This window comes from Streptococcus entericus DSM 14446, from assembly GCF_000380025.1.
In the GTDB taxonomy this organism is placed as follows: domain Bacteria; phylum Bacillota; class Bacilli; order Lactobacillales; family Streptococcaceae; genus Streptococcus; species Streptococcus entericus.
The window spans coordinates 1-47,343 of the sequence record NZ_KB904161.1 but is presented as its reverse complement, the minus strand read 5'-3'; the positions used below and the strand labels follow the sequence as shown (position 1 = coordinate 47,343).

Sequence of the window (47,343 nt, the reverse complement as noted above, 5' to 3'; positions counted from 1 at the left end):
ACTTAACGAAGCCACGATTAAAAAATATATACAGGAGCAAAGAAATTATCCAGTGGATGATTTCTTCATGAGCTTAGAAATAAGAAGGCGAATTAACATGACATCGCACTTGATAAATTGAGTGTGAAAGAATACGAAGATCCCTTTAGGGATAATGGCAAGTAATACTAACACCTCTTTAAGAGGCGAGTGACGAGTCAAAAGCAGTGAGGCTTGAACAAAGTGAAAGAAAGCAGCATAGGCGCTGGCTGGTGATATGGGCTTATAGCCCCTGTTCAAACCACCCGTTTGACGGGTGGTTATGATTGTCATTAAAATAGGGAAGCGATTCTTGAGCTTTACTGCCAGTTCAGAGGTAGTTTTTGAGATCCGATTAGGCAATGCCTCACTGTTGAGTGCGTTAAGGCTGTTAAACCTTAGCAGGACGAACACCGAGTGAACGATAGCTCGACCATACATGTTATTGGTTGAACAGCCCGTACAATATTATAAGGGAACGTTTTCTTGCTCAACTTGTCGCCTCAAACAGCTAATTTTAGCTTGTTTAAGCGATGTGTAGAGTGATGAACAGCGTTGCGTGATGCCAGATGATCGTTTGTGCTCCATTCTTTTTTTAGTCTCCTATCTTGACTTTATTATCGGTCATATAGTAGGATAAATAGCGGATATCGTATGGAGGAAAAATCATGAATGAGAAAAGACTAGCCCAGAAAGCTAATATTGTCTTTCGAAAGGCACAGTTGACGATCGATAATTATGTTGTGCCGAACCTACGCGAGTATGGCATCACCCATACCCAGTTTGGGGTTCTGGACTATCTCTATAGCAAGGGTGAGCAAAAGGTTGGGCAGATTTTATCAGGCTTGCTAGCAACTTCTGGTAACATGACCGTGGTCATTAAAAATATGGAAAAAAATGGCTGGGTGTGGACAAAAACTTGTCCTGAGGATAAACGTGCTAAGCTCGTTGGTTTGACTGAAGCGGGTCGTGCGTTAATCGAGCGAGTCCTGCCAGAGCATTTAACCAAGGTCGAAGAGGCCATGTCTGTTCTGACTGATGATGAACAGGAGCAGTTGATTACCCTGCTTAAAAAATTCAAAAATTTGTAAGCAAAAGACTTTACAAATTTTTTTAGCTGTTGTATAATCACTACATAGTAATATTTGCTATAAATCTATTTTAAGGAGATAGCATGTCTATCATTACTTCAATCAAATCGTTGTTTTCAAAGAAGGAGGAAACAGTTATGTCAAAAAATATTTTGTTTATCGTAGGGTCATTGCGTCAAGGTTCATTTAACCACCAGTTGGCTCAAGCTGCTGAGAAGGTTTTAGCTGAGAAAGGTGCAACAGTGACTTACTTGGACTACAGCCAAGTGCCACTCTTTAACCAAGAATTGGAAGTCCCAACGCTTCCTGCGGTACAAGCTGTGCGTGATGCGGTGCTTGCTGCTGATGCGGTATGGTTCTTCTCACCAATCTACAACTTCTCTATCCCAGGTGTCTTGAAAAACTTGACTGACTGGCTCAGCCGTGCTCTTGATTTGTCAGAAACTCGTGGTCCATCAGCGATTGATTCAAAAGTAACAACTGTGTCATCAGTGGCTAACGCAGGTCACGACCACCTCTTCCCAGAGTTCCAACAACTCTTGACCTTCATCCGTACCCAACCTGTTGGTGAGTTCACTGGCGCTTTGGTTAACCCAGAAGCTTGGGCAACAGGTGAGTTGACCGTTTCTGAAGAAACGATTGCGAAACTTTCTGCTCAAGCAGATACTGTTTTAGCTGCCATTAACTAGGTATACGAAAATCTTGTTCTTTATTGAGCAGGATTTTTACTTTGTGAAAAAAACAGCTTATTAAAAACTAAAACTGACCTATAACAGTTGCGAAAGCGGTTGAAATTCTTGCACTTTGTGAATTTTTCCGATAAAATAATAAGGTAATCTAAAAAATTTGGAGGCCGAAATGGTAACACTCTCAAAAGAGACACATTTGGAAATGTATCTAAAAATGCAGCGCATTCGTGAATTCGATATGCGGATTAACAAACTGGTTCGTCGTGGCTTTGTTCAAGGGATGACCCACTTCTCAGTTGGTGAAGAAGCTGCCAACGTTGGTGCAGTACAACATTTGACTTATGATGATTGCTTCTTCTCAAACCACCGTGGTCACGGTCAGTCTATCGCGCAAGATATGGACTTGAATGCCATGATGGCTGAGCTTGCTGGTAAAGTGACAGGTGTATCTAAAGGCCGTGGTGGCTCTATGCACTTGGCAGACTTCAAACGTGGCAACTACGGCACTAACGGTATTGTTGGTGGTGGTTATGCCATGGCTGTCGGTGCAGCTCTTACCCAACAGTATAAAGGCACCAACAACATCGCTGTTGCTTTCTCAGGTGACGGTGCGACCAACGAAGGGTCATTCCACGAGTCTGTGAACATGGCAGCAACATGGAAACTCCCTGTGATTTTCTTCATCATCAACAACGGCTATGGTATCTCTATGGATATCAAAAAAGCGACAAACACGCCTCACCTTTACACACGTGCGGAAGCTTACGGGATCCCAGGCTTCTACGTAGAAGACGGAAACGATGTGTTGGCAGTTTACGAAACAATGGGCAAAGCCGTTGAGCATGTGCGTGGTGGAAACGGACCAGCTATCGTTGAAGTGATTTCTTACCGTTGGTTCGGGCACTCAACAGCGGATGCCGGTGTTTACCGTACCAAAGAAGAAGTTGAAGAGTGGAAGAAAAAAGACCCAATGATCAAGTACCGCGACTACTTGACCAAAGAAGGTATTGCAACGCACGAGGAGCTTGATGCCATCGATGCTCAAGTGGTCAAAGAAGTCGACGATGCTTACGAATTTGCCGTAAACAGTCCAGACCCAGAACTCTCAGTAGCCTTTGAGGATGTTTGGGTAGACTAAGATACAAAGGGCGTTAAAAAATCCGTATGAAAATAGGAAACTGACGCCGTGTCTTTAAGACACAAGGAAGTTTATCTTTTTCACTAGGATTTTAGCCCGTGTTCAGTTGGTAGGCGGCCGAGCAGGAGTGACTTTGTCACTCCGTTGCGAGACCCCCGCAAGGACAGCTAGGGGATTGCCGAGCGTTTAGCAAAGGCAGAGCCAGCTGTCTACTGCGTGGTTGTAGGATATTCAGACTGAAATCTGAATGTTTCGGCAGCCGCTATGGCGGTCTGCCTACTGACCTTACTAACTACCTTATCGCTGTGTTATCGACAGCGATAACCCCGTGTCGTAGGCTAAAAAGAGCCGATGCTTGCTGGACAAATCAGCGAGCGAAGCGAGCAATTAAACGATAGATTCGCTGTGGCAAAGGTGGCATTAGATTTTAAGCTGATGCCACAAGGAAAGTTTTGAGACCTTAGGCTCAAAACTTAGGAATGGAATGCCGTAGGCAGTCGCTTCCGCCCCTGCCACCTAAGAATCTATCAAAAAGAAAACAATCATTGGAAAAAATCTTTTCATAAACAACACAGGAGAAACACACAAAATGGCTGAAACAAAATTGATGGCTCTGCGTGAGGCGATTAACCTTGCCATGAGCGAAGAAATGCGTAAAGACGAAAATGTCTTCCTGATGGGTGAAGACGTTGGTGTCTACGGTGGTGACTTCGGTACCTCTGTCGGCATGTTAGCTGAATTTGGCGAAAAACGCGTTCGCGACACGCCTATCTCAGAAGCGGCAATCGCTGGTGCAGCGGTTGGTGCAGCAATCACTGGTCTACGTCCAATCATTGACTTGACCTTCATGGACTTCATCACCATTGCCCTTGATGCGATTGTGAACAACGGTGCAAAAAACAACTACATGTTCGGTGGTGGCCTCATTACCCCTGTCACTTACCGTGTCGCATCAGGATCAGGTATCGGTTCTGCAGCGCAGCACTCCCAGTCACTTGAAGCGTGGTTGACACATATTCCAGGAATCAAAGTGGTTGCCCCTGGTACGGCTAACGAAGCTAAAGGTCTTTTGAAATCATCTATCCGCGATAACAACATCGTTATCTTCATGGAGCCAAAAGCCCTTTACGGTAAAAAAGAAGAAGTTAACCAAGATCCAGATTTCTACATTCCACTTGGTAAAGGTGATATCAAACGTGAAGGTACTGACGTGACTATCGTGTCTTACGGTCGTATGCTTGAGCGCGTTATCCAAGCTGCTGACGAAGTGGCAGCAGAAGGCATCAGCGTAGAAGTGGTTGACCCACGTACCCTGATTCCATTGGACAAAGAAATGATCTTTAACTCTGTTAAGAAAACAGGTCGCTTGATTCTCGTTAACGATGCCTATAAAACAGGTGGATTCATCGGTGAAATTGCTTCTATGGTTGTTGAAAGCGACGCCTTTGACTACCTTGATGCGCCAATCATCCGTTTGGCGTCAGAAGATGTGCCAGTTCCTTATGCTCGTGTTCTTGAGCAAGCCATGCTTCCAACTGTTGAGAAGATTAAGGCTGCTATCTACAAGTCTGTTAACAAGGGCTAATCGCTCAGACTCTTTTAGTTTTGCTTGTTCTTCGTTAAGTGATCTTTTACGACTATCAGTGGTGTCTATGACTGCTTGACGAGACTGAGCTTATCTGAAGGTGTCTGGCTGCTAGTCAGTAGTAACTGACTAGCTCTGCCATTAACCAAAAAAAAGAACACAAAGAAAGGAACCCCCATGGCAATCGAAATTATTATGCCTAAACTCGGTGTGGACATGCAAGAAGGCGAAATCATCGAGTGGAAAAAGAAAGAGGGCGACGTTGTCAAAGAGGGCGACGTTCTCCTCGAAATCATGTCAGACAAGACAAATATGGAGCTGGAAGCAGAAGATTCTGGTGTCCTGATTAAAATCGTTCGTGGTGACGGTGAGGTTGTGCCAGTCACTGAAATCATCGGTTACCTCGGTGAAGCAGGCGAAACGGTTGAGACGTCTGGTGAGGTTGTTGCAGAAGCGTCACCGTCTATCAGTGGTGCACCAGTTGTGGCAACAGAAGAGCCAGAAGCTGCTGTACCTGCTAAAGCTGAACAACCAGCACCTGCATTTAAACGCCCAGCGGGTGAAAAAGTCCGTGCGACACCAGCGGCTCGTAAGGCGGCTCGTGATTTGGGTATTGACCTTGACCTTGTTCCAGGAACAGGTGCCAACGGTCGTGTCCACAAGGACGACGTTGAGGCCTTCAAAGGTGCAGCTCCTAAAGCGACACCATTGGCACGCCGTATCGCTGCAGGCGAAGGTGTTGATTTGGCTAGCTTGACAGGAACAGGTGTTGGTGGCAAGATCACCAAAGAGGACGTTCTGGCAGCTATTGCTCCAGCACAAGCGCAAGCACCAGCCGCAGCAGCGCCTGCTAAGGAAGAAAAACCAGCCAAGGAATTGCCGGAAGGCGTTGAAGTCATCAAGATGTCTGCCATGCGTAAGGCGATTTCAAAAGGTATGGTCAACTCTTACCTGACAGCACCAACCTTTACGCTTAACTACGACATTGACATGACCAACCTCATGGCACTTCGTAAGCAAGTCCTTGAGCCAATCATGAACAAGACAGGTCTCAAAGTGACCTTTACCGACTTGATTGGTCTGGCAGTCGTACGTACCCTCATGAAACCAGAACATGAGTACCTCAATGCTTCTCTCATCAACAATGCTGAAGAGATTGAACTCCACCGCTTTGTCAACCTCGGTATCGCCGTTGGTCTGGACGCTGGTCTAGTCGTACCAGTTGTTCACGGTGCAGACAAGATGAGTTTGTCTGACTTTGTGGTAGCGTCTAAGGACGTCATCAAGAAAGCCCAATCTGGCAAGCTCAAGTCTAACGAAATGTCAGGTTCAACCTTCTCCATCACCAACTTGGGGATGTTTGGAACGAAATCCTTCAACCCAATCATCAACCAGCCAAACTCAGCGATTTTGGGTGTGGCAGCAACAGTACAAACCCCAGTTGTCGTGGATGGTGAAGTGAAAATCCGCCCAATCATGGGACTGTGCTTGACCATCGACCACCGTATCGTAGATGGTATGAACGGTGCCAAGTTCATGGTGGACCTCAAGAACTTACTTGAGAACCCATTAGAGTTGTTGATTTAATTGTATTCTTTTTCTTGCTTTCCTTTAGTAGTGCGGGGCGGAAGCGATCACCTGCGGTGTTCCATTCCTTTTTGACGAGCCTCGGTCTCGTCAACCCCTCGTCACCAAATACTTATATTTGGTGACTTTCACTACGGCGGAAAGCAACTGGTTTGGGGCGACTTTGTCGCCTCTTGTAAAAAAATTAATTAAGGAGAAAATCATGGCAGTAGAAGTCATTATGCCAAAACTCGGTGTGGACATGCAAGAAGGCGAAATCATCGAGTGGAAAAAACAAGTCGGTGATGTCGTCAACGAAGGCGATGTCCTTCTTGAAATCATGTCTGACAAGACCAATATGGAACTAGAGGCTGAAGATTCAGGTGTTCTTTTGAAAATCGTTCGCGGCAACGGTGAAGTGGTCCCTGTTACAGAAGTGATTGCCTATATCGGCGCTGAAGGTGAAGTGGTTGCAGAAGGTGCCGCTCCAGCTGCAGCTGATGTGGCTAAAGCAGAAGCTGACCTCAAGGCAGCAGGTCTGGAAGTGCCAGCAGCTCCAGCTCAAGCGGCACAAGCGCCAAAAGCAGAATTGGCAGCTGATGAGTACGACATCATCGTAGTCGGTGGTGGTCCTGCTGGTTACTACGCAGCTATCCGTGGTGCCCAACTCGGTGGTAAAATCGCCATCGTTGAGAAGTCTGAATTTGGTGGTACCTGCTTGAACGTCGGCTGTATCCCAACTAAGACTTACCTCAAAAATGCTGAAATTCTTGACGGTTTGAAAATCGCAGCTGGTCGTGGCATCAATTTGGCGTCAACCAACTACACCATTGACATGGATAAAACCGTTGACTTCAAGAACACAGTTGTTAAAACCCTCACTGGTGGTGTTCAAGGTCTCTTGAAAGCCAACAAGGTCACCATCTTCAATGGTCTTGGTCAAGTCAACCCTGATAAGACCGTAACCATCGGTTCAGAAACCATCAAAGGTCGCTCTATCATCTTGGCGACAGGTTCAAAAGTGTCTCGCATCAACATTCCAGGGATTGATTCTAAGTTGGTGTTGACCTCTGATGACATCCTTGACCTGCGTGAAATGCCGAAATCACTCGCTGTTATGGGCGGTGGCGTTGTCGGTGTTGAGCTTGGTCTGGTATGGGCATCGTACGGTGTCGAAGTGACCGTTATCGAGATGGCAGACCGTATCATCCCAGGTATGGACCGTGAAATCTCTCTTGAGCTGCAAAAAGTCCTTTCTAAGAAAGGCATGAAGTTCTTGACATCTGTCGGTGTTTCTGAAATTGTTGAAGCCAACAACCAGTTGACCATCAAACTCAACAACGGTGAAGAAGTCGTCGCTGAAAAAGCCCTTCTCTCTATCGGACGTGTGCCACAGATGGCTGGACTTGAAAACCTCAATCTTGAAATGGACCGCGGTCGTATTAAGGTTAATGCCTACCAAGAAACCTCTATCCCAGGTATCTACGCTCCTGGTGACGTTAACGGTACCAAGATGCTCGCTCACGCGGCTTACCGCATGGGTGAAGTGGCTGCTGAAAACGCCATGCAAGGCAACCACCACAAAGCAAAACTGGACTTCACACCAGCAGCTGTTTACACACACCCAGAAATCGCCATGGTTGGTTTGACCGAAGAGCAAGCCATCGAGAAATATGGTAAAGACAACATCATCATCGGTCGCAACAGCTTTACTGGTAATGGTCGTGCCATCGCCTCTAGCGAAGCTCACGGCTTTGTGAAGGTTATCGCTGAGAAGAAATACCATGAAATCCTTGGTGTTCACATCATCGGTCCGATCGCTGCGGATATGATCAACGAAGCAGCGACCATCATGGAAGCCGAATTGACCATCGACGATGTGGCAGCATCTATCCACGGTCACCCAACCTTCTCTGAAGTGATGTACGAAGCCTTCCTTGATGTACTTGGTGTAGCGATCCACAACCCACCAAAACGTAAGTAAGCTTAACTCTGTTATCTTGCCAAAGCAAGGGACAAGCTGAGAAAGCTCTACTTATGGGCAGCTTGCTCAATCTCAAACTAGAACGAAACCCTCGTTGTTGTCAAACGAGGGTTTTGTGCGTTGTAAAAAGTAAGAATCCAACGATGTGCTCAGAAGCATTGTAATGGTATATGAAGAGGAATCATCAAACTACGCTTTAGTGAGGTCATCCATCTGCACCAGCTCCCTTTCAACTTCTTCCTAGCCCATTTTCTCAGGCATTTCCAGAAAGTCGCAAGCCCTTGGTAGGAGTCCGGTCTGATCGGCTCTTCATCTGTCCGTTTAGCCAGTTTTTTCAATCGTTGGTCTTTTCTTTCTCTGAATTTTAGGCGATAGCCAGCTTGGCAGGGTGCCTTTCGGACAAGAGTTCAGAGAAATAGACAATATCAGGTTTAAGGTCACTGTGGGTATCATATGTTTTGAGCTGGATGCTCGCATTTGTCTGTGCTCGGTTTCTGGTAGGTGCTTGTAAGTAGATATTTTGTAGAGGATGGCGAATGATAAAAAACAGTGAAAGTGCTTGTCAAGGCTATATTTTTGTGATATAATATCCTTTGTGTGAAATAACAGCAGGACAAAATAAAGCTCGTCAACAGCTTGTCTGAAATACCAGTAACCTTTGCTGTTTGGGCGAAGGCAAGCTGCACGAATTAGGTTTGTCTATATCGTTATTTCCATAGAAATTTATTTTATGGAGGACATTGCTATGTCACGTTATACAGGACCATCTTGGAAACAAGCTCGTCGTTTGGGTCTTTCACTTACAGGTACAGGTAAAGAGCTTGCTCGCCGTAACTACGTCCCAGGACAACACGGACCAAACAACCGTTCTAAATTGTCAGAATACGGTTTGCAGTTGGCTGAAAAGCAAAAATTGCGTTTCACTTTTGGTATGGGTGAAAAACAATTCCGTAACCTTTTCGTACAAGCGACTAAAATTAAACAAGGTACGCTTGGTTTCAACTTTATGCTTTTGCTTGAGCGTCGTTTAGACAACGTCGTTTATCGTCTTGGTTTGGCAACAACTCGCCGTCAAGCGCGTCAGTTTGTTAACCACGGTCATATTCTTGTTGACGGTAAACGCGTAGATATCCCATCTTACCGTGTTGAAGTAGGTCAAGTGATTTCAGTTCGTGAAAAATCATTGAAAGTACCAGCAATCCTTGAAGCTGTTGAAGCAACTCTTGGACGCCCAGCTTTCGTGTCATTCGACGCTGAAAAATTAGAAGGTTCACTCACTCGCTTGCCAGAGCGTGATGAAATCCACCCAGAAATTAACGAAGCCCTTATCGTTGAATTCTACAACAAAATGCTTTAATCTGATAGTGAAGCACATAAAAAGCCCGTGGTTGCGGGCTTTTCGTTTGCTTTCAAGGGGCTAAAAATCTGTTTTACGGACTTTTTACGGACTAGATGGATTTTAGAGCCTTTTCAAAGAATGAGACAGCGGACTTGGCTTTCTCTTTTGAGAGGTGGCTATAAATATCCATGGTCATAGATAGAGTGGAATGCCCTAGTCTATGTTGGAGTTCCTTGTAAGGTATGCCAGAGTTAAGGAGTAGGCTAGCGTGGGTATGGCGGAAACCATGAAAGCCGATATTAGGCATGCCAGCCCTTTTGAAGTGAGTTCTTAATCTGGTTTGTAAGGTGCGATTATTAGGGTAGGCGTGGATAAAATCTGAAAAGACCACGGTTTCAGTCCGCCCTAGTTGCCAAGCCTCTTGAACCTGTCGGAGCTTGTACTGATGTAGCATGGCACAAGTGGCTTGGTCTATATCGATGATCCGATTGCTGGCTTTAGATTTGGGGCTATTGACCTCTTGCTTATAGTCTAGGGTCTTGGTCACGTTGACTGTCCTAGCTTCTAGGTCAATATCAGACCAGTCAAGAGCCAGAGCCTCGTTTATACGGCAACCCGTGGCCAGTAGAAACTTGTATAGGGTGACCTCGTATAAGTAACGGTAACGATTTAGATCAAGGTTGCCTAGATAATCTAAAAAGGCCTTTAGCTGGTCATTTTCCCAGTGCTTGACGGTTTGGCGGTCAGCCTTGGCCGTATTGCGTGGTAGGATAACCTCACGGGCTGGGTTATAAGGCAGGGCTTGCAAGATGACCCCATACTGTAAAATCCGCTTGTTGAGGCCGTGGATTTTGTCATAGTGGAGATAAGCCCCCGGCTGGCCCTCGTTGGCCGCCTTGGCTATCTTGTTGATAATGCCCTGGATCAGTGGAGGGGTCAGCTTGTCGAGCCTGTAAGTCCCGAATGCTGGCAGAATATGGTTATTGAGTAGCTTTCTAACGCCGTCTTGCGTGTTTGATTTGACGGTATGCTGGTAGCTTTCCCACCAGAGTTCGGCCAGTTCCTGATAGGTCTTGACCGCTACGGCCTTATGAACCGTTGACCCTGCTTTCTCAAAGTCTAGGATTTTACGCCTTGCCTTTTGGTCTAACTCCCTTTTGGTGCGTGCAGATACCGTGGTATTGACTTTCTTGCCCGTTACCTGGTCAACGCCTAGAAAAACGCTGGTGCGGTAGACAGTCGAGCCGTCTTTTTTGGTGTACGTTGTGATTTTCATGTTCTAACCTCTTTTCTAACTATCAGCAGGCAAGCCGTTATCAAAGGTTTTAGAGGTTGTTTGTTTTTTGAAAATCGGGTATAATGATTTTATTGGGTTTACCCAAAATATTTTTTTGGTTATTGGCGTGAGAACCAAAAATGTACAGTGACGACGTGAAGGTCGGCATCAAACCAACTCTTTAAGGGTTGGTTTTTTGTTTATACCCTTACCAGACCAACGAGACCGCCCTTATTTTTGCTTGTTTTGGGTCGGTCGGCAAAAATCACAGGGCAAGTTCTAAAATCGTGCTACGGGGCTTATACGGGCTTTTTAGGCTCCCAAGATATCGAAAAAGTGCACCAACTAAGCTGATGCACCTCAAAATCATAAAAGAAAAAAGCCCTTAACTGATAGCAGGTTACCACACAGGCAACTTACAAAAGCACGCTGACATACCAGAATTACAAGTAGCTTTACTATAATTCTACTACGTTTTTTCTTTTAGTCAACTTTTTGTACTTTTTTAACACTTTTATATACTTTTATGACCTAAAAGGTGCAAATATTGGCATTTACTAGCTGGAAAATACTGGCAATATTGGACGTTAGACTGGTGGAGGCCAGCCGATGGGCTGGTCTTTTGGTATCAAAGAATCTTACTTGAACCATTTTTTTATAATTTGACCAATCAAGAAGAAGAAATCAGGCTTTTTCTTTTCTCCTGTTTGAACATACTGAGAGGAGACTTGGGTAGCTGATGGCTTACCTTTTTTTGAGAACCCGTAGGCACCAAGCAAACCTAAATCAGGATAACCTAAACTATTTGAAAATTGTTTTAAGTTATCTTTTTTTGTGTCATCAATCATCTTCAACAACAGATAACCACAGACTTCCGCATCAGATAAGGCGTTATGGTGTAATAAAGTCAAGTCAAAATTTTGAGCCAAAGTATTTAGTTTATGATTTTCAAACTCTGGGTAAAGCCCTTTAGCAAAGCGATAGGTACAGCAATATTCAATAGGGTCAAACCGTAAGCCGTATTTTTCATAAACGGCTTTCATAACTGAAAAATCAAAGCTAGCATTATGAGCAACAACAGGCAAACCGTCAATAAAGTCATAAATTTCTTGGCGAACAGTCGGAAAGTTGGGGCTGTCTTTGACATCTTCTGGGGTGATCCCGTGAACTTTTATATTTTTCTTTGAAAAATCTTCTTCTGGATTAATAAGGGTGTAAAATCTCTCTACTATCTGTCCATCAATAAACTTTACTAAACCAATAGAGCAAAGACTAGATCGATTATAATTTGACGTTTCAACATCTAAAGCAACAAATGAGAACATAAACTAGGCCTTTCTGGTTATTCTTTATTGTCAACAAGGTTTTCAACGAGATAGCGGATGATGGTTTTATCTTTTTCTTTGAGCTGGAAAAAGTTATCTAAAAACTCTTTTTCTTTATCATACCTCAAGACGGTCTTTTCTATAATCCCAGTCAGTTCTTTCCCACTATATGCCAGAGCAAGCTCTTTTGTATCGCTATCTTCTAACTGTTCAATTAGCTTGGCCCTTGCTCTTTCAAATTCTTCAGGAGAATTAAAAGCGATAGGAGCGTCTTTTTTATCCTCACTATACCCCAACAGATACCCCACACTCACCCCAAAATAATCCGCCAGTTGTTGGGCTTTTTCTGTTTTTATATCACGTTGGCCTTGCTCCCAACGGAGTATGGTCAGCTTTGAAACACCTATTTCATCGGCTAGCTCTTGCTGTGTTAGCCCTTTTTCTTTGCGTAAGTCTTTAATTTTATTTTCCATGAGTTTACTACCTTTCCACTTGATTATATCACGATTTTAGAAAAGTATCAAAAAAAGTTACAAAAAAATAAAAAAGTTGTTGACAAGTAACAAAAATGGGTATATAATCAATCTTGTGTTATCCAAAAAGGATACATAAACCAAGCACTCAAACCTTACTACCTTTCACGCTTGGCTATTTATCAAAAGACAAAGGAGGACATCAATGCTAATCACTCACGAGATGGCAGAGCGTATTCGTATCAAGCGAGCCGTGAACCGTCAGACCATGAAAGACCTAGCCCAAGAGCTGGGAACGACCTATAAGACCCTATCGCTGATTGAGCAGGGCGATTATGACGTACGGCGTGACATCTATGACAGGGTGGAACGTTGGCTAGTGGAAGACTAGCACGGCAGGCGAGTCACAAAAAACGCAAACGACCAAAATATAAAAACAAGGAGACCCAAGCCTATGACAGAACCCCTTGACCTTGAACGGTTTTTAGACCATATTACTGAAAAATATCCCGACCTAGCCCTGGTGATCCGTGATTTTGTCACTGGTAAAATCCCCATCGCTACCATCACAACCCTACTAACCTTACCCATAGCCCAGCGGGGGGCTTGGATAAGAGACTATTACCAAAAACAACAAGGAGAAACACCATGAGCCGAACACCATTTACCCAAGACCTCCTAAGGGAAGTTTACGACCATAACGGTCTTGTCAGCTTTGACCTGATTGCCAGCCGTCTCAAAGGCTGGACGGATGATGACATCAAAAAACGCCTTTACCAGTGGCGGATGCGTGGGGTTATCACTTACCGTCTGGAAGAGGGCGAAATTGTGGATTTTGAGTTTTTGAAAAATAACCGCCAAGAGGTGGTAGAGCTAAGTGCAGGCAGACGGCTGAAACTGGAAAAGTTTTTTGAGCAAGTCGAAGCAACAACTGCTATCATCAAGAAGGCTACCACAAGCGATACCAACCGCCTAAAAGCGATCCAACTACAGCAAGTTGCCTTAAATGAGATACCAGATGACATCTACAAGGAGCTGGTAGAACTCAATGACTAGAGAAAAAGGAGAGAACTCATGACTAAAGAAAAAGACATCCCTACTATCACTAACCGCAAAGGGATAGAAATCCCTAAGTATTACAAGGATTTTAAAGAACTAGTCAAGAAAGATAGAGATTTAGCTGAACACCTATCGATGAACTATGAGGAGATGGGTTCAGAAGATTTAGGGGCCATGCTAGAACTGCTTGCACAAGGTTTTAGCTGGATCATTGATTTATTGGATAGTCGGGATTTAAGCTATAAAGCACGGCCTAAAAATATGAAAAAGTAGAGGCTTAAACAATATACAAAAAAGGCTTAACCAACCGACCAAAGTAGGAAGCCTTTAACACAAACAACTAGAACACGATGACAAGCAGGCAAGCCGTTATCAAGGGTTTTAGTAAGTCATCATACTGTTAGTATAGCATGAATCAGAAGAAAAAACAAGAGAAGCGAGGAAAAACAAGTTGACAAAAGAAGACATCGCAAGCAACTATGACGATTTACTGACAAATGTTGAAGAGTGCAATCAAGCTTTGGGAGCGGTCTGGTCATGGTTGAACAAGACCGTTGACACCAGCGACCAAGTGGCAGTTTTTAGCTTTTTCTGCAATCACGGCGAGAAGTTGGCTATCTTAAACCTAGTTATGAACAGACTGCAACAGTTGCAAGATGAGCACAGGAAATTAGTCGAGCGAGCTTATAAGGAGAGTTAAACATGACAGAAAAGACTAAAAATGAACTAGGGCCTGAAATCCTAGAAATCAACCACATCATCGGACATCAGGCAGATTTTATCGATGCTGTTTCATCTCTATTATCTCACAAGGAGACGAGAGAGGCAGGGCAGTTGATTTTTGGCAAGAGTGTCGATAACCTTTTTAATCTCTTGCAAGACATTGACCGACGTTTAACAGCAGTAGCTGAGCAGTTGCTGGAGGATTAAAGATGACCGATACCATTATCTTAACCTTACCGCAGTTTTGGGCGATTATGGCGGTTTTGTTGCCCCTAGTGATGGTCTTATGGCATAAGATGCTGACGTTGACCCCAGAGGATAAGGCGGAGCTTGCCCAGCTCTTACAGGAATTGGAAGATAGACAAGGAGTAAGACCATGAGCAATCAGCAAACGCTAGCCCAACAGGTGGCTAACGAGTTACGAAAGCTAGAAAAAATCAGAAACTTTGTCATCTCTTACGACCGAGGTTTACTTTACCCTGAGCGGTTCGCTATGTTGGTCAAAGATGTTATGACTGATAAGGAGGGCACGACATGCAACTAGAGCTAAGCCCTCAAGGGGAAAAGAAATTATTCAAAGGTATTCTTGAGTTGATCAGCCGTTTTCTGGACTTGCAGACCAAACCCAAACCACGGTTAACGGGCTTGATTAGCCGACAAGATGCCATGGCAGAGCTGGGTATCAAGCGAGCCCAGACTTTCAGAGAGTGGGAAAAGCTAGGGCTAAAAGCCTACCATCCACCGCTTGAGGACACGAGGACTATTTTTTATAAGGTTAGCGAGTTATTAGAATTTTTGGGGGTAGAAGATGAAAGAAGCTGAGGTTGTCGATGTTAGTTAATTTGAACATTCGCCTCAATAATAGCGCTCAAGAACTTTTTTGGACACCTTTTGGACAGTGGTTGGACATTGTCCGATAGAAAAACGTGAGCAAGTTATTGCCCAAATATACCAGATGAAAGGAGAGAGAATGCGTTATTTGATTTTAACCCTGCACCGTGACTATTTGGGTTTGTTTGGTTTTTTACAGGATAACCCAACGAGAGTATATCAGCAAGGCGACTACTACTGCTTTATCTATCGCGAGCCCTTGAGTTGCTATCTAATGCCATTTAAGCTGACTAAACTCTGGCTAGAGGTTGCAGAACAGGTCCCAGAGCGAGGGGAGCTGGTGAGAGATTTTGCCCCAGCCTATGCAGGCAATCAGCTACTGACGGAGCTACTAGACCTAGAACAGCACCAGCTAGCCGAGAAGCACCAAGGTGTGGGACTAGCCCTATCTGGCTGGTTGTTAGATGCCGTTTGCTTTGGTATCCATACCAGGCAGGAAGTTGCCTATTTGGTTCGGGTGATGTTTGTGACGGGGTATGATTATGAGCAGGTTATCGGAGTATTTACCAGTCTAACCAAACGACTAGACCTAGCTCGCTACTTTTTAACCGAGCTAAATCGTTGCTATAAGGGGGTGAGTGTTTGACCAGTGTTGCTAAACAGATTTTAGCCAAGGAGCTAGAGAAACCCCTTGAGCAGGTCCGAGACCGCCCAGAACTCCAAGAGGTGAGCACCAAGCTGGCAACCCTCAAGGGGTGGCAGTCAGTTGTCAGCAACTATGCCGATACGAAACGGCAAGAACTCCTGGAGAGCTTGCTGACTAAGGGGGAGGACAAGCGAAAAGCAGAAGAACAGGCTGAAAAGCCCCTGGCCCCTACCTTGGTTGCTAGGATAATGGCAGAGCTGCTGACCGTTTGCAGGATTGAAAGCGACGAGGGAGAAAAGCCAGTCTATTTCTATGACCCAGACCAGGGCGTTTACCGCAATGATAAGGAGTTTTTGAAGGACTTTATCAACGCCATCGAGTACCGCCACAATGAACGGCGAGCCAACGACTGCATCTATTTTCTGACCAGGAAGGCCCCTTACAGGCGTTTGGAAGAAGACCCTGCTCTAATTATCGTCGGAAACGGCATTTATAACCGTAAAACTAAGGCCTTGATGCCTTATACCCCTAATCGTGTTTTCACCAGCAAAATTGCCACTAACTACAATCCTAGGGCAAGAAGTCCGAATATCAACGGCTGGCGGTTTGATAGCTGGCTACTGGACTTGTTTGACGGGAACCAGGAGCTTTACCAGCTGGCCTTGCAGTTGTTGAATGCCGTAGTTAGAGGGGAAAGCCTAGGCAAGATGTTTTGGTTTGTGGGGGCTGGTGGAACAGGTAAGGGAACGCTCCAAGAGTTGTTTATCAACCTGGTTGGCCGTCAGAACATTGCTAGCATTAAAATCACCGACCTAGATATTAACAACCGCTTTACCCTGGCTCAGGCCATCGGTAAACAGGCTATTATTGGCGACGACGTGCAGGCTGGGGCAGTTATCAAGGACACCTCAAAACTCTTTAGCCTGGTGGGAGGCGACACCATCAGCGTAGAGAAGAAGGGCAAGGATGCTTACAGTACCTTTATTAAGACCGTGGTCATCCAGTCCACTAACGAGATGCCAAAGGTAAAGGGAGACTACCAGGCTATCCGCCGCCGTATGGTGATATTACCTTTTTCTAAGCGGTTTGAGGGTAAGCCCAACCGAGCCATCAAGACCGATTACATCAAGCGAGCCGAGGTGCTAGAGTATGTGTTGAATCAGGTCATTGACTTAGACTATAAGGAATTTATCAGTCCGAAAGTGTCCCAGGACATGCTGGACGACTACCAGAAAGAACTGGATCCGGTGCTAGTCTTTGCCCAGGAGCTATTTGATAACCCGCAGTCCAGCTTTTTTCCAAATGATTTTATTTGGTGGTGCTTTGTGCAGTTTGCCAACTACCACAACCATCAGCATCAGTTTACTAGCCAAGGCCTTAACACGGTTTTCCCCCGTTATTTGCCCCAGGACTGGGAGAAGGCTCCTTATCCTGTCAGTCTTCCAGCTGGGGCAGATTTACCCAAGGGATTTTATCCCCATGACGACATGCCCAACTATTTACCAAAAACCTACAACCCAGCTAGAACCAAGAACCAACGTGGCTACCGTCGAAAACGTTAGACACTACACCTAGAGCGATTGACTACACTTTTTACTACACCTAAAAAATCAAGTGTAGTAGGTGAAAAACCAACTATGGCAAGGGGGCAACCTTATTTACTACACTTACTACACTTATAAAGGGGTAGTGTAGTATAAAGAAAGTGTCTTTACTCTTTTATAAATTTTCAGCGAGTGTAGGACAAGTGTAGTAAGTGTAGTGGATTATCAAGAAACCCTTATTTATCAAGGTTTTAGCCTACTACGCTTACTCATTCTAGGCGTAGTGTGGGCGTAGTAATTAAAGAAAAAGTGTAGGAAGAGTGACCTACACCTAGAAAGAGAGGAGAAAAACAATGACAGAAAAAAACACTAATCCCTATGAATTTTGGGAAAAATTGGAAGAAGGAGCTGAGCGAGAACGGGCAGAGCGAACAAAAGCATTTGACGATGATATGAATGAATTTAGTCAAAAGGCTCACCAAAAACGCCAAAAACTAGCAGATTTGATGAATAAAGCTATGGAGAGCGACAAACAAGACCGAGAAGAGAAGCGCGATACAGCTCTAGCTAGAGCCAGAGCCGAGGCCGTTCAAAAAGTGGAACAAGAGTTTGAAGTTACCCATAACGTAAAGAGCGAAAAAACCAAGACACTCGATAATGCTTACTCAGCCTTACTAGATGATTTGATGAAATAGAAAATGAGGAGAAAAGCAATGAAAACACTAAAAAACATTAAAACATATTTAGATAAACTTTCCCAACAAAATCATAAAGACATCGAAGAAACAGAGAAGACTATCTCAGAATTAGATAAAATCATCGTTATCAACAACGAGAAACTAGATAAAGCAGCAAAGGCAACGGATTATGATAGTTACAACAAAGCTAAGCAGGAATTATGGACGGCTGAAAATAAGAAAGAACTGGCTCAAAAACGGCTCAACGACCTAAAAACTTCGCCACTTGTTAACCGTGAAGAATACGATAGTTTAATTAATGACACACTAACGGCTTATAAAAATAAAGAACAAGAGTTAACTGAACAAGCCTGGGAAATTGTTTCACCCCTAAAAAATATTAAAGAGAAGGCACAAGAAAATCAAGAAAACCTAAGAGAGTTATTAGATACGCTTGAGAATGATATTGGGAAAAAATCAGAAGAATACAAACGCAATGCAAACGGGGAGAAAATATCAGATCGTATGCTTGGGCTAGTATATTCTCATGTAAAACCCTCGGCAGTAGTTTCGCTTTACGGCGACATCACCAAGCTTCCTATTTTCAGAACGGTTGAAAAATAGCCCTATTTTCTCTTAAATACGACTTATTGAGGGAACGTTACATTCATTTTTGAAGAAGTGAATTAAACCCTTGATAATGCTGGATTTTCAGTAGTGTCACGAAAGTAACAGAATTTAAGATAAGTTACTTTCAAGATATGGTAGTGTGCCTAGATTTAACCACTAAAATAAGGCCAATGTGCCTTATTGAGAAAAGGCTTATTCATTTTTAGAAAAATGCTCTTTTCCCTTGATATGACTGGATGGATGGCATGTTACTTGAACGGGACACAATGTAAGATAAGACACATTCAGAGAAAGGGAAAACCTAGTAAACAAGTAGATTAGAGTGACATCTTTCTACTTGTTTTTTTGAAATGTAATAAAAACAAAATGTTAGCTAGATAAATAATGATGGCAGTTAGAGCTATTTAGGAAAGATGGGGGGCTTCCCCCCTCCCCCTCTCCTGCTCAGAGCTTCACGCCGTCACTGTACATTTTTTCTACTGAGCGAGAAAGAAAAAAAGTATAAAACTAAATAAAAGAAAAGAGGTTACAAAATGGCGGAGTTGAGACGATGCAGCAAGTGCAAGAATACCAAAGAACTAACCCCAGCTAATTACTCAAAGAAAAGAACGGGGCGGAAAGGTTTCGAAGCTGCTTGCAAGGAATGTAAGAAAAAGCGAGATAATGAGCATTACACCAAGAATCGTGATCAGATTTTAGCGCAGAAAAGGCGATACTACCAGCAACGAAAGAAAAAACTAAAAAATCAGGATTTAAGGCAACAGGATAGTGAAGAAGACATTAAAGAGAGATTGAAACACCTGCGGGCTATTCCCTGGTTGATTGAGGAGCTTGAGCAGGAAAGAGAGCGAACCAAGGCTACACTAGTACTTTTACCCAGCCTTTGGGAGAAGAAGAAAACAATGTATCAAGGCGACATCGATAAACTCAGGACAGAGCAGCAGGCTACCCTTGACCTTATCGACCGATTGAACTATCAGATTGACCGTGACATGATGCTGGCCAGGTATCGGGATGGCTTGAAGTGGGAAGAGGTTGCCCAAAACTTGCAGTATTCGGTCAGTAACCTCAAAAGACGGCACAAGCAGGTACTGGAGCAATTGGAGGAACTAGATGACCAAGAAACTGCTAACAACCGCCAAACACGCTGAAAGGGTGCTGAAGAACTACCGCAACTTCCTGAAGGTTGCCCACCTATCCGATAAGCCTTTTTCAGTACACGGTCAAATGTTAGCCGAGGAGATAGACCGAGTTATAGAGGAGTTGCCAGGTCTTGAAAAAGCTATCCTAGTCAACCAGTACCAGACAAGACCCAAAGAAAGGCAGAACCGCCAGCAGTTTTGCCTTGATTATGATATTAGCGCCGAGGATTACAATCAGCTAAGAAATCAGGCCCTAGTCAACTTTGCCCGTGAGTATCTTGGCGGTGTTTTGCTCACTATGGGCTGAAAGTCATTCAGAGCGACGAGATAAGGCAAAATCAAATGACTGCCTTGCTGATTTATGCTATACTAGTTTTATCTGTGACAGGGTTTATATTCACCAGTAAAAAAGGAGGCCTGGAAAGATGTTTGATGACGTGATGAAAAAAATCGCCGATTTTTTAGAGAATACTCCTAAAGACATCTATGAGTTTTCTATCTGGTTAGAAGACACATTGGTTGATGATTATGATGCAATGGCTGCAGAACAGCCTAGGGCGACTTATTTGCTCGGCCAGGAAGTCCCTGACATCTGTGCTAGTGCGGAGCCTGGGATGAAAGCAGAAGAAGTCGCTGAATTCAAGAGACAATTAAAAGTGGAATATGACAAGGCCTTGTTGTTTGTCGTATAGGATGTTATTGATGTTCTTGAAAGGAAAGCACAAAAATAGAGGACACACACCCCCCACGGCAAAGCCATTAATGTGGAAGGTAGTAGTCCTCTTTGTTTAATTATAACATATCTTGTGCGATAAGCAAAAAAATAGCTTTGGTACCCTCCAACAAGCCAAAGGCCAAATGGTCGAACGACACCAAAACTATTGTTAACTTGATTATATATGTTTTTCTATAAAAAATCAAATCAGTTAGGAGAAGGCTCAGCCTAAAAGAAAAGCACGTTTGACCGTGCTAGTTCCTTGCCTGCTGAACTCGTGGAAAGATGACCTTTTTAGGTCGTTTTTTGCTGACTTTTTACGGACTATTAGCCCTCTGATAGTGTTTAATAAAGCAATGGTGCTTTAGCTGAAACCCTTGAAAATACTGGTTTTTTGGTAGGGTAACGGAGGATAAGGTAAGCCCATTTTGGCTATACCAAAATGTTGTAATACTTTTTTGGAAGTATGGGGCAGAAATGCCTTTATATCAAGCACTTTGGGGCTCTATCCCAAGGTGCTTTTTTGATTTTACTACCCTTTTTACTACCCCTGGGAGAAATTGGGTTAAGTAAGAGGGTCGTCGCAAAATGCGACACCCTTGTTTTTATAGATTGCTGATAGCTGCCTCAAAGATTGAGACGGCTTTTTTAGCCCCCTCTTGGGTGGCGTGGACATAGGTGTTTAGGGTCATGGCTATATTAGAATGCCCCAGCCTATACTGGAGGTCTTTAGGCTCAATCCCAGCGTAGAGCATGATAGTGGCGTGCGTATGGCGAAAACCATGGAAACTAATATCAGGAACGCCAGCAGCCTTAAAATGGCCTTGCAGCCTCTTTCTCAACATGCAGGCATGGGCGTACTTGGTGGTAAGAGGTGTAAAGATAACTGTTTCAGACCGTCCCAGTTGCCAGCTTTGGACTTGCTGGCGGTTCTTGTACTGCTGGAGCAGTAGCACCGTAGCTCTGTCTATCTCAATATCACGCACCCCAGCTTTAGACTTTGGTGTGTTGGTTTCCTGATACCTGTTTAGGGTCTTGGATATGCTGATAGTCCCCTGCTCTAGGTCAATATCAGACCATTCTAGGGCTAGGGCTTCGCCGATACGGCAACCGCTGGCCAGTAAGACCTTGTAAAGCACGTAGTCAAAAAACGTTCCATAATCGGACAAGTCTAGGCTATCGAGGTAAGCCAAGAACTGTTTAAGCTCCTGATTGCTGAAAAATTTGACTTTCTGCTCTTTATTTTGTTGCTTACGTGGCACAATGACATCACGGGCAGGGTTATGCGGGATCAGTTGCATAGTGACCCCGTACTGGAGAATGCGGCGGTTGATATTGTTGAGAAAGCTATAATTAGCGTATGCTCCCTTTACTCCTCTATTGGCCCTATCAGCCCATTTGTTGACCTGTTGCTGGATAACTGGAGTAGTCAGCTTATCTAGCTTGTAATCGCCAAATACAGGCAAAATATGAAGCCTTACAATGCCTTCCATGGATTGCTGGGAGTTTGGTTTGATGGTATGGTGGTAGCTTTCCCACCAGAGAGCCACAAGCTCCCTATACGTTGTAATGGTTGGTTTAGCCTTTGAGCAATTCCCATTAGCCACAAAAGCGTTGACCGCCTCCCTAGCTTTGATTTTAACGCCTTTTTTGGTGCTGGCCGTGACCGTGGTGCGTGCTTTCTTACCTGTTAGCTTATCAATGCCCAGGTAAACACTAGCCCGGTAAACTGTTACCCCATTTTTCTTTTTATGTTCTGTAATGTTCATTGTCTAACCTCTTTCCTAACTATCAGCAGGCAAGCCGTTATCAAGGGTTTTAGGTTGGGTTAGCTCATGAAATCTGTTATAATGGTATCGAGGACGTGGCTAGTCCTCAAAAAATAAAAATTAGAAAATATGGTATAATAGTTTTTATTTTGAGGCCTGACCGTCAGCCAACGGTGAGGTCTTTTCTTTTTGCCTAGAATGCTCTCAGAATTGACGAGACCGCCCCTATTTTCGTTTATTTTAGGTAAGATGATAATTTATATTGCTGAACGTTAAAATCGCTTAGAGGGCGTTTTAGGGTTTATTCTTGCAAAGAGTTTTCAACTCGCTCTAAATCACTCAAGAAATCAAGCAAAGCAAATGAGATATGGTTCATTTCAGAGGCATATGAACCTGGTTTAACTCGTCCATACTGGGATAGTCGGCTAAAAATATTTTCTACAAATTCAATAGCCACTAGTGTATCAGTTTTTATTTTCTTAACTTCTTCAATGTCTTTCAAGAAATTTAGGTTTTTTTGTAAATATGGTGAACTCCTTGAGTCAAATACTTTTTGCTCCTCATTTGTTCCATTCATAATGAGGTCAATGTCATCTTGATAACCTAAAAGGTAACCAACTGGAACATCAAAAAAAGTGGCAATATATTTCCAAATGCTCTCGTCTCTAGGAGAGCGCTTGCCATTTTCGTAGTAAGATAATTGACTGTCGCTTATTGTGACTCCATAAAGGTCATTAAGTTTTTGACTTAATTTTTTTAGCGATATTCCATTTTGTTTTCGAAGTTGTTTTAGTCTGTTTTCCATGCTCTAACTACCTTTCAAAAATGATTATAGCACAAAATGATAATGATAAACAAAAAAAATTATCAAAATGACAACAAAAACCCTTGACACAATCAAGTCGATAATGTAAACTACAATCACTATCAAATTGATAGCAAAAAAAATAAAAAAGGAGGAACTTTATGCTAATTACAAAAGACATAGCGGAAAAAGTTAGGGCAAAACGTGGCAAGCTGGATTTGACAAAAAGCAAGACTGCGGAAACTCTTAAACTTTCTAGAACGACGCTCAGTAAGATTGAGCGAGGAGACTATGACGCCCCTAAGCGTATCTATCAGGCAGTTATGAGCTGGCTAGTAGAAGATTTATAAGATTTCTTGCTACCTTTCACTTAAAGAAATCTAGACAACAAAAAAGCCTTAGCAGTCGGCAAACTCACAAGGCTTTTTCACACAAACAACTAAAACACAATAACAAGCAGGCAAGCCGTTATCAAGGGTTTTAGTAAGTTTTCTAGCTAGATTATACCATAATTGGCTAGGATTGACCAGATGGAGAGCGGGAACTCTTAAAACTATCTCAAGAAAAAGAGTATTAGGCCACGGTTTCGCCACTAGCTCAACGCTAGACCGTCCTAAGAAAATTACCCACAGCTAGATTATTATTTTGGCACAGACTGACATGACCACAGGCGGCAACCTGGTCAGTTTGGGGCGGGAAACCGCTGGGAATAATCTAGGCTGATAAAAATGACAGTACAAGAAATCAGTATAGAGAAACCAAGTCTTTTACAACGGAGAAAAGCCTACTAGGGCAATTACACAGAAAAATAATTACAAAACAGAGGTAAACAATGAAAAAATCACCATTTAGCTTAGATCATTATACTGAAGAGCGAAAAGAAATGTTTAAACAACGTCAGCAATCTAAAGACATAGCAGATAAGTTTTTCAAGGAGTTATTTAATCAAGGCATTTCATGGGTAATCGTGGCCAACGTGATGGCTGAGTTTATGGCAGTTCACAAAAAAAGCGCGACATCTTTTGAAGAGGCTTGGAATGCGCTAGATTATCAGATTGTTATGGATATTGTTTTCAGAGCAATCAACGGGCTACCTTGCAAGAGTAAAGACAAGGGAGAGAAAGAGGCATTTCTCAATCAGAGCTATCCAAGATTAAGAGTGATTAACTAAGTTTAATAATAGATGACTGAAAAAGAAGTAAACCATGACACAAGAAAGTTTAGCCCATGACTCAAGTTTGGCGACAGGGGAGCATGGGGCGGTACAAGCATAAAAAGCCCACCGGGCAACTACAAAAATGAATGATGAGGTAGGAAATGAGCGTTATTTTGGCAGAGAATATCTTTACAGTCAGCCAGTCAGATTATACAGTTGAACAACGGGAAAGATTGAAAAAGCTAGAAGCGAGTGAGAGACGAGCAAGGCTGCAACTTTCTCAAATTTATGGCAATAGGATAGCGGCTATTATTGTTTTTAACGTTATGGCCAGCTATAAAAATGCTTATCGGAAATTTGCAGATACTTATGAGCAGGCTTGTGAAGGTTTGGGAGATGTGGCGGTCAACGATATTATTTTTAGAGCAGTAAACCACTTGCCAGCTAAGGGAGTGGAGCAACGACAAAAAAGAGAGGGGCGGTCTGATGAACGAATTAGCCAATCAGTTAGAGTTTGATTATAGTTTAGTCAGTCAAGAGACCTCTAGCAAGTTGAGAGCTTTGAGCAATCAGCTAGACGGTATCTATCAGAATTATTCCGTAGCGGTTGGAGAGGTGCTTTATCAAGCCCAACAGGAGCTAGCCAGCTATGACGGTGGTACTTTTCAGAAATGGGTTGAGAGTAACAGAATTTCTAAAACCAAGGCTTATAACTATATCAACACTTATAGACTTGTTCAAAATTTGGACAACCCTCAAGAAAAAGAGATTTTTCTTAGTCAGCCTAAATCTTTGCAGTATGAAATGTCTAAGCCCTCCGCATTGCCAGAAGTCAATCAGGCCGTGTTTGATGGCGATATTACCACCCACAAGGCTTATAAAGAGCTTGAACGCAAGCTGAAGCTACAAGAACAAATTACCAGCGACCTGACGGACGAAAATAGCCGTCTAAAATCGGCTACGGTGGAAGTTAAGGAGGTAGTAAAGGAAATCCACCCCCCTGACTATTCCGAAGCTCTACGGCTTTCTAAGAGCTATCAGGAAAGAGCAGAGGCTGCTGAGGGTAGAAATGCTTTTCTTGAGAGCCAACTTAGCCAGCTATCAGAGCAAAGGGAAAAAGCTCAACTGTTAGATGACATGGATCAGGTCATAAAGCAAGGCAACCTGACCGAACAGCAACAAAGCCTAGCTAGCGTAAAAGATACGATTGAGTTTTTACGAAAGGCTAACCGCTTTTTAGCTAGTTTTGGGGGTATTGAATACCTAGATATTCAAAAAATCCTGTTATCTAACGCCCAGCTAAAGGGAGAAATGCAAGTCCTATCCCATAAACTGGAGGAGTTGCTTAGAGTGGTTAAGAATATGCTGGGGCAGTCTGAACCTGATATTATTGACGGAGTATTTTTAGACAAGGAAAGCGAGGGCTAGGCTATGGCGTTATTATCACAAGAGGCGGAGCGTGAGCTTTTGGGCATTGTTGACCGCCGTTTTAGCGAGTTGGTGGCTTTCCAGCAGGCTAACGCTGATCCATTGGATTTAATTCCCCGTGAGGTTTTGCTGGAGAAGTTGGATATATCCAGCCAGACCTTGAGGAATTGGGAAAAGCTGGGAGGCTTGCAGCGGTATCAGCCACCGCTGGAGGATAGCAAGAAAATTTATTACCGCAAGACAGACGTGTACAAGTTTTTGGCGGTAGGTTAGGAGGGGAGTAGTGGCAAAAACAAAGGTTTATTTTTGGCTAAAAATTGATAAAAAATTTTTTGATAACATCTTTATCAAACGACTAAAGACGGTCCCAGGTGGCTATACAATGATGGTCATCTACATCCGTTTAATGCTTGAGAGCCTGGATAGTGACTGCATTCTTTATTATGAGGGGTATTTTGATAGTCTAAAAGAAGAGCTAGCCCTAAAGTTAGATGTTTCAGAAGATGAAATTGATATGACGATGGCATACTTTACAAAATGTGGCTTAATCCAGATTGATGAGGATAAAAATGCGGAGTTGCCACAGGCTAAGGCTATGGTGATGAGTGAAACTAACTGGGCAAGTTATAAGCGAGAACAACGAAAAAAAGACAATGTTCAACCTAGTTTGACAATGTCCAAACCGTGTCCAACAGAGATAGAGTTAGAGATAGAGTTAGATAAAGAGAAAGAGGTAGAAGTAGATAAAGAACAATCTACCATCCCCACCCCTATCCATTCTCAAGATTTTGTCACTCTTTACAAATCATTCGAGCAGGAGACAGGCAGACCGCTATCACCTATCCAGCAACAGGAACTAAATTACATGCTAGAGGATTTTAGACCCGACCTTATCCAAGAGGCTTTGCGTGAAGCGGTAAGTCAGGGTAAAGCTAATTTTGCCTATATCAAGGCTATTCTCAATCGTTGGAAGTCAGACAACCTGCTGACGGTGGAACTGGTCAGAAACTCAAAGCAATCACGCACCAAGTCAGCGGACACTAAAAAGCCGATGACACAGGAAGAATGGCAACCCACGCCAGAGTATCCATTTTAGGAGGTTATACAGATGACATTAAAAGCGAGTTTTGATATACCGCAGGCAGTAGAGATAGATGAGGTTTGCCCGATACACAGTATAAACTTACAACAAATCCCAAAACCACAGACAGTTGTGACTGACAGAGACAAAAGCGACAAGGTAACTCAAGAAAAACGCCTAGTCCCCCCTTTTTGCCCACTTTGTCGCATGGAGCAAACGGAACAAGAAAATCAAGCAAGAATATCAAGTTCACTCAATCAGCAACTATACTCCGAAACCTATTACGTTTTGGAGCGTGATAGCAATATCCCCTCAGAGTTGCAAGGAGCTAGCTTTGATACTTTCGAGGTGAGCAACCAAAATGAAAACCAGCTACTGGAATTTGTCGTAGAACAGTCTGAAAAGTATCTAGGAGGCATGAAAGGTAATACTCTGATAACAGGCGACCCAGGCATCGGAAAGAGCCATTTAAGCCTTGCTATGGCTAAAGCTATCAACGAGGGCTACAAGACTAAGGGAGAGCCTAAAAGTGTCCTATTCATTAGTCTGACCGAGATTATCAAGGAAATTCAAGAGGGCTGGAACTATGGCAGAAACGCTAAACTGACCGCCCACGATGCTAAAAGGTTACTGACAGGGGTTGACTATCTGATTTTAGATGATATTGGTGAAATGAGCGGAGAAATCGGAAAAACGGAAAGGGATTTAATTTTCGATGTGTTGAACCATCGAGAAACAACGATTTTTACAACAAATCTGGATAGTCAGCAACTCAAACGCTATTACGGTGACAAGATTTATAGCCGCATTTTGAAAGGTCTTGAGGGAAATAGTTATAAGGCTTTTGGTATTACGGGTAAACGGTATAGTATCAATGCGTTAAAATCTAAACGAGAGGCGACCGAATGACAGGGACAGATTTTTTGGGGCAAGAGCTGGAGAACATGGATCGGCAAAGAGCTATTTATATGGCTGATGACACGCCAGTTACTGATGAGGATATTCCAAAACTGCTAGAGATTGGCGCAAAGTTGCGAGAGGCAGACCCCAGCTTAAACGTTTATGAACTCTATAAGCACCCAGAAGCCAGAGCCAAGCTCTTTGCACAAATTACCGAGGCTTGCTATATGGCTTTAGGTAAAACACCGACACAAGCCCAGCGGTTGAAGTTTGGTGAGTACCTGGAAGGGCAATTTAAGACCACTATGCAGAAACTCATCAACCAAACCGATACCCAAGCCCTGGGTGAGCTCATCGAAGTTCTGGAACTTGACGGGGCCCAGCGGGAACAGTTTGCAAAAGATATGGCGGTAAGTGGGCTATTAGCTAGAAATGAGGTGGACGAATGACCGAGCGGACTTTTAGCTATATCTTTGCCTATAGATCTGATATGCTGGCTTTTAAGAACGGTCTGATTAGCTATTTTGTGGGCAGTCACGAGGGGCTGGTCTATGCCATTGACTACGGGAAGGGGCAAGTATCGGTGACCTATGAGCATGACCAAGACCTATCAAGCGACCTGGAGCGAATAGCTAGGGCTTTTGATAGCAGGCAGAAATAGACAAATATAGACAGATTGGAGGGGGGGCAATGAAAGAAGACACGTTGCAACATTTGGCACGGTCTGGCTTGATTATCTTTGCTAAAGATGGTAAAATAGACACAGTAAAAGCTCCAGAGTTTGGCGAGGTTGTGATTAAATATAAGAACGCCCAGCCCTATGATGTAGCAGTTACAGAACACAAAAAATTATAGAGCCAAAAGAGGAAGCACCTAACGGCAATGAGTGGAGAAATCTGCTTATTTTCGTTAGGTGCTTTTTGTTTTGCTAGGAGGAAAAAATGGAACTTTCTTACACTTATTCGCCAGTCTACAAAGCAATCATCAAAGACTACTTAGACGGTCTTGAACGTTTGATTAAGTTCAAAAAATGGGATACTGAACGTAGTCGGGTCATTAAGGAAATGACAGAGTTACAGGAGCAACTTGCTCAAAAGTTCGAGGATTTTAGAGAAACTAAAATCAGCGAGTACACTCAACAAATGAGTTTTATTGAGAGCCGTCATAAGAACACAAGAAACATTTATGCAGATCCACAAGCTGAAATGTTACGCCGTCAAGATTTTGACTTGGAATTTGAGACATGGGATGCCAACGATACTTACACCTATTTGAATGACGAGGAAAAAGATTTTTCAAGTTATGAACTTGCAAAAATTCGTAATCGCTACAAGAGTGACGCTAGAATACAAAACTTGCTATTCCAGCGCATGGAGGACGCCGAATTATCATTCACACTTGATCCGGAATACAAAAAATTAAATGAGATGGTAAGTATTTTGACAATGACCCGGGGCGTTGGTCTGAATATTGTTTATTTACCGTCAGAGAATGAAGATGGATTTGAAGCTCTAAACTTGTCTTTGAATAATATCGACAAGGAAATCTGGGAGATTGAAAAAGAGATTGCTAATGTGAGTGACTTGCTGAAAAATGTTCCAAGTGAGACTAAGGCAGAATGGGAGCAGTTAAAAGGGCTTGTTAAGGAAAGTAACGCCCCTAAGCAACTGACTTATGAAGAGTTTGATGAGCGTATTTTCCGAGGGACTGAAATTTTTGATCCAACTGTTAGATTTAAGTATTTGGAAGAACGTTTTGATGATACAACCACAGACCGCTGGAACATCGGCCGTAAGGATTATGATGTTCTGGCACACAGTCGATTTTTAGAAAACAAGCACGAACTGAAGTTACGTAATGACCCGGATTATGCTCAGAGGTATTACTCAGCGGAAAAAGTAGCGATAGCAACAGGGGGAGACGATGAAAAGACGAGCGATTAGAAAAGCTTTAGATACCCTAATAAAAGCCAATAGTGATATGTTGCGTGAAAACCATGAAGAAGCTTTAGCAGACTGGCTAGCATGGCTTAGAATTGAGTTTACAAATCCTAGTTATGCCAAAGGTTTTGGGTACGAGTTTGTGAACTTTAAGGAATTTTCAAACAATCCTAAAATGATGAAAGCAGTTCGAGAGCTGGTGCGTACTTATGAACAAGAAACAGAACTTGACACCTAAGCAAGAAAAATTCATGTTAGCCTTGGCTACAAGCCCTAGCATTGTCAGAGCTTGTGAGGTGGCAGGGATCGCCCGTAGTACAGGGCAGAAGTATCTAAAATCAGTTACTTTCCGCCAGGCGTGGCGTGAGTATAAAAGCGAGCTGATGGCCCAAACTACGGCACAGTTGCAGAATGCCAGCCTTGAGGCCGTGCAGGTCTTGAGGGGGATTATGCTAGATGACACCGCCAGCCCCTACGCTAGGCAACAGGCGGCTCAAACTGTGCTTTCTATGGCCTACAAAGCTCACGAAGTGGAAAGCGTACAAGAGGTGTTGGAAGAGTATGAAATCAAATTTTCGGAAATGCTAGACCGATAAGAAGTTATGAGATAAAGATTTATTATTTAGAAAGTGGTGATTTTCAGAACGAACAAATACTCTGGATAAACCATAGCAAAAAGCCCCACGGTTTGGCCGCAGGGTAGAAAGTTTCAACAATCTTATTCTACCACAGGAGGGGCAACAATAACCACGGAAGAACTAAAACAGAGGTTAGAGGGTATTAAGTGGATTGATAAGGAAATCAGCTCACTCTATCTGGAACTTCAGTATTTGGAAACAGGTCTCTTTAAGCAGACAAGACTAACGCAGACTAGGGTGCAGACTAGCAGGGTAAACATTACGGAAAATCAGTTAGTTGCCCAGTTAACGCTTAAGGAAGACATAACGAACAGAATTAACAGGTTGACTAAAGAACGTATGGAGCTGGTCAGCCTAATTGACAGTCTAAAAACCCCCAAGCATCGATTAGCATTAAACCTTTACTATGTTCAGCAAAAATTAGACATAGAGGCAGGGGAGGCAATGGGCGTAAGTAGACAAACATTTTTTAGATACTTGAGAAAAGTACTTTCTGAACTTGCTGAGGTGTTGGGTCATGCAGAATCTGACCATGAAAAAGGGCTAAGATTAGGCTAAGGTTGCCACAGGCCACACAGACCAACGAGAAAAAGGTAAATCAGACGACTAGCTACCCAGCCAGAGAAATAGGCACGCACCGCCTAAAATCGCTCTACGGCTTTTATATGAGCTTGTAGCGTGTCCTATTTTTGTGGTATAATACCCGTGGCGTTAACCTATACCGCCTGGGAAGGAGGTAGGGAGAATGCTCAAAGCCCTTTTACTCTTTTTGCTTGCTGCAATCCTTGAGGCCGTTATCGGTTGGATTGTGACTTACTGGCTAGATAAGTTTATCAAGTAAGCAAAAATCACAGGTTAGCACCGTCTAGCCCACAAGAAAAGCCCTCAGCTACTCGCAATAGCTGGGGGCTTTGTGTTGGCGTTAGCGAATGCTAAGCCTTTTACTCTTCCCTCACATTATCGCAAGTTTTGGTTAAGTTGTCAAGGGTTATGCTATCACGCACCCCGTGAGGCGATACTATCAAGATACACTAGGAAACAGTAAAACACAGTAGAATACAGTAAGATACAGTAGCAAGCGGTGCGTGATTGTGGTATAATTTAAGCAAAACTGAGGAAGTCGAGCACCCATTGGAGCGCGGTTTCCTCTGTTTTTTGCTTGCCAAAACAGATACTTTGGTGTATAATTTAGTTAAATAAAGTAGAACCCTTCTGACGCCCATGAAGCAGCTTGCTGTGGAGGCGGTGGGACGGTTCTATTTTTTTAACCAAAAGAAAAGCACCTTGTGGGGGTGCTAGTTCCTTGCCTGCTGAACTCGTGAAAATTTAATCACCAATTTACTACCCTTTAAGTTTTCCGTATTTGTCAATTTTTGACCATTTTGGCTAAGAATATAGTCAAAACCCTAGGCTTTTACCCTCTATTTGTCGGTATTTGACACAACCCAGATAACAAAATGCTTTAATCTGATGGTGAAGCACATAAAAAGCCCGTGGTTGCGGGCTTTTTACTTTATCTGAAAATGTTGCTCTTTGAAACAATTCCTTTTTTAAAAATTTCCTAGAGCTGACTCGTAGAACGTAATGGCTTTTCATTATGGCTTAAAGTCATAATAAGATAACGCCCGTTCAACGAGCGTTAGTCAAGTAATCAAGTAGCCTAGACGTTGACGTGGTTGGAGAGAATCACCTTATGGGCGGTGTAAAAACAACCTTTTAAAACGGGTGATTTTGATTTAATCCGTCAACCAACTAATAACTTCTTCACGCGGTTTGCGTGTTTTAGGGTGTTTGGGGTCACGTAAGCGGTAGCCTAGAGATAACATGGTCACTAGACCTTCTTTGTTTTGGTCGATAATGCCTGCTTCTGTCAATAGACGATTGACTTCTTCCTGATGGAAGCCTTCGATAGGACAACTGTCAATCCCTAAAAGAGCAGCACAAGTCATCACATTACCTAGAACGATATAGGTCTGTTTGGCTGTCCAGTCAAATAGAGCCCGTTCATCGTCCGCCATCGCCATATCGCGTGTTTGAAATGCCTTATAAAGCGCCAAACGACTGCTTAGATCAGCTTCGCTAGTTAAGCCTCGTCGCACTAAACTTTGCCGCATGCTCTCGCTATCATAGCGGGCATTTTTTTCTGCGACCAGAAAAATGAAGTGACTGGCTGTCTCAAATTGCGGAATGGCTCCCCAAGAAACGGCCTTTAGAGCATCTTTCAACTGACTGTCCAGTTTATGATTATCAATAGCGATAAATCGCCAGCCCTCTAAGCCGACAGAGCTAGGACTTTGGTGAGCGATATCAAGGAGTAGCTCAACGTCTTCCCTCGCTAACTGCTGTTCGCTATAGACACGAACGGCTGTTCGAAAATCACTAGCCGTTCTAATGGCTTGTCTCATTTCTTGGTGGTCCATACTATTCTCCTTGTTTTTGATCTTCTTTAATGGCATCCTCTGTCTCATCCAAGTAACGAATCAGCGTTTTTTCTGTCAAAATATCAGAGTAGGTATAAGACTCGATGGAGGTTTGACCTGTCAATTCATCGGTAAACTCGATGACAAATAAGGAGGGATAAACCTCTGATAGGAGACCTTGCTTAATATTTTCTCGTTTTCTCCCGTTTTCCAAGGTTAATTCGACAATTTGCCCCTCGTGAGCCTTGATGTCTTCCTTGATTTTTTTCATTTTTGCAACGTCTGTAAATGCATCACTCATGTGTTTCTCCTTTTTAATGGTATGTAATATGTGGGAAATCCTTAAGAATGTCGTGGTGTACTGCTTCTAGCCAAAGCTTAGGACTGTTCAAGGTCAGAGCCTTAATGGGCAGGTAGACTGGCTTTGCCCCATCCAAGAAGTCAGCAATCAAGTATACCTTTGGCAAGCGTTTTAAGCTCCCACTAACTTTATAGTAACTCAGCCGAGAGACCCTAGCTAAGGGCACAACTGTAAATTGACCGACGCGATAAGAAATCAGGTGTCCTTTGTAGATGAGCAAACCAAACTGATGGTCAATAAAGCTAGCCCTCGTCTCAAGAGCAGATATTTGACTGTTTAATTCAGGAAACTGATTAAAAAATTGGGCATAATTCCTTTGGTTAGCAAGGATAATTTTCCCAGCCCAGACTAATAAGCCCAGTCCAAGCACGGTAAAAACTGCCATAGACATGTAGCCTATGTTATCAGCCTCTTGCCGATCAGTGACAAATACCCATAAACAGGTACCTAGCAGGACCACTCCCTTGATCAAGTATTCGTAGGCACCGCCCAACAATCGCTTTTTCACTGGTTTCTCCCCTACCTATTCTCTTCATAAGGGGCGATACTAGAAAACTTGTTGTATTCTTTTTGGAAAATCAATTTAACGGTTCCCCTGGCTCCTGCCCGGTTTTTTTCCAGAATAACTTCAATGATATTATCGGGTAGCTTGTCATTACCGTCCGCGTCTTTGTTATCGCGGTCATAGTAATCATCGCGATAAAGAAAAGCAACGATGTCCGCGTCTTGCTCGATGGACCCCGATTCGCGGATGTCAGATAGAACTGGGCGTTTGTCCTGCCGCTGCTCAACCCCACGAGAGAGCTGACTGAGGGCGATAACAGGAACTTTTAATTCCTTGGCTAAGATTTTCAACTGGCGAGAAATATCTGACACTTCCTGTTGGCGGTTTTCAGGTCGTGTGCCCGTAATCAACTGCAGGTAGTCAATAACAATCAGTCCCAAGGGCTGTCCTAACTCTTGAGCCAGTTTGCGGGAACGTGCTCTGATTTCTGTAATCTTAATCCCTGGGGTATCGTCAATGTAAATCGGTGCCTTGGCAAGATTGCCCATGGCTATGGTGACATTTTGCCAATCTTGGTCAGTTAGTTGCCCTGTCCGCAAACGATGGGCATCAACAACGCCTTCGGAAGCTACCATCCGGTCGACCAAGCTCTCTGCGCCCATTTCCAGCGAGAAGATGGCGACGGGCTGATGTTGTTTGGTACCGACATTTTGTGCGATATTGAGGACGAAGGCGGTTTTTCCGACTGCAGGACGTGCCGCAAGGATGATGAGTTGATCGGGATGCAAACCTGTGGTAATCTTGTCCAAGTCCCGAAAACCAGTTGGCAAACCAGTGACATCACTTGTCTGATTAGCACGCACCTCAAGATTTTCGTAATTTAGTGCCAGAACATCAGCGATTCGTTTGAAGCCACTGCGATGATGATGTTCACCGACATCAACTAGAGCTTTTTCAGCCTCTGCTAATATTTCCTCAGGTGACAGAATGCCATCGTAGGCCTGATTAACCGACGCGGTGAGCCGATAGATGATTTGCCGAAGCATGGCCTTTTCAGCAACGATTTGGGCATAGTAGTCAACATTGGCTGATGTGGGAACGCTATTGACTAGCTCTGCGATGTAGGTCAGGCCACCGACAGCCTGTAAATCACCCTGATTATCCAAAATTGACCGGACCGTGGTTGCATCGATGGCTTCATGACGGTCGCTCAAGGTAATCATGGCCTGAAAGATAATACGGTGAGCAGGCTTGTAAAAATCTTCTGGATTGATGAATTCACGTACCCCAACCAGTTTATCAGGTGCAATAAAAAGAGCGCCCAAGACAGATTGCTCAGCTAACAAGTCTTGGGGTTGTACCCGCATTTCTTGAAATTCTGTCACGAGGACACCTCCTGTTTAGATGATTTAAGCTTCTTTGATGTGCAGCTTGATTTGCCCATCAACGTCTTTGTGAAGTTTCACAGGGACTTCGATCAAGCCGATAGCACGAATCGGATGGTCTAGTTGAATGCCTCGCTTATCAACAGTCAAACCAAACTGTTTTTTCAGCTCTTCGGTAATTTTCTTGGCAGTGATTGAGCCAAAGGTACGACCGTCTGGCCCAACCTTTTCAGAGAATTGGACACGATGCTCTTCCTTATCCAACTCAGTTTTCAAGCGTTTGGCTTCGGCTAAGAGCTCAGCAGCGTGTTTCTCTTCAGATTTTTGTTTACCTGCTAACTCACCAATCGCTTGATTAGTGGCTTCTTTGGCGAGATTTTTTTTGATGAGAAAGTTTTGAGCGTAGCCTGTGGGAACTTCCTTAATCTCACCTTTTTTACCTTTTCCCTTAACATCTTGTAGAAAAATAACTTTCATCCTTGTTACTCCTTGTCTATCGTAATTTCTTCTATTTCGGTTAGTAAAATATCCCTAACTTGTCGTGTAGATTGGCTATCCAACTGGGCGGCTGCCACATTGAAGTGACCGCCACCGCCGAGGCGCTCCATCAGGCGCTGCACGTTGATGTCTTTTTTACTGCGTGCAGAAATAGCGACTGTGCCATTCGCTGTTCTGGTGATGACAAAGCTGGCTTCGATACCAGCCATCTCAAGAAGAGCATCTGCTGCTTTGCCTGTCTGAGCATTGGTATAGACGACATTTTCATCACCTGTAGCGATAATGACCCGCTGACCGACAAGCTGCCCCGCCATAATCAGCTGGTTTATCTGACGGTATTCGTCAAAGTTTTGAGCGGAGATTGTCTGAATAGCGACGCTATCGCTGCCATATCGGCGCAAGTAGCTCGCCACATCAAAGGTACGGCTGGTTACTCTGGCAGAAAAATTCTTGGTATCCAGCATGATACCTGCCATCAGAACGCTGGCCTGCAAGCGACTAATCGGTTTAGGGGCGTTTTGAAACTGAATCAGCTCTGTGACGAGTTCACTAGCTGAACTAGCCCCTGTTTCAATAAAGCTGAGGCTGGCATTGTCAGGGAAGTCCTCATCTCGGCGATGATGATCCACGATAATCACCTCACGAAACTGCCGATAAAACTCTTGAGATAAGGTCAGTGCGAGTTTTGAATGGTCAACCATAATTAAAAGTGAACGCCGTTTAAGGTGACCAAAAGCTTCTGCCAGTGTTAGTAGTCGTGTGCTCTCGTCATGTTTTAAATAGTTGATAGCCCGCGCCACATCATCGGTCATGCTCTTTGGGTCATAAACTGCATAAGCCTCATCAATCACCTGTGACGCAAAAACCTGCATACCGACACTGGCAGCTAAAGCATCCATATCCGTCTGCTTATGCCCAACGACAAACACATTATCAGCATGCTTGATTTTCTCTGAGATAGCAGACATCATCGCCCTGGTGCGTGTCCGAGAGCGTTTGACGGTAGAGGTGCTACCGCCACCAAAATACTGCACATCTTTATCTGGCAGGTTCTCCTTGACGACAACTTGGTCACCGCCTCGAACCATGGCAAGGTTAAGGTTATTTTGAGCCACTCGACCGATATCCTGATAATCATGACTACCATAAGCAATTCCGATACTCAGCGTTAAGCCTAGTTCAAGCTCCTTTGCTGCCTGACGGAATTGCTCCAGCAAGGCAAACTTTTCCTCAATTAACTCCGTCAAGACCAAATAATCTGTGAACAAGTAGAACCGATCCATTTCGGTTCGACGATAGAAAATCTTCTTTTGATTGGCAAAATCAGAGATAAAATTCGCCACAAAACTGTTGATTTGTGACACCTCTGCATCAGCCAAATTGTCCGTCATGTCATCATAGTTATCAACAGAAACAACCGCGATAACCGGACTAAACTCGCTCAAGATTGGTGCTTGAACCTCTGGTTGGTAGGTGTGCCAAAAGTAAAGCATCCCTTTAGCACTATCCGTCGTCACCATCAGGAGGGTGTCCCCAAGTTTAACAGTTCCTTGATGGTTATGCCTAAACAACTCAAGGACACTGTTGGCATCAAAGTCACCGTCTTCTGTGGTCAATAGCAGAGCAGCATAGGGATTGAACCAGGTCACATGTTGATGGTCTTCAGAAAACTGAACCACACCAACGGGCATCTGGTCCAGCAAAGTGGCTAAGTTACCCTCCATTTGATCTGCTATCCGTTCAACTTGTTCATTTTCAGACAAATCATAGCTGAACTTTTGGTATAGAGATAAACCGACCAAAGCAATCATAACTCCCAGCAACAAGAAGAAAAACCAAATAGATTGCCCAACCAAGACATGACCCAAAGCCAATACGCCATAGCAAATCAAACCAATCATGATGAGATGGCTCTTATCAAATCGAAATTTTTTCATGTTAAACCTCTTAATGCCTTATTATATCACAAAAAAGCTCTAAAGGATAGCAATTTCAGATTGGGAATGAAGGACCGTAAAGACGGTATGGCAACCATACCAGGATATCTTAAAGATAGGCAAAGCAAGTCCGATGAATGTCGGTGCAATTATACGGATTTACTAAGTTGCTATGAGGTAGTAAAAAGAGTTGCTTGACGATTAAGGTTCCTTTAAGGAAGAAGACTTATCATTAACTCATCTTTTTCATAAATCTCCTAGTTAAAGCCCAGCAATTTGCTGGGCTTTAACGTTTTTTCTACTCAAAACGTCAAAATTTTGCTACAATAATATCCAGCAATTGAAAAGGAGTATGAACGAATGACACGTTTACAAGACGATTTTTACAAGAGTGTTAACGGTGAGTGGGAAAAGACAGCTGTGATTCCAGATGACAAGCCAACGACAGGTGGCTTTATGGATTTGCACCTGGGCATAGAAAAGCTCATGCTTGAGACTACGGATAAGTGGTTGGCAGGTGAGGATGTGCCGACAGATCCTATTCTGCAAAACTTTGTCAAGTTCCATCGCTTGGCAGCTGATTTTGACAAACGTGAGGCTGATGGTGTGGCGCCAGCTATGCCCTTGATTGAGGAAATTCGTGCCCTCAACTCTTTCAAAGCCTTCACTGATAAACTAGTAGACTTTGAGTTTGCAGGTAAGCCCAACCTCCTGCCGTTTGGGGTGTCGCCTGACTTTATGAACGCCCAGCACAATGTCCTTTGGGCTTATGGTATGGATACCATTCTCCCAGACACGACTTACTACGAGGAAGGGCATGAGAAGGGAGCGGAGTTGTTGGCGAAATGGCGTAGCTGCCAGGAAGAGCTCCTACCTCACTTTGGCTTTACAACGGAGGAGATTACCGACATGCTGGACAAGATCATCGCCTTGGATGCCAAGATTGCCCAGTATGCCCTATCAAACGAAGAGTCAGCCAAGTATGTGGAGCACTACCACCCTTACGACTGGGCAGACTTTACCGCTCTGGCCCCAGAGTTGCCACTGGATAGGATGTTCACAGAGATTTTGGGGCGTTTGCCAGAGCAGGTTATCGTGCGCGAGGAGCGTTTCTGGACAGGCTTTGCTAAGGAATTTTATTCAGAAGCTAACTGGCCAGCCCTCAAGGCTAGCCTCCTCCATGCAGCCGCAACAACCTACACCAGCTACCTAACAGACGAGATCAGGGTTTTAGCGGGAGCTTATGGGCGTCACCTCTCGGGGACGCCACAAGCCATGGACAAGAAAAAAGCAGCTAGTTACCTCGCTCAAAGTCCTTATAGCCAAGCCATCGGTCTCTGGTATGCGCAGAATTACTTCTCGCCAGAAGCTAAGAAGGACGTTGAGGACAAGGTGAGAACCATGATTGCAGTTTACAAGGAGCGCCTAGAGACCAACGATTGGCTCAAGCCTGAAACTCGTGACAAGGCCATCGCCAAACTCAATACCATCGTGCCACACATCGGCTACCCAGAAAAACTCCCTGAGACCTATGCGCAAAAAATCATCGATGAAAACAAGTCTCTAGTCGACAATGTTCAGAAATTAGCAGAGATTTCTATCCGTCACGGTTGGAGCAAGTGGGATAAACCTGTTGACAAGTCTGAGTGGCACATGCCGGCTCACATGGTCAATGCCTACTATGATCCCCAGCAGAACCAGATTGTCTTTCCAGCAGCGATTTTGCAGGCGCCGTTTTACAGTTTGGAGCAGTCTTCGTCTGCCAACTATGGGGGGATCGGTGCGGTCATTGCGCATGAGATTTCCCATGCCTTTGATACCAACGGTGCCAGCTTTGATGAGCATGGTAGTTTGAAAAACTGGTGGACAGACGAGGACTACGCGGCCTTCAAAGAGCGGACAGACAAGGTTGTTGCTCTCTTTGATGGTCAGGATTCTCACGGTGCCAAGGTCAATGGCCAGCTGACCGTGTCTGAAAACGTGGCAGACTTGGGTGGTCTGGCCTGTGCTCTGGAAGCTGCCAAGAAAGAAGCTGATTTCTCAGCGGCAGACTATTTCACCAACTTTGCCACCATCTGGCGTTTGAAAGCTCGTGAGGAGTACATGCAAATGCTGGCTAGTGTTGATGTCCATGCCCCAGGTCACTTGCGTTGTAACTTGCAAGTACCAAACTTTGCTGAATTCCATGAGACCTTTGGTGTCACATCATCAGATGGTATGTGGCGTGATGAAGCGGATCGTGTGATTATCTGGTAGTTATTGACGAGTGTCTTGTCAGTGATTGACGGTAATGATGTAAAAGTGACGAGTCAAACGATTCGCCACTTTTTCGTTGTTATATTCGTTGTTATAATAGTTCTCTTAATTGGTCGACATCTTCCTGCGTGGTTGACCAGCTGGTTGCTAGGCGGATGACGGTACGGTTATCATCATAAGGTTCCCAGATGGTATAGACCATTGACTCAGCGAGTTTGCTCAGCTGGCTATTGTCGATGATCACAAACTGCTGGTTTGTCGGAGAGTCGATGTAAAGGTGGTAGCCTTTTTCAAGGAGAATCGTTCTGACTTGTTCAGCGAGTTTGATAGCGTGACGCCCGATAGTTAGGTGTAAGTCATCAGTAAACAGGCGATCAAATTGAACACCAAGAACCCGTCCTTTTGCGAGAAGAGCGCCGTGTTGCTTGACGATACTGGTGAAGTTTTTCGGCATGGGCTGTCTGGTAAAGACTAAGGCTTCACCTGCTAAAGCACCGATTTTTGTGCCACCGATGTAAAAGACATCACAAAGCTCTGCTATTGTCGGCAAATCGACATCTGTCTCGGTCACGGCTAAGCCATAGGATAAGCGTGCGCCGTCAAGAAAGAGCGGTAAGGTGTAGTGACGACAGATTGAAGCGAGGGCTTCTAATTCCGCTTTGGAGTAGAGTGTGCCATACTCTGTCGGATGTGAGATGTAGACCATGCCTGGTGCCACCATGTGTTCTTTGGCATCATCTTGGTAAAACTGGTCGAGATAGGCCTTTAGTTTATGGGCAGAGAGCTTGCCTTGCTCGTGAGGAATCGTTAAGACCTTGTGACCAGTATACTCAATCGCGCCTGCTTCATGGGTGTTAATATGCCCAGTGTCAACAGTTACAACCCCCTCATAAGAGCGAAGGAGGCTTGCGATGGCGACTTGGTTGGTCTGTGTTCCCCCTGTTAAAAAGAACACATCTGCATCTGGTGATTGGCAGGCCAGCTTGATTTTCTCAGCTGCTCGTTTGGTGTAGTCATCTGTCCCGTAACCAGCTAAATTTTCAGTGTTTGTTTCTAACAAGGCCTTGAGTAGCTCGGGATGAGCTCCTTCGTTATAATCATTTTCAAAATGTAACATAAGATCTCCTTTCGTGTTAGGACTAGCTTATCATTTTTATATGAAAAATAGCATAAAAATCTAGTTATCCGCATAAAAACTGGACTTATCACACTTTATCAAGGTCAAAACCACTCAATTTACTACTAATTTACTACTTATGAATGAGCTTTGATACGACGATTTATCCTTGAAAAGTGAAGATATAAAGATACTTCCAATAAAATTTGAATATTTAATAGGTAGACACTTCAAAAAATGAGGTGTCTATTTTTTTACCCGATTTTGAAAGGAAGTGAACTTATGAAAACAAAAAATCAAGAATCAAAAGGTCGTTCCCCACTCTTTAAGACCATCAAACATTCATTCAGCCAATAAAAAAGAAAGGATAGGTAAAAATATGGAACTTAAATTTGTGATTCCCAACATGGAAAAAACATTCGGCAATTTAGAATTTGCTGGCGAGGATAAAGTCGTTCAGCGAAGAATCAACGGACGGCTAACTGTCTTATCAAGAAGCTATAATCTCTATTCTGATGTTCAAAGAGCAGATGATATTGTGGTGGTGCTTCCTGCTGAAGCTGGCGAAAAACATTTCGGCTTTGAGGAACGTGTGAAGTTAGTCAATCCACGTATTACCGCAGAGGGCTACAAAATCGGCACTCGTGGTTTTACAAATTACCTTTTACATGCTGACGACATGATAAAAGAATAAAGAAAGAGAGGAAAAATGATGAGATTAGCAAATGGCATTGTATTAGATAAAGACACGACTTTTGGAGAATTGAAATTCTCTGCTCTACGTCGTGAAGTGAGAATCCAAAATGAAGACGGGTCGGTTTCAGATGAAATCAAGGAACGTACCTATGACTTAAAATCCAAAGGACAAGGACGCATGATTCAAGTAAGTATTCCTGCCAGCGTGCCTTTGAAAGAGTTTGATTATAACGCACGGGTGGAACTTATCAATCCCATTGCGGACACCGTTGCTACTGCCACCTATCAAGGAGCAGATGTTGACTGGTATATCAAGGCAGACGATATTGTGCTGACAAAGGATTCTAGTTCATTCAAAGCTCAACCACAAGCAAAGAAAGAACCGACACAAGACAAATAGTCGCTAGGTAGAAAGGAGACTTTTTCGCATGAAACAGCGTGGTAAAAGGATTCGCCCATCTGGTAAAGATTTAGTCTTTCATTTTACGATAGCGTCACTCCTGCCTGTTTTCCTGCTGGTTGTCGGACTGTTTCATGTGAAGACAATCCAGCAGATCAACTGGCAGGATTTTAACCTATCACAAGCAGATAAGATTGACATTCCCTATTTAATTATCAGTTTCAGTGTCGCAATTCTTATCTGCTTGCTGGTAGCGTTTGTATTCAAACGGGTTCGCTATGATACGGTTAAACAACTTTACCACCGTCAAAAACTGGCAAAGATGATACTTGAAAACAAGTGGTATGAATCTGAACAGGTCAAAACAGAGGGTTTCTTTAAAGATAGTGCTGGTCGTACAAAGGAAAAGATAACCTACTTCCCTAAAATGTATTATCGACTTAAAAATGGCTTGATACAGATACGGGTGGAAATCACGCTGGGAAAATATCAAGACCAACTCTTACACTTGGAAAAGAAATTAGAGAGTGGCTTGTACTGTGAGCTGACGGATAAAGAGTTAAAGGATTCCTATGTGGAATATACTTTGCTCTATGACACCATAGCCAGTCGTATTTCTATTGATGAAGTAGAAGCTAAAGATGGTAAACTTCGCTTAATGAAAAACGTATGGTGGGAATATGATAAGCTCCCTCATATGTTGATTGCTGGTGGTACAGGTGGCGGTAAAACTTACTTTATACTGACACTGATTGAAGCCTTGCTTCATACAGATTCAAAACTGTATATTCTTGACCCGAAAAATGCTGACCTTGCGGACTTAGGTTCTGTGATGGCAAATGTCTACTATAGAAAAGAAGACTTGCTTTCTTGCATTGAAACATTCTATGAAGAAATGATGAAACGTAGTGAGGAAATGAAGCAGATGAAGAACTATAAGACTGGCAAAAATTATGCTTACTTAGGTCTCCCGGCACACTTCTTAATCTTTGATGAATACGTCGCTTTCATGGAAATGCTGGGAACAAAAGAAAACACCGCAGTTATGAATAAGCTGAAACAGATTGTCATGTTAGGTCGTCAAGCTGGCTTCTTTCTAATACTGGCTTGTCAACGTCCAGACGCAAAATATTTAGGCGACGGAATCCGTGATCAGTTTAATTTCAGAGTGGCTTTAGGTCGTATGTCTGAAATGGGCTATGGCATGATGTTTGGCAGTGACGTACAAAAGGATTTCTTCTTAAAGCGAATCAAAGGTCGTGGCTATGTTGATGTAGGAACAAGTGTCATATCAGAGTTTTATACTCCCCTTGTACCAAAAGGATATGATTTCTTGGAGGAAATTAAAAAGTTATCCAACAGCAGACAGTCCACGCAGGCGACGTGCGAAGCGGAAGTCGCAGGTGTGGACTGATCTTGCTGGCTGGTGTGGCAATAGCCACGCCAGCACTTAACCCCCCGTATCTAACAGGGGGGTACAAATCGACAGGAAACAGTCAAAAAAACATTAGAAAATCCTTTGGTTACAAGGGATTTACAAAATTTCAGCGTATGTCAAATGGGCTTTAAAAGTTGACATACGCCTTTTTGATTGGAGGGATTTTTACTGAATGAACAAACTTGGTTACAGCATTTAAAAGAAAAACGCTTGGCTTATGGACTATCTCAAAACCGTTTAGCTGTTGCGACTGGTATTACAAGGCAGTATCTAAGCGATATTGAAACAGGAAAAGTCAAGCCATCAGAGGATTTACAGCAGTCCCTTTGGGAAGCTCTGGAACGCTTCAATCCCGACGCTCCCCTTGAAATGCTGTTTGATTATGTAAGGATTCGCTTTCCGACAACAGACGTACAGCAGGTGGTCGAAAACATCTTACAACTGAAACTGTCCTATTTTCTTCATGAGGACTATGGTTTCTATTCTTATTCAGAGCATTATGCTTTAGGCGACATATTCGTCCTTTGCTCCCATGAACTGGACAAAGGAGTTCTGGTGGAATTGAAAGGTCGTGGGTGCAGACAATTTGAAAGCTATCTTCTGGCACAACAAAGAAGCTGGTATGAGTTCTTTATGGACGTTTTGGTGGCTGGCGGTGTGATGAAACGCCTTGACCTTGCCATTAACGATAAGACAGGGATTTTGAATATCCCTGTACTCACTGAAAAGTGCCAACAGGAAGAATGTATCTCCGTCTTCCGCAGTTTTAAAAGCTATCGCAGTGGCGAACTGGTACGCAAAGAGGAAAAGGAATGTATGGGAAACACCCTCTATATCGGTTCATTACAAAGTGAAGTTTATTTCTGTATCTATGAAAAGGACTACGAGCAGTACAAGAAAAATGATATTCCCATTGAAGACGCAGAAGTAAAAAACCGTTTTGAGATTCGATTGAAAAATGAGCGTGCCTATTATGCAGTCCGTGATTTACTCGTCTATGACAATCCAGAGCATACCGCCTTTAAAATTATCAATCGGTATATCCGTTTTGTAGATAAAGACGATTCCAAACCTCGTTCTGATTGGAAACTGAATGAAGAATGGGCTTGGTTTATTGGGAACAATCGTGAACGATTAAAACTAACCACAAAACCAGAGCCTTACTCCTTCCAAAGGACGCTGAACTGGCTATCTCATCAAGTTGCCCCGACCTTAAAGGTTGCGATTAAACTTGATGAAATCAACCAGACGCAGGTTGTAAAAGACATTCTCGACCATGCGAAACTGACAGACCGACACAAGCAGATTTTGAAGCAACAGTCAGTAAAAGAACAGGACGTGATAACAACAAAAAAATAACTCAAATACAAATTCATTGAATATAGAGAGGAGAACATTTTTATGAATTTTGGACAAAACCTTTATAACTGGTTTCTATCAAACGCTCAATCACTGGTGCTTTTAGCAATCGTTGTGATTGGCTTGTATCTTGGCTTCAAGCGTGAGTTTAGCAAACTGATTGGCTTTTTAATTATTGCGATTATTGCGGTTGGCTTAGTCTTCAACGCTGCTGGAGTAAAAGACATTTTACTAGAGCTATTCAATCGCATTATTGGTGCTTAAATAAAACCGTTCTTTTGTGGAATATAAGTGGTTTTCTTATGTTCCGCAAAGGAATGGTACACCAAACGAAGTGCGGTAGGGATTTTTGAATCTCTACAAAGAAAGGACGTGAATATATGGACGATATGCAAGTCTATATTGCGAATTTAGGCAAATACAATGAGGGCGAATTGGTCGGTGCGTGGTTTACCTTTCCCATTGACTTTGAGGAAGTCAAAGAGAAAATCGGCTTGAATGATGAATATGAGGAATACGCCATTCATGACTACGAGTTACCCTTTACGGTTGACGAATACACTTCCATTGGCGAACTCAATCGACTATGGGAAATGGTATCGGAATTACCCGAAGAATTACAATCGGAGCTATCTGCTCTGCTCACTCATTTTTCAAGCATTGAAGAACTAAGCGAACATCAAGAGGATATTATCATTCATTCCGATTGTGATGATATGTATGACGTGGCACGCTACTACATTGAAGAAACGGGTGCTTTAGGCGAAGTACCAGCTAGTCTTCAAAACTATATTGATTATCAAGCCTATGGTCGGGATTTAGACCTTTCAGGAACGTTTATCTCAACCAATCATGGGATTTTTGAAATCGTCTATTAAATCTGTCGGTACATTACTACTGGCAGATTTTCTATTTTACGGGGTGGCTCAATCAGCTACCCCTATTTTTTATGAAAGGATTGATTACATGAAGAAAATACGAAGCTATACCAGTATCTGGTCTGTGGAAAAGGTACTGTATTCTATCAATGATTTTAGACTTCCGTTTCCCATAACCTTTACGCAAATGACATGGTTTGTCGTGTCACTCTTTGCAGTGATGATACTTGGCAACTTGCCCCCTCTTTCCATGATAGAGGGAGCATTTCTCAAATACTTTGGGATTCCTGTGGCTTTCACATGGTTTATGTCTACAAAAACTTTTGATGGTAAAAAGCCTTATGGATTTTTGAAGTCTGTCATTGCTTATGCACTGCGACCAAAGCTGACCTATGCAGGAAAAAAAGTAACGCTTGGCAGAAACCAGCCACAAGAAGCCATTACAGCAGTTAGGAGTGAATTTTATGGCATATCCAATTAAATACATTGAAAACAATCTCGTCTGGAATAAAGACGGGGAATGTTATGCTTACTATGAGCTTGTTCCTTACAATTACTCATTTCTAAGTCCAGAACAGAAAATACAAGTGCATGATTCTTTCAGACAGCTTATCGCACAAAATCGTGATGGCAAAATTCATGCTTTACAAATCAGTACAGAATCCAGCATACGTTCTGCACAAGAGCGTTCCAAAAATGAAGTCACTGGCAAGCTCAAAGCGGTTGCCTATGACAAAATCGACCAACAGACAGACGCTTTAATATCCATGATTGGCGAAAATCAAGTGAACTACCGTTTCTTTATCGGCTTTAAGTTGGTGTTAGTATAAAATAGTGGACACATTTTATCGAACTAGATAAAATAATATTTAGTTAGAGAAAGGAAGTGTTTCTACTATGGGTAGAGGTAAAAAATATACAGAAGATTATAAAGAAATGATATCAGATTTATATAAATCTGGAATGACAATTTCTGAAATAAGTAGTGAATATGGCATAGCAAAATCAACTATAAATGGCTGGGTAAAAGCTAACAAAGAAATAAAAATATCTGAAGACGAGGTTATAACATTAAAAGAAGTAGCCAAATTAAAGAAAGAAATGGCTAGAATTAAAGAGGAAAATGAAATATTAAAAAAAGCTATGGCCATATTTGCGAAAGAGAACTAAATAAAATTATACAAGTTATAGAAGTCAATAAAGAAACTTATGGAGTTAAAAAAATGTGCTCTATTTTAAACGTTCCACGTAGCACATATTATAGTAAGAAAAATCCTAAGAAATCAGAAAGAGAAATTGAGAATGAAAAGCTAAAAACGGCTATATTAAAGTATTATAAAGAAAGTAAGTGTAGATACGGAGCTCCAAAGATAAAAATAATGCTTTCTAAAAATGGATTTAATATATCTATAAAAAGAACTCAAAGATTAATGAGAGAATTAGGAATAAAATCTATAATAATAAAAAAATACAAGCCAACATCTAAGAAAAAGCCGAAAGAAGGTTTAGAAAACCTTTTGAAGCGTGATTTTACAACAACAAGCATAAATGAGAAATGGGTAGGAGATATAACTTATATAAAAACGCAAAAAGATGGTTGGTGCTACTTGGCTTCTGTACTTGATTTACACTCTAAGAAAATAGTGGGATACTCTTTCGGTAAAAATATGACAAATGATCTTGTTATAGCAGCACTAAAAAATGCTTGTTATCTTCAAGATATANGCAAAGATAATAAAATAATATTTCATAGTGATTTAGGTTCACAATATACAAGTAATGATATGAAAAATCTATGCAATGAATTTAATATAATACAATCCTTTAGTCAAAAAGGGTGTCCTTATGACAATGCATGTATAGAGTCATTTCATGCTGTTTTAAAGAAAGAAGAAGTTTATAGAAATACTTATGAAAAGTATGAA

General features: G+C 43.0%; 60 protein-coding genes and 1 pseudogene. 48 read left to right on the top strand and 13 right to left on the bottom strand.

Annotated features, from left to right (window positions below; genetic code table 11):
* Positions 1–45: 45 nt before the first annotated feature.
* Positions 46–312 (bottom strand): hypothetical protein, encoded by a 267-nt coding sequence (locus A3GW_RS12020; RefSeq protein WP_233275311.1) that lies wholly within the window; start codon positions 310–312, stop codon positions 46–48.
* A gap of 374 nt (positions 313–686) precedes the next feature.
* On the opposite strand from A3GW_RS12020, the gene A3GW_RS0104220 reads away from it, so the two are divergent.
* The 7 genes from A3GW_RS0104220 to rpsD all read left to right on the top strand — a co-directional run bounded on the left by A3GW_RS0104220 (position 687) and on the right by rpsD (position 9,428).
* On the top strand, positions 687–1,109 hold the full coding sequence (locus A3GW_RS0104220; protein WP_018368071.1) for a MarR family winged helix-turn-helix transcriptional regulator: 423 nt from the start codon (positions 687–689) through the stop codon (positions 1,107–1,109).
* A 137-nt stretch (positions 1,110–1,246) separates the two neighbouring features.
* Positions 1,247–1,798: an NADPH-dependent FMN reductase gene (locus A3GW_RS0104215; RefSeq protein ID WP_026216589.1), complete on the top strand. Its 552-nt coding sequence runs from the start codon at positions 1,247–1,249 to the stop codon at positions 1,796–1,798.
* A gap of 169 nt (positions 1,799–1,967) precedes the next feature.
* Positions 1,968–2,936: a thiamine pyrophosphate-dependent dehydrogenase E1 component subunit alpha gene (locus A3GW_RS0104210; protein WP_018368069.1), complete on the top strand. Its 969-nt coding sequence runs from the start codon at positions 1,968–1,970 to the stop codon at positions 2,934–2,936.
* Positions 2,937–3,525: 589 nt separating this feature from the next.
* A complete protein-coding gene (locus A3GW_RS0104200) occupies positions 3,526–4,521 on the top strand; it encodes an alpha-ketoacid dehydrogenase subunit beta (protein WP_018368067.1) in 996 nt (331 codons plus the stop codon).
* Positions 4,522–4,698: 177 nt separating this feature from the next.
* Entirely contained in the window at positions 4,699–6,108 is a 1,410-nt protein-coding gene (locus A3GW_RS0104195; RefSeq protein ID WP_018368066.1) for a dihydrolipoamide acetyltransferase, read from the top strand.
* 202 nt (positions 6,109–6,310) lie between these two features.
* Positions 6,311–8,071, top strand: a complete 1,761-nt coding sequence (gene lpdA / locus A3GW_RS0104190) for a dihydrolipoyl dehydrogenase (protein ID WP_018368065.1) — start codon at positions 6,311–6,313, stop codon at positions 8,069–8,071.
* 745 nt (positions 8,072–8,816) lie between these two features.
* The gene (rpsD, locus tag A3GW_RS0104185) at positions 8,817–9,428 is read left to right on the top strand and encodes a 30S ribosomal protein S4 (protein ID WP_018368064.1); all 612 of its coding nucleotides are present in this window, start codon (positions 8,817–8,819) and stop codon (positions 9,426–9,428) included.
* A gap of 91 nt (positions 9,429–9,519) precedes the next feature.
* Here rpsD and A3GW_RS0104180 read toward each other — a convergent pair whose 3' ends face one another.
* The 3 genes from A3GW_RS0104180 to A3GW_RS10790 form a co-directional block, all read right to left on the bottom strand.
* Complete coding sequence (locus tag A3GW_RS0104180; RefSeq protein ID WP_018368063.1) at positions 9,520–10,686, bottom strand: tyrosine-type recombinase/integrase; 1,167 nt, start codon at positions 10,684–10,686, stop codon at positions 9,520–9,522.
* 638 nt (positions 10,687–11,324) lie between these two features.
* A complete protein-coding gene (locus tag A3GW_RS11415) occupies positions 11,325–12,011 on the bottom strand; it encodes a 3'-5' exonuclease (protein ID WP_018368061.1) in 687 nt (228 codons plus the stop codon).
* A 17-nt stretch (positions 12,012–12,028) separates the two neighbouring features.
* The gene (locus tag A3GW_RS10790; protein WP_018368060.1) at positions 12,029–12,484 is read right to left on the bottom strand and encodes a helix-turn-helix domain-containing protein; all 456 of its coding nucleotides are present in this window, start codon (positions 12,482–12,484) and stop codon (positions 12,029–12,031) included.
* Positions 12,485–12,689: 205 nt separating this feature from the next.
* On the opposite strand from A3GW_RS10790, the gene A3GW_RS0104160 reads away from it, so the two are divergent.
* From A3GW_RS0104160 to A3GW_RS0104085, 16 genes are all read left to right on the top strand, one after another.
* Entirely contained in the window at positions 12,690–12,875 is a 186-nt protein-coding gene (locus tag A3GW_RS0104160; RefSeq protein WP_018368059.1) for a helix-turn-helix domain-containing protein, read from the top strand.
* 63 nt (positions 12,876–12,938) lie between these two features.
* Positions 12,939–13,136, top strand: a complete 198-nt coding sequence (locus A3GW_RS0104155) for a hypothetical protein (RefSeq protein ID WP_018368058.1) — start codon at positions 12,939–12,941, stop codon at positions 13,134–13,136.
* Complete coding sequence (locus tag A3GW_RS0104150) at positions 13,133–13,540, top strand: hypothetical protein (RefSeq protein WP_018368057.1); 408 nt, start codon at positions 13,133–13,135, stop codon at positions 13,538–13,540. The genes A3GW_RS0104155 and A3GW_RS0104150 overlap by 4 nt, the downstream gene beginning before the upstream one ends.
* Positions 13,541–13,558: 18 nt before the next feature.
* Entirely contained in the window at positions 13,559–13,816 is a 258-nt protein-coding gene (locus A3GW_RS0104145) for a hypothetical protein (RefSeq protein ID WP_018368056.1), read from the top strand.
* 178 nt (positions 13,817–13,994) lie between these two features.
* The gene (locus tag A3GW_RS0104140) at positions 13,995–14,243 is read left to right on the top strand and encodes a hypothetical protein (RefSeq protein ID WP_018368055.1); all 249 of its coding nucleotides are present in this window, start codon (positions 13,995–13,997) and stop codon (positions 14,241–14,243) included.
* Between the two features lie 2 nt (positions 14,244–14,245).
* Positions 14,246–14,473, top strand: a complete 228-nt coding sequence (locus tag A3GW_RS0104135; protein WP_018368054.1) for a hypothetical protein — start codon at positions 14,246–14,248, stop codon at positions 14,471–14,473.
* 2 nt (positions 14,474–14,475) lie between these two features.
* Positions 14,476–14,646 (top strand): hypothetical protein, encoded by a 171-nt coding sequence (locus A3GW_RS11815; RefSeq protein WP_018368053.1) that lies wholly within the window; start codon positions 14,476–14,478, stop codon positions 14,644–14,646.
* Complete coding sequence (locus A3GW_RS11810; RefSeq protein WP_018368052.1) at positions 14,643–14,810, top strand: hypothetical protein; 168 nt, start codon at positions 14,643–14,645, stop codon at positions 14,808–14,810. Before A3GW_RS11815 ends, A3GW_RS11810 begins: the two co-directional genes overlap by 4 nt.
* On the top strand, positions 14,801–15,088 hold the full coding sequence (locus A3GW_RS0104120) for a hypothetical protein (RefSeq protein WP_018368051.1): 288 nt from the start codon (positions 14,801–14,803) through the stop codon (positions 15,086–15,088). Before A3GW_RS11810 ends, A3GW_RS0104120 begins: the two co-directional genes overlap by 10 nt.
* A gap of 148 nt (positions 15,089–15,236) precedes the next feature.
* Positions 15,237–15,743 carry a hypothetical protein gene (locus A3GW_RS0104115; RefSeq protein ID WP_018368050.1) on the top strand — a complete coding sequence of 169 codons (507 nt, stop codon included), beginning with the start codon at positions 15,237–15,239 and terminating at the stop codon, positions 15,741–15,743.
* Positions 15,740–17,305, top strand: a complete 1,566-nt coding sequence (locus tag A3GW_RS0104110; protein ID WP_018368049.1) for a DNA primase family protein — start codon at positions 15,740–15,742, stop codon at positions 17,303–17,305. Before A3GW_RS0104115 ends, A3GW_RS0104110 begins: the two co-directional genes overlap by 4 nt.
* A 335-nt stretch (positions 17,306–17,640) precedes the next feature.
* Positions 17,641–17,982 (top strand): hypothetical protein, encoded by a 342-nt coding sequence (locus tag A3GW_RS0104105; protein ID WP_018368048.1) that lies wholly within the window; start codon positions 17,641–17,643, stop codon positions 17,980–17,982.
* A gap of 18 nt (positions 17,983–18,000) precedes the next feature.
* On the top strand, positions 18,001–18,588 hold the full coding sequence (locus tag A3GW_RS0104100; protein WP_018368047.1) for a hypothetical protein: 588 nt from the start codon (positions 18,001–18,003) through the stop codon (positions 18,586–18,588).
* 539 nt (positions 18,589–19,127) lie between these two features.
* On the top strand, positions 19,128–19,745 hold the full coding sequence (locus A3GW_RS0104095) for a hypothetical protein (protein ID WP_018368046.1): 618 nt from the start codon (positions 19,128–19,130) through the stop codon (positions 19,743–19,745).
* Positions 19,708–20,043 (top strand): hypothetical protein, encoded by a 336-nt coding sequence (locus A3GW_RS0104090; protein ID WP_018368045.1) that lies wholly within the window; start codon positions 19,708–19,710, stop codon positions 20,041–20,043. The genes A3GW_RS0104095 and A3GW_RS0104090 overlap by 38 nt, the downstream gene beginning before the upstream one ends.
* Before the next feature lie 118 nt (positions 20,044–20,161).
* The gene (locus A3GW_RS0104085) at positions 20,162–20,428 is read left to right on the top strand and encodes a hypothetical protein (protein ID WP_018368044.1); all 267 of its coding nucleotides are present in this window, start codon (positions 20,162–20,164) and stop codon (positions 20,426–20,428) included.
* Between the two features lie 628 nt (positions 20,429–21,056).
* On the opposite strand, the gene A3GW_RS0104080 is transcribed toward A3GW_RS0104085, so the two are convergent.
* Both A3GW_RS0104080 and A3GW_RS11410 read right to left on the bottom strand, forming a co-directional pair.
* Complete coding sequence (locus A3GW_RS0104080) at positions 21,057–22,220, bottom strand: tyrosine-type recombinase/integrase (RefSeq protein WP_018368043.1); 1,164 nt, start codon at positions 22,218–22,220, stop codon at positions 21,057–21,059.
* A 301-nt stretch (positions 22,221–22,521) separates the two neighbouring features.
* Positions 22,522–23,025: a helix-turn-helix domain-containing protein gene (locus A3GW_RS11410; RefSeq protein ID WP_018368042.1), complete on the bottom strand. Its 504-nt coding sequence runs from the start codon at positions 23,023–23,025 to the stop codon at positions 22,522–22,524.
* 161 nt (positions 23,026–23,186) lie between these two features.
* On the opposite strand from A3GW_RS11410, the gene A3GW_RS0104070 reads away from it, so the two are divergent.
* The 14 genes from A3GW_RS0104070 to A3GW_RS0104005 all read left to right on the top strand — a co-directional run bounded on the left by A3GW_RS0104070 (position 23,187) and on the right by A3GW_RS0104005 (position 30,726).
* The gene (locus tag A3GW_RS0104070; protein ID WP_018368041.1) at positions 23,187–23,375 is read left to right on the top strand and encodes a helix-turn-helix domain-containing protein; all 189 of its coding nucleotides are present in this window, start codon (positions 23,187–23,189) and stop codon (positions 23,373–23,375) included.
* Positions 23,376–23,857: 482 nt separating this feature from the next.
* Positions 23,858–24,196 (top strand): hypothetical protein, encoded by a 339-nt coding sequence (locus tag A3GW_RS0104065; RefSeq protein ID WP_018368040.1) that lies wholly within the window; start codon positions 23,858–23,860, stop codon positions 24,194–24,196.
* Between the two features lie 146 nt (positions 24,197–24,342).
* Positions 24,343–24,699, top strand: a complete 357-nt coding sequence (locus A3GW_RS10785; RefSeq protein ID WP_018368039.1) for a hypothetical protein — start codon at positions 24,343–24,345, stop codon at positions 24,697–24,699.
* Complete coding sequence (locus A3GW_RS10780) at positions 24,668–25,609, top strand: hypothetical protein (RefSeq protein ID WP_018368038.1); 942 nt, start codon at positions 24,668–24,670, stop codon at positions 25,607–25,609. Before A3GW_RS10785 ends, A3GW_RS10780 begins: the two co-directional genes overlap by 32 nt.
* A gap of 3 nt (positions 25,610–25,612) precedes the next feature.
* Positions 25,613–25,882, top strand: a complete 270-nt coding sequence (locus A3GW_RS0104050; protein ID WP_018368037.1) for a hypothetical protein — start codon at positions 25,613–25,615, stop codon at positions 25,880–25,882.
* Positions 25,883–25,892: 10 nt separating this feature from the next.
* Positions 25,893–26,705, top strand: a complete 813-nt coding sequence (locus A3GW_RS0104045) for a DnaD domain protein (protein ID WP_018368036.1) — start codon at positions 25,893–25,895, stop codon at positions 26,703–26,705.
* Between the two features lie 12 nt (positions 26,706–26,717).
* Positions 26,718–27,599, top strand: a complete 882-nt coding sequence (locus A3GW_RS0104040) for an ATP-binding protein (protein WP_018368035.1) — start codon at positions 26,718–26,720, stop codon at positions 27,597–27,599.
* Complete coding sequence (locus tag A3GW_RS0104035) at positions 27,596–28,039, top strand: hypothetical protein (RefSeq protein WP_018368034.1); 444 nt, start codon at positions 27,596–27,598, stop codon at positions 28,037–28,039. The genes A3GW_RS0104040 and A3GW_RS0104035 overlap by 4 nt, the downstream gene beginning before the upstream one ends.
* Entirely contained in the window at positions 28,036–28,251 is a 216-nt protein-coding gene (locus A3GW_RS0104030; RefSeq protein ID WP_018368033.1) for a hypothetical protein, read from the top strand. Before A3GW_RS0104035 ends, A3GW_RS0104030 begins: the two co-directional genes overlap by 4 nt.
* Before the next feature lie 29 nt (positions 28,252–28,280).
* Positions 28,281–28,445, top strand: a complete 165-nt coding sequence (locus A3GW_RS11805; protein WP_018368032.1) for a hypothetical protein — start codon at positions 28,281–28,283, stop codon at positions 28,443–28,445.
* Between the two features lie 86 nt (positions 28,446–28,531).
* Positions 28,532–29,533 carry a hypothetical protein gene (locus tag A3GW_RS0104020; protein ID WP_018368031.1) on the top strand — a complete coding sequence of 334 codons (1,002 nt, stop codon included), beginning with the start codon at positions 28,532–28,534 and terminating at the stop codon, positions 29,531–29,533.
* Entirely contained in the window at positions 29,514–29,768 is a 255-nt protein-coding gene (locus A3GW_RS0104015; protein WP_018368030.1) for a hypothetical protein, read from the top strand. Before A3GW_RS0104020 ends, A3GW_RS0104015 begins: the two co-directional genes overlap by 20 nt.
* Positions 29,740–30,126 (top strand): hypothetical protein, encoded by a 387-nt coding sequence (locus tag A3GW_RS0104010; RefSeq protein ID WP_018368029.1) that lies wholly within the window; start codon positions 29,740–29,742, stop codon positions 30,124–30,126. The genes A3GW_RS0104015 and A3GW_RS0104010 overlap by 29 nt, the downstream gene beginning before the upstream one ends.
* A 234-nt stretch (positions 30,127–30,360) precedes the next feature.
* Entirely contained in the window at positions 30,361–30,726 is a 366-nt protein-coding gene (locus A3GW_RS0104005; RefSeq protein ID WP_018368028.1) for a DUF1492 domain-containing protein, read from the top strand.
* Positions 30,727–31,904: 1,178 nt separating this feature from the next.
* Here A3GW_RS0104005 and A3GW_RS0103995 read toward each other — a convergent pair.
* From A3GW_RS0103995 to A3GW_RS0103970, 6 genes are read right to left on the bottom strand one after another with little or no spacing between them, the layout of a single operon-like run.
* The gene (locus A3GW_RS0103995; protein ID WP_018368026.1) at positions 31,905–32,588 is read right to left on the bottom strand and encodes an NAD(P)H-dependent oxidoreductase; all 684 of its coding nucleotides are present in this window, start codon (positions 32,586–32,588) and stop codon (positions 31,905–31,907) included.
* Between the two features lies 1 nt (position 32,589).
* Positions 32,590–32,889: a Veg family protein gene (locus A3GW_RS0103990; RefSeq protein WP_018368025.1), complete on the bottom strand. Its 300-nt coding sequence runs from the start codon at positions 32,887–32,889 to the stop codon at positions 32,590–32,592.
* Positions 32,890–32,902: 13 nt separating this feature from the next.
* Positions 32,903–33,457: a hypothetical protein gene (locus tag A3GW_RS0103985; protein ID WP_018368024.1), complete on the bottom strand. Its 555-nt coding sequence runs from the start codon at positions 33,455–33,457 to the stop codon at positions 32,903–32,905.
* An 11-nt stretch (positions 33,458–33,468) separates the two neighbouring features.
* Complete coding sequence (gene dnaB / locus A3GW_RS0103980) at positions 33,469–34,821, bottom strand: replicative DNA helicase (RefSeq protein WP_419757098.1); 1,353 nt, start codon at positions 34,819–34,821, stop codon at positions 33,469–33,471.
* Positions 34,822–34,863: 42 nt separating this feature from the next.
* On the bottom strand, positions 34,864–35,316 hold the full coding sequence (rplI, locus tag A3GW_RS0103975) for a 50S ribosomal protein L9 (protein ID WP_018368022.1): 453 nt from the start codon (positions 35,314–35,316) through the stop codon (positions 34,864–34,866).
* A gap of 5 nt (positions 35,317–35,321) precedes the next feature.
* Positions 35,322–37,274, bottom strand: coding sequence for a GGDEF domain-containing protein (locus tag A3GW_RS0103970; RefSeq protein WP_018368021.1), 1,953 nt, complete (start codon positions 37,272–37,274; stop codon positions 35,322–35,324).
* A gap of 360 nt (positions 37,275–37,634) precedes the next feature.
* On the opposite strand from A3GW_RS0103970, the gene A3GW_RS0103965 reads away from it, so the two are divergent.
* Positions 37,635–39,530 carry a M13 family metallopeptidase gene (locus A3GW_RS0103965; RefSeq protein ID WP_018368020.1) on the top strand — a complete coding sequence of 632 codons (1,896 nt, stop codon included), beginning with the start codon at positions 37,635–37,637 and terminating at the stop codon, positions 39,528–39,530.
* Positions 39,531–39,621: 91 nt separating this feature from the next.
* Here the strand turns inward: A3GW_RS0103965 and A3GW_RS0103960 are convergent, their stop codons facing one another.
* Positions 39,622–40,647 (bottom strand): threonine aldolase family protein, encoded by a 1,026-nt coding sequence (locus tag A3GW_RS0103960; RefSeq protein ID WP_018368019.1) that lies wholly within the window; start codon positions 40,645–40,647, stop codon positions 39,622–39,624.
* A gap of 379 nt (positions 40,648–41,026) precedes the next feature.
* Here A3GW_RS0103960 and A3GW_RS0103955 point away from each other — a divergent pair, with 379 nt between their 5' ends.
* The 10 genes and pseudogenes from A3GW_RS0103955 to A3GW_RS0103910 all read left to right on the top strand — a co-directional run.
* The gene (locus A3GW_RS0103955; protein ID WP_000420682.1) at positions 41,027–41,341 is read left to right on the top strand and encodes a YdcP family protein; all 315 of its coding nucleotides are present in this window, start codon (positions 41,027–41,029) and stop codon (positions 41,339–41,341) included.
* 15 nt (positions 41,342–41,356) lie between these two features.
* A complete protein-coding gene (locus A3GW_RS0103950; protein WP_000985015.1) occupies positions 41,357–41,743 on the top strand; it encodes a YdcP family protein in 387 nt (128 codons plus the stop codon).
* Between the two features lie 28 nt (positions 41,744–41,771).
* On the top strand, positions 41,772–43,157 hold the full coding sequence (locus A3GW_RS0103945) for an FtsK/SpoIIIE domain-containing protein (RefSeq protein ID WP_000813488.1): 1,386 nt from the start codon (positions 41,772–41,774) through the stop codon (positions 43,155–43,157).
* 177 nt (positions 43,158–43,334) lie between these two features.
* The gene (gene mobT, locus A3GW_RS0103940) at positions 43,335–44,540 is read left to right on the top strand and encodes a MobT family relaxase (RefSeq protein WP_000398284.1); all 1,206 of its coding nucleotides are present in this window, start codon (positions 43,335–43,337) and stop codon (positions 44,538–44,540) included.
* 42 nt (positions 44,541–44,582) lie between these two features.
* Complete coding sequence (locus tag A3GW_RS0103935; protein WP_001009056.1) at positions 44,583–44,804, top strand: hypothetical protein; 222 nt, start codon at positions 44,583–44,585, stop codon at positions 44,802–44,804.
* Between the two features lie 116 nt (positions 44,805–44,920).
* Positions 44,921–45,418 (top strand): antirestriction protein ArdA, encoded by a 498-nt coding sequence (locus A3GW_RS0103930; protein ID WP_000342539.1) that lies wholly within the window; start codon positions 44,921–44,923, stop codon positions 45,416–45,418.
* Positions 45,419–45,506: 88 nt separating this feature from the next.
* Positions 45,507–45,899 (top strand): conjugal transfer protein, encoded by a 393-nt coding sequence (locus A3GW_RS0103925; RefSeq protein WP_000723888.1) that lies wholly within the window; start codon positions 45,507–45,509, stop codon positions 45,897–45,899.
* Positions 45,883–46,242 (top strand): annotated as a pseudogene (locus tag A3GW_RS0103920) (conjugal transfer ATPase TcpF); the annotation flags it as partial. The gene A3GW_RS0103925 and the pseudogene A3GW_RS0103920, both read left to right, overlap by 17 nt.
* A gap of 73 nt (positions 46,243–46,315) precedes the next feature.
* Positions 46,316–46,588 (top strand): transposase, encoded by a 273-nt coding sequence (locus A3GW_RS0103915; protein WP_018368017.1) that lies wholly within the window; start codon positions 46,316–46,318, stop codon positions 46,586–46,588.
* A partial coding sequence (locus A3GW_RS0103910; RefSeq protein ID WP_169333180.1) for an IS3 family transposase occupies positions 46,549–47,343 on the top strand: 795 nt, incomplete at its 3' end. The genes A3GW_RS0103915 and A3GW_RS0103910, both read left to right, overlap by 40 nt.

Coding starts and splice junctions, on each gene's coding strand:
- A3GW_RS0104215 (WP_026216589.1), top strand. CDS start 1,247: ATGTCAAAAAATATTTTGTTTATCGTAGGGTCATTGCGTCAAGGTTCA.
- rplI (WP_018368022.1), bottom strand. CDS start 35,316: ATGAAAGTTATTTTTCTACAAGATGTTAAGGGAAAAGGTAAAAAAGGT.
- A3GW_RS0104095 (WP_018368046.1), top strand. CDS start 19,128: ATGGCGGAGTTGAGACGATGCAGCAAGTGCAAGAATACCAAAGAACTA.
- A3GW_RS0104090 (WP_018368045.1), top strand. CDS start 19,708: ATGACCAAGAAACTGCTAACAACCGCCAAACACGCTGAAAGGGTGCTG.
- A3GW_RS0104145 (WP_018368056.1), top strand. CDS start 13,559: ATGACTAAAGAAAAAGACATCCCTACTATCACTAACCGCAAAGGGATA.
- lpdA (WP_018368065.1), top strand. CDS start 6,311: ATGGCAGTAGAAGTCATTATGCCAAAACTCGGTGTGGACATGCAAGAA.
- A3GW_RS0104070 (WP_018368041.1), top strand. CDS start 23,187: ATGCTAATTACAAAAGACATAGCGGAAAAAGTTAGGGCAAAACGTGGC.
- dnaB (WP_419757098.1), bottom strand. CDS start 34,821: ATGCGGGTACAACCCCAAGACTTGTTAGCTGAGCAATCTGTCTTGGGC.
- A3GW_RS0104150 (WP_018368057.1), top strand. CDS start 13,133: ATGAGCCGAACACCATTTACCCAAGACCTCCTAAGGGAAGTTTACGAC.
- rpsD (WP_018368064.1), top strand. CDS start 8,817: ATGTCACGTTATACAGGACCATCTTGGAAACAAGCTCGTCGTTTGGGT.
- A3GW_RS0103965 (WP_018368020.1), top strand. CDS start 37,635: ATGACACGTTTACAAGACGATTTTTACAAGAGTGTTAACGGTGAGTGG.
- A3GW_RS0104020 (WP_018368031.1), top strand. CDS start 28,532: ATGGAACTTTCTTACACTTATTCGCCAGTCTACAAAGCAATCATCAAA.
- A3GW_RS11410 (WP_018368042.1), bottom strand. CDS start 23,025: ATGGAAAACAGACTAAAACAACTTCGAAAACAAAATGGAATATCGCTA.
- A3GW_RS0104080 (WP_018368043.1), bottom strand. CDS start 22,220: ATGAACATTACAGAACATAAAAAGAAAAATGGGGTAACAGTTTACCGG.
- A3GW_RS0104200 (WP_018368067.1), top strand. CDS start 3,526: ATGGCTGAAACAAAATTGATGGCTCTGCGTGAGGCGATTAACCTTGCC.
- A3GW_RS11810 (WP_018368052.1), top strand. CDS start 14,643: ATGAGCAATCAGCAAACGCTAGCCCAACAGGTGGCTAACGAGTTACGA.
- A3GW_RS0103990 (WP_018368025.1), bottom strand. CDS start 32,889: ATGAGTGATGCATTTACAGACGTTGCAAAAATGAAAAAAATCAAGGAA.
- A3GW_RS10790 (WP_018368060.1), bottom strand. CDS start 12,484: ATGGAAAATAAAATTAAAGACTTACGCAAAGAAAAAGGGCTAACACAG.
- A3GW_RS0104010 (WP_018368029.1), top strand. CDS start 29,740: ATGAACAAGAAACAGAACTTGACACCTAAGCAAGAAAAATTCATGTTA.
- A3GW_RS0104160 (WP_018368059.1), top strand. CDS start 12,690: ATGCTAATCACTCACGAGATGGCAGAGCGTATTCGTATCAAGCGAGCC.
- A3GW_RS0103995 (WP_018368026.1), bottom strand. CDS start 32,588: ATGGACCACCAAGAAATGAGACAAGCCATTAGAACGGCTAGTGATTTT.
- A3GW_RS0104050 (WP_018368037.1), top strand. CDS start 25,613: ATGGCGTTATTATCACAAGAGGCGGAGCGTGAGCTTTTGGGCATTGTT.
- A3GW_RS0104035 (WP_018368034.1), top strand. CDS start 27,596: ATGACAGGGACAGATTTTTTGGGGCAAGAGCTGGAGAACATGGATCGG.
- A3GW_RS0104040 (WP_018368035.1), top strand. CDS start 26,718: ATGACATTAAAAGCGAGTTTTGATATACCGCAGGCAGTAGAGATAGAT.
- A3GW_RS0104015 (WP_018368030.1), top strand. CDS start 29,514: ATGAAAAGACGAGCGATTAGAAAAGCTTTAGATACCCTAATAAAAGCC.
- A3GW_RS0103935 (WP_001009056.1), top strand. CDS start 44,583: ATGAATTTTGGACAAAACCTTTATAACTGGTTTCTATCAAACGCTCAA.
- A3GW_RS0104135 (WP_018368054.1), top strand. CDS start 14,246: ATGACAGAAAAGACTAAAAATGAACTAGGGCCTGAAATCCTAGAAATC.
- A3GW_RS0103955 (WP_000420682.1), top strand. CDS start 41,027: ATGGAACTTAAATTTGTGATTCCCAACATGGAAAAAACATTCGGCAAT.
- A3GW_RS0104180 (WP_018368063.1), bottom strand. CDS start 10,686: ATGAAAATCACAACGTACACCAAAAAAGACGGCTCGACTGTCTACCGC.
- A3GW_RS0104105 (WP_018368048.1), top strand. CDS start 17,641: ATGACAGAAAAAAACACTAATCCCTATGAATTTTGGGAAAAATTGGAA.
- A3GW_RS10780 (WP_018368038.1), top strand. CDS start 24,668: ATGAACGAATTAGCCAATCAGTTAGAGTTTGATTATAGTTTAGTCAGT.
- A3GW_RS0104085 (WP_018368044.1), top strand. CDS start 20,162: ATGTTTGATGACGTGATGAAAAAAATCGCCGATTTTTTAGAGAATACT.
- A3GW_RS0104115 (WP_018368050.1), top strand. CDS start 15,237: ATGCGTTATTTGATTTTAACCCTGCACCGTGACTATTTGGGTTTGTTT.
- A3GW_RS0103925 (WP_000723888.1), top strand. CDS start 45,507: ATGAAGAAAATACGAAGCTATACCAGTATCTGGTCTGTGGAAAAGGTA.
- A3GW_RS0104220 (WP_018368071.1), top strand. CDS start 687: ATGAATGAGAAAAGACTAGCCCAGAAAGCTAATATTGTCTTTCGAAAG.
- A3GW_RS0103930 (WP_000342539.1), top strand. CDS start 44,921: ATGGACGATATGCAAGTCTATATTGCGAATTTAGGCAAATACAATGAG.
- A3GW_RS11805 (WP_018368032.1), top strand. CDS start 28,281: ATGAAAGAAGACACGTTGCAACATTTGGCACGGTCTGGCTTGATTATC.
- A3GW_RS0104100 (WP_018368047.1), top strand. CDS start 18,001: ATGAAAACACTAAAAAACATTAAAACATATTTAGATAAACTTTCCCAA.
- A3GW_RS0104120 (WP_018368051.1), top strand. CDS start 14,801: ATGCAACTAGAGCTAAGCCCTCAAGGGGAAAAGAAATTATTCAAAGGT.
- A3GW_RS0103960 (WP_018368019.1), bottom strand. CDS start 40,647: ATGTTACATTTTGAAAATGATTATAACGAAGGAGCTCATCCCGAGCTA.
- A3GW_RS11815 (WP_018368053.1), top strand. CDS start 14,476: ATGACCGATACCATTATCTTAACCTTACCGCAGTTTTGGGCGATTATG.
- A3GW_RS0104155 (WP_018368058.1), top strand. CDS start 12,939: ATGACAGAACCCCTTGACCTTGAACGGTTTTTAGACCATATTACTGAA.
- A3GW_RS0104195 (WP_018368066.1), top strand. CDS start 4,699: ATGGCAATCGAAATTATTATGCCTAAACTCGGTGTGGACATGCAAGAA.
- A3GW_RS0103950 (WP_000985015.1), top strand. CDS start 41,357: ATGATGAGATTAGCAAATGGCATTGTATTAGATAAAGACACGACTTTT.
- A3GW_RS0103945 (WP_000813488.1), top strand. CDS start 41,772: ATGAAACAGCGTGGTAAAAGGATTCGCCCATCTGGTAAAGATTTAGTC.
- A3GW_RS11415 (WP_018368061.1), bottom strand. CDS start 12,011: ATGTTCTCATTTGTTGCTTTAGATGTTGAAACGTCAAATTATAATCGA.
- A3GW_RS0104065 (WP_018368040.1), top strand. CDS start 23,858: ATGAAAAAATCACCATTTAGCTTAGATCATTATACTGAAGAGCGAAAA.
- A3GW_RS0103915 (WP_018368017.1), top strand. CDS start 46,316: ATGGGTAGAGGTAAAAAATATACAGAAGATTATAAAGAAATGATATCA.
- A3GW_RS10785 (WP_018368039.1), top strand. CDS start 24,343: ATGAGCGTTATTTTGGCAGAGAATATCTTTACAGTCAGCCAGTCAGAT.
- A3GW_RS12020 (WP_233275311.1), bottom strand. CDS start 312: ATGACAATCATAACCACCCGTCAAACGGGTGGTTTGAACAGGGGCTAT.
- A3GW_RS0103970 (WP_018368021.1), bottom strand. CDS start 37,274: ATGAAAAAATTTCGATTTGATAAGAGCCATCTCATCATGATTGGTTTG.
- A3GW_RS0104210 (WP_018368069.1), top strand. CDS start 1,968: ATGGTAACACTCTCAAAAGAGACACATTTGGAAATGTATCTAAAAATG.
- A3GW_RS0104030 (WP_018368033.1), top strand. CDS start 28,036: ATGACCGAGCGGACTTTTAGCTATATCTTTGCCTATAGATCTGATATG.